We start from the raw sequence: 56053 nt of genomic DNA, 5'->3' as shown, positions 1-56053 counted from the left end.
GCTAGAAATCATATGACGGGGCGCGGGCCGTGTTCCGCTATGCGGTTGTCAATTTGCGAAAGAAATTATGCGTCACCTGTGAATCGCGCCAATTGCGAAGCCTGCTTTTGATCCGGATATCCAAATCTCAGCGTTAACTTTTGAGCGACGCTTGTTGACTGCACTCACATGTGTTGCGGTGGAACCGAATTCATTTAGGAATTTGGCTGCGATTGTTTTCATCTTAAACTTAGGCGCGATGCTATAGCCGAGGTCTTGGGGTTTAAGATTGCCTGCAATCGCTCGGGCATACACCTCATGAGGTTTGATTCGGCAATTGTGTTTGTCGATGCCTGCGAGATGACTGAAGTTGCCAGCAGAAAATGACACTTCGAGAAAACGAAGTGTCATTGTACCGAAGCAAATAAGAAAAGATTTGCCATTCAAATTCTTCTCGAACTGCTGGGCTAGTGAAATTATTGCTTCAGCTTCTTCCTTGCCGGCTAGACGCCCATAGCTGTTGCTTCTCATGAGGTGCCTCTTTTTTGGGAAAACTACCTCAATCGCTGAAACTGTCGTTATCGGTGCCGCTGCGGCAATATCTACTCTCTAAACAAATAAGGGCGCTTTCGCGCCCTTATTGATTCTCGGTTCCTGCCTGCCAGTCTGCTCTCCTAGACCGAAGTCTAGGCGCGGGGGCTTAGGCCCCTAGGCTTGAACGTACTCGAGGTCAAGCTCTCCAGGCGCGTCCACGTACACCGCGCCGAACGTCAGGTTTACCAGCCGAGCCTGGGTTCCTTTCGGAACGCTTTCATTATACCCTGGTAAGTTTAGGTGATCAATATCGTTTAGGAAAGATTTCAATCTAATCTCGATTTCGACGTCTCCCCATCCACTCAGTCAAACATGTGGGGCGCCCCAAAAAGGCGCCCCTCAGTAAAGCAAGTTGTTTTCATCACTCATATCGCGAACCCACATCGCCCTATTTATCCCTTCCGCTCCTTCCTGCCCTTCTAACTACCCGCTAGTCCTCTACCTGTGCCGAGCCGCCATATAATCCTCACCGCAGCAATGGTTTATCCGTCGCCCAGGCCAACCCGACAAAGACAACCAAAACCAACCATTTCCGCAGTTCTGCGCTATTACTCCCTTCAACATCCCAATACCGAACCGTCTCCACATCACGTTCAAACTCCCCGTAAAATCTACCTGCTTGAAAATCGCCTACCCGCGCGTCTATCAGCTTGATTAGACCCCAGTCATTCACTCGAACGCATCCCCGAACGCGACCCCGCGCTATCTGCCCGCCGCCTCGACACCTACCTCGACAACTGAATTTCGCCCGACTGGCTATTCTTGACCTATCCGGTTGCCTGCCGCGCGATCCGACGCCTGATCAGCATCGGAAAGCGCCGAGCGCGGAGGACGTGGCCGCTAAGGGCCTGAAAGAGTCCGCAAGTGCTCAAAACTTGGCGAAAGGCGCAAAGGATGACGGGATCCATTTCGGATACCGAGTACCCAGGTGGGGTCGATATAGGCGGTTTTAGCAGACTACGTCTCCTGCCAGCGATCACCCCTGAGAGGGAAAGGGTCTCGTAGGGTTCCGTAATTCAATGCAACCGATCGTCGCTTGGACAAGGGACCGGACTTCATGGCCACATGCCGCGAATCCATAAACGCAAATTACCCATACCACGGATTCGCGGCACAGGCCTCCATGAGATAGGAGCCACATGTCCGCAAGCGGTTTGAAATTAAGGGACTACCAAGCGGAATGTATCGACATAATCGACAACCTAGACGGCGGCGCCCATTTGGTGCAGATGGCAACCGGCTTGGGCAAGACCGTCACGTTCGCGAACATCCACAGGCACGGCCGAATGCTGATTCTGTCCCATAGGGACGAGCTGGTGGCGCAGCCAGTCAAGTATTTCGATTGCCCCGTGGGAATCGAGAAAGCCGAAAGGCATTCGGATGGCGAGCCAGTCGTCTCCGGTTCGGTGCAGACCCTATCGCGCGGCACCCGCCTTGAGCGGAACTTCAAGCCGGGCGATTTCGACCTCATTGTGACCGACGAGGCGCATCATGCCTCAGCTCCAACCTACCGCAAGATAATCGATTACCTGCGACCCCGTCTCCACATCGGTTTCACGGCGACGCCGAATCGAGGCGACGGTAGGGGATTGGACGATATCTTCGAGGATATTGTCTTCCAGCGCGATCTCCTCTGGGGTATTCGCCGTGGGTACCTCTGCGATATCGATTGCATGCAGGTGGAGGTCGAATGGTCCACCGCTGGCGTGAAGCGCGTGGCGGGAGACTTCCAGCTGAGCGCCCTAAACGACGCCGTGAATCGCCCGAAATCGAACGCGCAGGTCGCCGAGGCATACCGCCGATTCCATCGCGGCCAGACTCTCATATTCGCCTCGTCGGTTAAACATGCTTACGCGTTGGCCGAACTCATCGAGGGCGCGGTGGTCGTCGATGGAAAGACCCCGATGGACGAGCGCCGCCAGATTATCGAGGACTTCACCGCCCGAAAGATTCCCGTCCTCATCAATTTCGGCGTATTCACCGAGGGCACCGACATGCCCCTCATCGAGACGATTCTACTGGCCCGACCGACGCGAAACTCAACCCTCTACACGCAGATGGTCGGGCGCGGCCTGCGTCTCTACGAGGACCCCGAAACGGGCTACAAGAAACAGAACCTGCTGCTGATAGACTGCGTGGGCGATTCCGACAAGAACGATATCTGCACGGCTCCGAGCCTGATCGGCATCGACCCGAGCGACCTCGACGAGAACGAGAAAAAGACCGTCCGCGGCCCTCTGTCGGGCCTACGCGACCGTATCGAGGCGTCCGAGGACACTCCCGAGGGCTGGGTCCTTTCCGTCCGCAAGGTCGACCTCACATCATCGAGCCAGAATATCGCTTGGATTCGTCGCGCAGACGGCTCGAAGGTCATCCGAGGCAAGGGATGGTCGGTTCGCATGCACGCCCCCGATATCCTCTACCGCGTCACGGTCGATTTCAACGGCAACAACAAGACCGTCCGTGAATATGACGATGAGGCTGAAGCCGAGGCCGCAGTTCGACGCTGGTTAGACCACTATCCCGTACCCTCCCAAGACAGATCCCTATGGGACACTGAATCTGTCAAAAAATGGGGCAACAAGCCCGCCTCCAGCGCCCAAATCAGCCAAATCAGGCGCATGCTCGGCGATGATGCCGAGGCGATCGATGTCGAGCACCTAACGAAGCGCGAGGCGGCTGCGGTTCTGGATAACGCATTCGAGAAGCAGGAAAAGGCCTTCGCCGAGATCTATGGTTTGTGTCCCAAGTGCGGTCAGGCTCTAAAACTTACCAAGAACAAGAAATCCTTCACCTGTACGTCGAACCACTGGTCGCAAAACGGATCATGGACGCTGGTTTCGGGATGCGGAACGACCTTCAAGGTGAGAGCCGACGGCCATTGCATAAAACCCGCCGAACTTAAGGCAATTCGGGAGAACGGCTTCTACGTATGGCGCGGGAAGAAGTACGCCTTCGAACCTGCCGTGAACCTCGGCGACTTCAGTGCTGTCAGATGCATCGGACAGGCCGATGATGACTCCTGATAGATTTACGAACCCGCGCTCCACAACTCAAACCCGTCCAACCCTTATGGTCGAACAACGCTCAGCTCCAGTCAATCGGAGTGATTTTCAATAGCATCTTCATTGACTGATTTCTTTAGTCATTCCCTCAATCCCCAACCTTACCGCAGCGGCAAGACCGCCGCAAAGACCTGCGGCACCTCTACGATTGCGTCGAATCTATTAGCCCTGAGCGAAGGGAGCCGCGTATGCATGCAGCGGCATTTTCGCCTCGGGGGGGGGGTCGCTCCTAAGACGACCCGCCTTCGAGGCCAATCTATAATCGAGTACGTCCTGATCATCGCTCTCATCGGCCTGGTGATCGTGTTCGCGGGACCCGGTGTGGCGGGAGCGATTCGAAATCAGTTCAACCTGGTCGGCGGCGCGGTCAATAGCGGGACGAACAGCGGTACCGAGGGCGGTGCGGCGGGCGGCGGTTCCACAGGCACCGGTTCCGCGACCGTGCAGGTGGCCGTCGCCAAGGACGCGAAGGACTGGACGCTCGATGAGCAGGAGGCCGTAGCCGAGGACATCGCAGCGAAGGGCGAGGCGTCGCCCGCCTACGCCAAGGCAAAGGCCGCCATGGATGCCGGCACGAAGTGGTCAATCAAGCTCACCGATGGTAAGACAATGCAATATCGCATCATCGGCATCAACCACGACGACTTGGCCGACGAATCCGGCAAGGCGGGACTGACGTTCTTAACCACCTCAATGGGCATCGAGGGTCGTATGAATCCCCCAGATTGGGGGGCTCCCGAACCGGGCCCCGAGCCGCCTACCGAAAAACCGGTGCTGCCAAATAGACCGGCCGTAAAGCCCGCCAGACTAATCGCTGAAGCGTCCGCCTCGATTCAAGGCTATAACGGCGGGGGCTGGGAGGCCTGCGAGCTTCGTGCGAAGATGAACTCGGGTGAGATTTGGAACCTCATGCCGTCTGATTTCCAGTCCAAAGTGAAATCGGTTAGGAAACTTACGAACAACATCGGCGGCGGAGATGAGAATAGGCATGCAGCCGTGACGGCCACCTCGGACAAGCTGTTCCTGCTCAGCTACTCCGAAACCGTTAGTTATATTCCGACGGGGTCGGGGACGGTTGCAGATTATAGTATGTATACTTGGCTACCCAAGGAGGGAAGCCAATATGAGGCATTCCGGGGTAAGGTGTCGCCCGCCTCTGGAAATAGGATTCTTAAGACTGAAGAGAACTTGTTGGCATCGATACGCCTTGGTCGTTCCTCCTGTCCGACTGATTACGATTGCTTCATGGGCATCTTTGGCCTCGGCGAGGTAAGTTTTTATAGATATATTGAAAATGACACTAAGGCATACGTTATCTGCCCAGTCTTCTGTTTCTAATTTCGTCTACATCTTGCACAAACCCCGCGCGATTCCGCGCGGGGTTTTCTTTTGACAACCGCACGAACGGTTTGATTTTCGTGTCACAGGTAATGCGGTCTGAAGAACAATGGGGTCATAAAACAGCTCTCAGAGCGCCTGCCACACCCTATCAATTGCCGCAGCGGCAAATCAGCCTCGCTAGACCCCATGACCTCTATCTTCAAACCATCAAAGACTTCGGTTTGAAAGGATACCTTCATGGCAGATAGCGAGGCACGTCTGTTTAACGCAACCGGAAACAACATCGGCTCTTATAAACTCGAGGTGATGGACACCTTCTGGAAGCGCTTCATGGGATTGATGGGACGCCCTGAGATGCCAATCGGCGATGCCGCATTGTTCCGCAAATGCTCTTCAATCCACATGTTCTTTATGAAGATTCCCCTCGACGTCATTTGGTACGGAGCGGCAGAGCCAGATGGTCACGCACCCGTCTTGGCGGTATCGAGGGCCGTCAAGCCTTGGCAATTGTCGTTCGGTCCGAAGCACGCTCAGGGATGCCTCGAAGTGGCTGCCGGTACCGTCCCCATGAACGTCGATTCAATTGAGATCGAAACCACATCTTCCGACCGCCCGAAAGCAGCTGTGACCCCTCCCGACTACCGCGACGTCGTCCGAGACCGTATCCAAGTGACCAGATGCGCCGATAGCCAAACCCACTTGGGCGGAGCCGCCTCGCTCCTACATGGTCATGTCTGCTAGCCAATTCCTCCACGCCACACTACCTGATGAGCCCATGGCTTCCAGTATCGCGGCGACGCTCGACCTCCATAGGTTGAGTTTCCATGGGGTAGGGGATACATGCCTACAAGGCCGCACGTCCCATTCGACCCGAATGATTCCAAAGATTTCCCCTCATTGACTGATTCCTATAGTCATCTACCTCAATCAAAACGCTCAAAACCACCCAGCCCTCGCAGCCGTTCAATATCATGACCCCAATCAACTAGAGAGATTCCAATATCCCTGCCTGACTTCTTTAGTCATCATCCCCCCCCAAATTGCCGCAGCGGCAAGACCGCCACAAAACCCAACGCGGCTCCTACCCTTGGCTCGTATCTACCAACCCTGAGCGAAGGGAGCCGCATATGCATACAGCGGCAATTTCGCCTCGGGAAGGGGTATCTCCTAGGAGTGCCCGTCTCCGAGGCCAATCGATCATCGAGTACGTCCTGATCATCGCCCTCATCGGCCTGGTAATCGTGTTTGCAGGCCCGGGTGTAGCCGGCGCCATCCGCAACCAGTTCAACCAGGTTACGAACACGGTCGATTCCGGCACCGATGGCGGCAATTTCATGAGCGCCGAGGAGAAGGCCTACCAAGAGGCGATGAAGACCGTCGTGAACAAGGACGCGAAGGACTGGACGCTCGAGGAGCAGAAGGCCGCAGCCACCGATATCGCCAAGAACGGCACGTCCTCCGCTGTCTACGCCAAGGCCATGGCCGCCATGGAGGCCGGTACCAAGTTCTCCGCCAAACTGACCAATGGCAAGACGCTCGAATACCGCATCGTCGGTATCAACCATGACGATCTCGCCGATGGTTCCGGCAAGGCGGGCCTGACGTTCGAGGCGACTAATTCTGCACTGGGTTACCAGAAAATGAACGCTACGAATACCAACGCCGGCGGTTGGGAGAAGTCGGAACTCCGAGGCCGTCTCAACACCGGTGACCTCTGGTCGCTCCTGCCTAGCGAACTTCAGTCCAAGGTGAAGGCCGTCACGAAGATGACCGATAACCAGGGTGGCGGCAAGGCCGGTACTCCCACCGCCACGACCGACAAGGTCTTCCTGCTCTCGGCGACCGAGGTCTGGGGCGATATGCAGTCCGACGGCACCCAGTACGAGTACTACAAGTCCAATGGCGTGACAACGTCGAACTACTCCGGAGCTTCGTCGAGCTACTATCACTGGACTCGCTCCGTGAGTTCGCTCGGCTCCGCGTACTTCCGCTATGTCGGTTACAGCGGCGACTGGAGCAGCTATTACGCGTCGGGCACCTACTACGTCTTCCCCGCTTTCTCCTTCTAATCTACGCCCCTGAACCCCTCCGGCATTCGCCGGAGGGGTTCCTTCCCAGTTGGAGGCTCCATGGTTCCCAAAAGTAGACAAACCGAATCGGTCTCGACTGAATATCTCCGACAGGCGCGGATTGTCTGGCGTGAACTCATATCGATAGCCAAGAAACTCCCGAAATCCCGCGCCTTCACCGAGACGCAGTACATCTGCCGCGCTGGTTACGACCTGATGCAGGCAGCGGCCGAGGCTGATGGAATCTACGTTATGACGGTTGAGGAAAGCGCACAGAGGCTTGTCCTTCTGAATGATGCCTACGGGCGGCTTTGTCTCATCGGTATGTTCATCGATGCCTGGCTGGACGATATGCCCCAAGTTATCTATACCGAGCAAGGCGCTGGGGGAGCCGAGGTGGGAGTTTCCAAGCCCTTCGTGAAGATTAGTCGGCTCGAATCGCTTGCAGGCACCGTTTCTACCGCCATGAAGGTGACAAAGGGAGCCATAAAGGCAGAGCGTATGCGTCTGAAATCATTTGATTCCAAATCAGATGCAAGTCCGGTTTCTCCCGAGTAGGCTGTTCTCCATCTGGGGTTCATTTGCGTGAATCCCAGATGGTGGGCATCCGTTTTAGCTTCGTCGAGCAACAATCACTGGACTCGCTCCGTGAATCCGAACAACTCCACGAACTTCCGCTATGTCAATAACAGCGGCGACTGGAACAACAATAACGCGACGAACACCAACTACGTCTTCCCCGATTTTCTCCATCTGGTCTGAGTAGCGCACCTCGCGAAAGCGGAATGGTAAAGGAGAAAAGGGGATACCCACCGGTCGGCGCCCCATTCGGCGCTGCGAATACAGGCCCTGGTGATGCAAGATGGGCGGACTTGACTCCCAAATGGGACGGCATCTGGACTGCACTAGCGGTTTTCAGGCACATCGGAATCGGCGCCCTGAATAGGGGTGCAGCCGGGGCTTATTGTCAATTTACGGAAGGAGGGAGCTCCTTGAACCGCTCCCAACGGGCAAGGCGGCGCGAACGCCGAGAAGAGCGCCGCCGAGAGCTGAGTCGCCGATCGCTCAAGACGGTACCGAAGACGCCTGAAGACGTATTCTCTTTCGGAAACCTATATAAAGCGGCTCGTGTATGTGCGAAGGGTACCTTATGGAAATCGGCTGCGATGAAGTTCGATAGGTACCGCGCCGTCAACTGTATCCGCCTGCGCGAGAGCCTGCTATCGGGTAAGTATCGCCGCCAGCCCCCAGTCCGCTTTACCCTTTGCGAGCGGGGCAAGATCAGGCATATCGTAGGACCGCGCTACAAAGACCGCGTCGTCCAGCGTTGCCTATGCGACCGCTTTATCGTCCCGATGGTGTCGCGCAGCCTCGTCTATACGAACTCGGCGAGCTTGAAGGGAAAGGGGACCTCCTTCGCTCGCAGCCGCTTCGAGCGGGACATGCTTTTGGCGAGCCAAAGATACGGGGCAGCCGCTCGGGTTTTCCAATACGACGTCAAGAATTATTTCAGAAGCATCCCCTCGGCCTGGGCGCATGCCGTCCTGTCTGAAATTATCTTGAAGCCCTATCAAGGACGGCCTGAATCGGACTCCATGTCACGCCTCCTCGATATCGCCGCTCTCTATAGCCGCGAATCGGATTTCCTGACATTGGGCAATCAAGTGAACCAGCTTGCAGCGATCGCCTATTTGAACAGGCTGGATCACGCCTTCCATGAACTCCTCGGGCAGGGCGGGGCTGGCCGCTATATGGATGATGGCTACATTTTCTGCTCTGAAAAAGACCTGCCGTACATCCGCCATCTCTTCCTAGCGGGTCTTGAATCCCTGGGGCTTCAGCCGAATGTAAAGGCCTGCTTCTCCTCCCGCCTGAATCGGGAGCTGACGTTTCTCAAGATTCGATTCTCTTGCGCTGATGGCCATCCGTGCCGCCATCTCTCCCAGACCACACTCATCCGATATCGAAGGCACCTCAAGTCCCTCTGTTCGTCTGTGGATTCGCAAGAACTGCCGCCTGAAGTCATCAACGCATCTATCGCGAGCTTCAAGGGTGTCCTGTCCGGCTCCACCGCAAGGCACAGACGCGCTCTCGAATCGAAAGCCCTGTCGCCACTTCGAACATTTACGGACATTCCCGGACAATGTCCTAAAACAGCCCAAAAATGTCCGAAAACGGCCCTAAATGTCCGCAATTGCATACCGTCCACCGATAACACAGGAAACATATAACGGCGCACCGTTAACTATGCTAGTATCCTAGCTGTCAGGCCGCACCCCAAACGACCTGCCGGACAGATAGGATGACGATATGAACACTCTGTTTGCAGGAGGCGGATTTAAATCCGCCTCCGCCCTTTTGCGAAGCGAAAAACCTATAGGAAGCCGAATGTTCTACTTCGAGGACGAGCCGCACAATGACGGTACGTTCGTCCATGAGGCGGTTCAGTCGCTGGTAGGCGAGGTCGTGGATGTCGCTATGCCGTCACCGTTCAAAGCACGCGGCATGGAGACCGTGCGCATGCAGATTACCCAAGCGTACCCTGCATTTTTCATCGGACGCCGAGTGAGCGGCCACAAGCGCGGCCTCGTCGTGAGCGTCCGCTATGCCGATATCTCGAGCGGTACCTGTATATCCGACCAGATTTCCACTGCAGTGCGCCGAATCGAGGCATCCCACAGCCGCCCGCAAAGCCATGCGGGCCGCGCGAAGCGTGCGAACTTCATCGCAGACCTTATCGATTAGCGTTTCGAGAGAGGAACCGACATGTCCGATATCAACAACGTTTCCCTGACCGGCCGCCTGACGCGACCTCCCGAGTTGCGTACGACCGCAGGCGGCACGCAACTCCTGTCATTCACCCTGGCGTTCAACACCTCGGTTAGAAACAGGCAGACCGGCGAGTGGGACGAAAGGGGCAACTTCATCGACTGCACCATCTTCGGCAAACGTGCCGAAGCCCTGTCGCGCTATCTCGCGAAGGGACAGAAAGTCGCAATCGCAGGCGAGCTCCGTTACTCGACATGGGATAAGGACGGCCAGCGACATTCCAAACTCGATTTGATTGTCGCTAACATCGAGTTCTTGGCAACTCGACAGTCCGCAGCTCAGCCCGCGCAGGCACCTGCCCCGCAAGCCCCGACGCCTCCCGTCGTCGATGACTTCGATGACGATATCCCGTTCTAAGGGGGGCAAGGGTTAATGGATTTTAAATGCTCTGTCCGCGTGCAGACGGCAATCGAAGGCATTATTTATTTCACGATTCTAATAGGAGTGGGTTTACTCCTCTTTGCGATTTGGGACTTTGGCGACAGCGAATACAATTCGTTCCAGCTCGAGCGCACGCAGGCGGGGAGCATCCAGGGCAAATACATCGACTCATCGGGTTCAGCCAAAAGCTACTACGTGACCGTCCGAAACGGGAGATACGAGGCAGACCATGAAGTCTCCCTTGTCGATTACAACGCCGCCAAGGTCGGAGCCGATTTCCCGGTCGTGCCGACCGATTCCGATTCCGTCAAAACCGATGAGGCTCAAGAGCAAGCCGACAACGCGCAGGCAGATTCTGCCAAATCCCAGGCGGCTGAACGCCAGAACAATGCCTACTGGCAGTGGTTTTGGACCCACCAGTTGCTCACGAACATGAGCGCGGCCGGCGAATAATCGTGAAGCATTCTGAGCCCGAACACCTTCTAGTTTCACAGGAGCGATAGATGCACGTTATCGAGAAACTTCGGGATATCTGGATGAGATACGGCGGCGGGTTCAATAGCCTGAGCCCTTACGAGCTGGACGAGATCCTGCACGGTGTATGGACCTTCTCGCTCGCACTCGGCGCTCTCTCCTGCATTGCCGCGCTTGTCGTGATGCTCGCACGTCTGATTGAACTCTTGGCGTAATTCCCCTCACAAGCAACTGTTTATCACCGGGCGGCCCTGTCAGAGCCGCCCTTGAAGAAAGGAAGCTGCATGTTCTTCGAATCTGTAATTTTCAACCTGCTCCCCATCATCATCGGCATCCTTGTCGTGGCGATGGTGTTCGAGAGCTGCTGGCGCAAATGCCCACCGGACAAACTGATGATCGTATCTGGATTCGGGCAGATGCGCAGCGTCTCCGGTAAGGGCACCTTCGTTATCCCGCTCCTTCAGCGCGTCGACACCCTCTCCCTCGGTGCCGTACAGGTGCAGCTGACCACCGAGAACGAAATCCCCACTCAGGATGCGATCCTCATCCACGCCTGCGCGGTCGCCAACTTCCAGATCGGCCAGACCCCCGAGCTGATCGAGACCGCTTCCAAAAACTACCTGAACATGGACAAGGAGGAGATGACCCGCCAGGTCACCGAGGTCATGCTGGGCAAGATGCACGAGGTCATCGGCCAGATGGATCTCAAAGAGCTCATGCGCGACCGCGAGAGCTTCAATGCCAAGGTCTTCGACGGCTCCAAGGACGACCTCGCCAACCTCGGCTTGGAGCTCCGTACCTTCAATGTCCAGGACTTCTCCGATTCCCAGGGCATCATCCGCTCCATGGGTGCCGATCAGGCTGCCGAGATCAAGAAGGAGGCCGAGCTGGCGCAGATCAAGGCGGCCGAGGAGGTCGCCATTCGCCAGAACCAGCTCGATTTGAAGCAGGCCGACCTCAAGAAGCAGGCCGACAAGGCGAAGGCCGAGGCCGATATGGTGAAGGCCACCGTGACGGCCGAGAAGCAGCGCGAGCTCTATATCGCCCAGCAGGAGGCCGAAATCGCCGCGGAGACCAAGAAGGTCGAGCTCGCCGAGCGCCAGGCGGACGTCAGGGAGCGTGAGTTGAACGCGACCGTGAAGAAGCAGGCCGAGGCCGACCGCTATGCAGCCGAGCAGGCGGCCGAAGCCGACCTCTACAAGCGCACGAAGCAGGCCGAAGCCGCCCGTATCGAGCGCCAGAACGCCTCTGATGCCGAGCTGTATTCCGCCCAGAAGGACGCGGAGGGCATCAAGGCGAAGGCTACCGCTGAGGCAGAAGCCACGCGTCTGAAGGGCGAGGCTGACGGCGCGTCCGAGAAGAGTAGGGGAGAGGGCATCGCTGCCGGCGTGAAGGCCCAAGCCCAGGCCTACAACGGCATGGAGAACCCCTATCTGCTCGCCAACCGTTACATCGACATCATGCCCAAGGTGGCCGAGCAGGTCGCGAAGCCCCTCACCGCCGTTGATTCCATCAAGATGTACGGATCTGGCAACGCCCAGAAGCTCGTAAAGGAGACCACCTCGATTGTCGACCAGGTCGCATCTGGCCTGAAGGACAGCACGGGGATCGACCTGCCGTCCCTGCTGAATGGTCTGATCTCGAATCCCAACACCGATGCTGACCCCGCCGAGGGCATGACGGACTGATGGTCATCCATCTAATCGCCTCGGCCTTGTTGCTCGACATCCTTGGCTGCATGACACCCCTGTCATGGATAGTGGACATCAAGGGCATCAAAGCGGGTGTCTTTCTGATTTGGTTGGCATTCGTCATCGTTTCCGTCCTGATGGGAGTGCTGCACCAAAAGCAGCTGGTGGCGGTGAACCCCCTGTTGACGGTAGGGCTTGAGTCCATCTGCCTGGTCTGCGCGATTTACCCCTTGTTTGGTTTCGCTACGAGCTTGGCTCCCCGCGGTACGGCACAGATCAACACGGTAACCGTCCTTGCCTTCTTAGACCTCCTTGTGACGACCGCAGGATATATTTCCCTGCTCCTGGGCACGGTCTGGCTCATATTCTTCTAACTTCACGGACGCACCCGTATCGCTTATAGTACCCGCATCATTTGTCCCCCGCGACCACAACGGTTGCGGGGGCTTTTCTTTGCGATGTGACCCACCCCACGCAAATACTAACGACGCGCCGATAATTCTCAGATAATGCTTGCATTATGCCGATAGGCTGATATCATATAGTTAAGTCAAAAGCGTACCCCAAGCGCTGGATGACGGACAGGAAGATGACTACGCGACATCTATAAATGTCGCAAGGTGACGGACGGCACGCCGCCCGTCACCTGGGCTATCTATGTTCGCAATTCCGTTCGGGGTCGCACGAATCCGAAGGGAGTCCGATGATGGGTGCCGATGGCGTGGCGCAGGTCGCAAGGACGATTGCAGTAATCAACAATAAGGGCGGGGTCGGGAAGACCACCGCGAGCAAGGCCCTCTGCGAGGGCATGGCCGAGCGCGGGCTCAACGTTCTTCTGATCGATATGGATGCCCAGGCGAACATCACGACTTGGATGAAGGCCGAGACCGCTCCTGCCGTCCCCACGGTCTTCAATCTGCTCGAGAAGCCCAAGACATTCCTCTCTGATTGCGTCCAGTTCATGGACGGGTGCGACATTATCGCCGGCGATATCGCGATGAAGGACCTCGATTCGGTCCTCTCTCAAGGTCTCGGCCGCGAGTTTCGCCTGAAGCGAGCCTTGGAACCTGCGATGGACGTCTACGACTACATCGTTATCGATTGCCCCCCGTCCCTCGGTCTCTCGACCCTGAACGCCCTCGTCGCGGCAGATGACGTGGTTATCGTAACCGAGCCGTCGATGTTCTCGATTAACGGTTTCGGCAACGTCTACGATCTCGTCGAGTCCATCAAAGCCGACTATGCGTTCAACCCCGACCTCAATATCGACGGCATCCTGCTCAACAAGTACAGCAAGGACGAGGTTGCATCCCGAGCCGCCGACGAGCAGCTTCCCGCGATCGCCGAGCTTGGCCATACGAAGCTCTACGCGGCGCGTCCGATGAAGCACAAGGCGATTGAGGACGCGGCGAACAACAAGGAGCCGCTGTTCGGCTTCCGCCCCAACGATGCCGCCGTGGCCGAGTTCCGCAAGTTTGTGGACGAATATCTGGGCGGCGAATAGCCATGGGCGCGCCATCGAAGAACCGCATGGACCTCACGGCCGACGCGAAGCGTGCCATGCTGAGCCGGCGTTCGGGGAGTCCGTCCGTACGCTCTGCGGAAACTGCCAAATCGACAGGCCCCTATCCCTTTGGCGATGAATGCGTGAAGGGGATGGCGGCTGCAATCAAGGCGGCCTACTCCAAGGAGTATGCGGCGGGGGATTTCCCACGCCAGACGCAGGTCTCCTTCAAGATTGATTCCAAGGCGGTAGACCGCATGAAGGTCGCAGCCGTCACCCACCACATCCGCATGCGCGATCTTTGGGCGATAGCGACCGATATCGTCATCCAAGCACTCGATGAACTCGATAGGGAAGGGATTTAAATGGACGAGATTGAGGATATTACCGGAACCTCGCATCAGGATTGGCAGGTCGAGCGGGTCTTGGAGCCCAAAGACGTTCTCATTCCGAAGGGGATGAAGACGCTCGCCAAGACCCTGCGGCACGCAGGTCAGCTGCTCGCGGTAGCGACCGCCTCCAATCCCGATGACCCTGAGACTCCCCGTTATGCCTTTATCACCGTCTCTCGCAAGAACCGCGCCGAAATCAAGGCGTTCATCTGCGAGTTGACGCCCGAGCAATACCAAGATTTATTCGAAAGCGAGTGACCCTATGTCCGATTCTGCAAACAAGCTGCCCGTTCTGACCGATGAACAGCGCCGCGCGAACCTTGAGAAGGCTACAGCCGTCCGAAAGGAACGCAAAGCCTTGCTTGACTTGGTTCGCCAGGGTTCCGTCACCTTCGAGCAGGCTTCCGCTGATCCCAGATACTGGCGTATTCCCGTGGTTCGCCTGCTGATCGCCGTCCCCGGTATCGGCAAGATGAAGGCCACCCAGCTCATGGCTCAAGCCGGCATCTCCCCGAATCGCCGAGTCAAGGGTCTCGGTTGCCGACAGCGTGATTACATCATCGAGCATCTCCCCGCGTCCAAGGGCTAGGACATGTCCCTGCTTGCGACATTTCTTTATTTCGCGGCGGTCATATCAGGCTATGCCGTCGCCATGGCCCTACTCCTTTGTCCTTGGCTGGCGAAGGGGCTGCGGCGTCGTCTCCCTCGTATTTGATCGATTCTATTTCACGGATCGGGTTTCACGCTTTCCCGACACCCCATTTGTTTGACTCCTTTCCTTCCTTTATGTGATACGTGCCTGAGTGGAAGACGGCGCCGCAGCCCCCTCGTCATATAGCTGCCGGCATGCTCGGCGCGGCGGACTCTGTTGAATTCCATTACTCCCCACACCCCCTTTTCACCCTCCCTACAGACAATGGTCTTCGACACGCCATAGAGTCCACCGCGCCGGGCATACCGGCGAATTTCCCTACCCCTATTAAAAGATTGGTGATCCGATATGAGTCAGCTGACTGCTGTCGATATTTCCGATAGCGACCGATTTGAACTCGCAGAGGTCCTCAAAGAGGAATCCGAATCGAACTCCGCTCCTCGTCCCCTTGAGGACATCCTGCAGGAGACCTGCGATAACGATTTCGACCCCATGAGCCAGCGCAGCTGCTATGAGCTTCTTTCGGCATATATCGCCCGCCCGACGGCGACCATCGTGTCGAAAAACGGGCATTCCTCCTGCTCGAATTGCGGTACCGGCATCCCATATCACACCCGCTTCGCCGCATACTGCTTGGGCTGCGGAGCCGTTTTCAGCATCTAATCGCACGCAGCCGATCCTACCGCGCCGCTCCACCCACTGAGACGGCATGCGTTGGGGCGCAAGTTGATAGCCGTTCCCCTATAGAAAGCGATATCAAAATGGAACCCAATTCAAGTCCGACCGATATCTTCCCCCGCATCGAGGGCGAGGACGAGTACAACGCCTGTATTGCCGCCCTGAAAACCTGGAATACGCGTTATACCGGCCCCGCCGGTTTTTAAACGGATTGGGAGGCATGGAATGAGACAACGCGATAACATCACGAGCTGTCTGTCCGAGCGCGTATTGGCCCGCCTGCGCCGTGAGTACCCGCTGGTGGCGTCCGAGGTCTGGGTGGACGATGACCACCGCGTTGATTTCGTCGCTTTCAAGCCTGAAAGTTTCAGTCCCGGACGCTCATCGCCGACCCCATCTTCCATAGAGCGGGGTGAGTTCGTCTTCGTTGAAGTCAAATCATGCATGGCCGATTTCAAGAGCGGACACGGCCTGACGTTCCGGGGCGATGCAAACTGGCTTGTCTGTCCGCAGAGTCTCGCCGAATCACTCTACCAGACGATGGGACTCCCCAATGGCGCAGCGGTATTCTGTCCAGACGCTGGGGGTCGGCTGCGAAAGAAATTCGATCTCAGCATCGGCGCAGGGAGCTTTCGCACCGCACCCGCCTCCGAGCTCCTGTATCGGATGGTGAACCACAGCTACAACACTTGGCGGACCTCACGCGGTGTCTTCGGCTCATATTGCCCGTGGTGCTCCCCATACAATCCCAAGCCCTTGGGCGATATCGATACCGTCAGCGGGGACATGGACCTGATTGACGGGATAGGGCTCACGCTCGATGTCAGTGACCCGCATGGGGCGCATTTGACGATGTCCCACGACAACGATATCGACCGTGCATGGATTCCCATCAACTATTGCCCGATTTGCGGGCGAAATTTTCGGAAGGTTAGTTAAATGACCGTTATCCAGTATTGCCGCGAAGAGGCCAAGTGGCGCGATCTCGTGATTATCCGAGCTAACGGATGGGTGGAGTGCTCGGCCTATATCGAACACAAGAATTTATTACGTCTGCCGCCCGATATAGCCAATGCCGAGGTTGTCGGCGCAGAGCGCGGCTGGATTCGCATCGCGAACCGGTTAGGCGGCTTAGAGGATGCCCCATGCATCTATCTCGATATCAAATAGGGAAGTTAAAGGAGGCTGATTATGACCGTTATCGAATACTGCCGACATGAGACCAGGGTGTACGAACTCGTGATTATCCGTGCTGGCGGACGGGTGAGGTGCTCGGCCTATATCGACCACGAGGATTTATTTCGCCTGCCGCTCGATATAGCCGAGGCTGAGGTTATCCGCTCAAAGCGCAGCTATATTGACATCGCAACTCGCGCGGGCGGCGCATGGAGTTCTCCGTGTGTCTATCTCGATATCAAATAGGGAAGTGTTCTGGGTGGATCAAGACGAGATTGCAGTCATCATTCCCTGCTATAACGAGGCGCTGACCATCGGCAAGGTGGTCGAAGATTTCAAACGCGAGCTGCCAGCCTCGACTGTCTACGTCTACGACAACGATTCGACTGATGCAACGGCTGCGATCGCGATGAGGCACGGCGCGACCGTCCGATTCGAGCCTCGCCGCGGCAAGGGGAACGTCTGCCGGCAGATGTTCCGCGATATCGATGCCGCCTGCTACCTCATGGTGGACGGCGATGATACCTACCCTGCTCAAGCAGCGAGAGCCCTTTGCGAACCGATTCTAAGCGGACGAGCCGATATGGTGGTCGGGGACAGGCTGTCTAACGGGACGTACGCCAAGGAGAATAGGCGTGCGTTCCATGGCTTTGGCAACGATTTGGTTCGTGCCATGATCAAGTGGATTTACGGCTACGAATACGCCGACGTCATGACGGGTTTCCGTGCCATGTCCAAGCCCTTCGTCAAGACGTTCCCCGTTCTTTCAGGCGGCTTCCAGATTGAGACCGAGCTATCCATACACGCCGTTGACCGCCGTTGGCGCATTCAAAGTATTCCGATTGACTATCGGGACCGACCCGAGGGATCGGAGTCGAAGCTGAATACCCTGTCCGACGGCATTAAGGTCGTCGCAATGGTCGGCACACTTTTCAAGGACTACCGACCCCTGAGGTTCTTTTCCCTGGTCGCGCTGTTGTTTTTCATTGTTGGAATGGCGCTGGGTCTCCCTGTCATTCATGAGTTCGTCGCTACCGGCATTGTGCTGCGTTTCCCGACTGCGATTCTCGCCGCGGCTTTGATGTTTCTCTGCGCCCTGGCGCTTGCCACCGGTCTGATTCTTGATGCGGTGGCGAAGTCGGATCGCAGGCAGTGGGAGCTTGAGGTCTATCGCTCTTTTCTTCATCCCAACAACAGCACGAACGATAAGCCGTGGTGGGCATCCGAGTTCCAGCCGCGAGGTAGCGACCCCTCGGCTTTATAGTTTCGTTTCACCGCGTAAATCTGAAAGATTTACGCTCTGCCGACTTTCGTGCAGATATTTAGCTATAATACTATAGTTAATGCGAACGTTCCCCAAGCGTTCCAATGGACAGGATGTAGTCGAAATGAATATCTACGAATCGCCCGCGCATTTGCCCGATTTAGACACTCGAATCCACTTCGCCGCAAGGCTCCGCCACAACTCGCACTGTCATTTCGCGGCGGGTATACCCATCTTTCCCGCTGCAATCGGCGGCATCATTGAGGAGACGGTCGCCGACGAGATGCCCTTTACCGATGAGGATACGCTGGGCATGCTTGCGAACCTGATTGACCCCGGCACCTGCGAGAACCTCAACGGGCCGCAGACCGGACACTTCACGTGCTCCGCTTGCGGGGCGGACGGCCCGCTCGGCAAGGTTCGCCTGCCCGATGATAGTTGCAAGAACGGATGGAGGGTCGAACTCATAAAGAGCTGCCCCTACTGCGGACGCAAGGTCGTGGCCCCCAAAGGGACGCTTTTTCAGGTAATTCCGGACGGCACTAAAGCCCGTCAAGACTGAAAATAGAATCGAGACCCCATATGGATAACCTAATCAACGTGAACCGCGAGATGGCCGGTGCGCTCCGTTCCCTTGCCCTTGCAGGTCCCAAGCCTGTCAGTGAATACGTCAATGTCGCCGCTGCACTGTCTAAGCTGGGCATTGAATGCCACAATGCCGAAGGGGAACTCCTTTTTGAGAGGCGCGACGCGCTCACGCTTGCAGACTATATCGATCGCCCTGTAGGTGATTCCGGCTTCCAAAGGCAGATTCGTAGTGATATCGCCATGTCCCTCCGCTATGCAGTCTCGGACGCAGTCTTCGAGGAAATATCGGACGGCGATACTTTGGACCGACGAGGCCTGCTGGACCTTTGCGACCTCGCCGAAGCTCTCGGCTTGGACGTGAAGTACTACAACGAGGAATACCCCGCGGTCGAGCAATGTGCCGCAAGAGACTTAGCCGACAAGATTGACGTGCAGACATGTAGATACGTCCGCGAGCGGGTTGGCGTATGGATTTGCGACAAATGCGGCCACGATGAGGGGAAGTACGGTGCCCATTCCTACCGCCACTGCCCCATCTGCGGTCGAGTGATTGAGAAGACGGTAGGAAAATGATATTGGATAGTTCTGAAGCCATGATGTTGGATAGTCCGTCTGCCATGACATCTCAGGAATGTCGCTACTTATGGGAAATCCTCAAATTGACGTATGCGGACATCGAGCCATATGACCTCGATGCCCTTCAGGGATATATCGCTCTCGAGTGTGCCGAATCATGTCGCAAGGGTAAGACTCCGCGCTACACGATTCCTCGGCGCAAGAACGATAGCCTCTGCTACAAGATGAACCCCGATGGCGGCATTGCTAAGGCATATCTGAAAATCGACTGTCCCGGTCAGTGGAACGGTCGCGAGGCGGTGAGTTTCAACTCCGACGGCTTCATAGGCTTCTGCGGCTGGGCTGACTCGCAGAATAGCCAACCGTTTTACCGAGCCTGGCGAGAGTGGTGCTGCAGATATATGGCCTACAGGTACGAGGATGGTCGGCTTGTCGAGATAGTGGATGGACTGGAAAATGTTGAGTACTGATGATGGGAATCGTATTCGCGGCTCGTATGGCGATGCCGTTGTCGTCGACCCCGCCGAGCTCATCGACCTTGCCGAATACCTTGAATCGATAACGTCGGTGGTCTACTGGGAGGGCAAGTCTATCTGCGGGACGGGAAACGACGTTTCCAAACGTCTGCGGGAGATTGTCTCCCAATCCAGACCCTGTTGAGAGGAGAAAGTCTTGGATATACTCCCATGCCCTTTCTGCGGCAACTCTGATATAGAACCGAGCCGCTACGACGTAGATATGTAAGATGACACGGACGGCGTTACTGTCTACGACGTCCGCATGATAATGAACTGTGGCGAGTGTAACATGCACATGATTGGCCCAGACGGCATTGCCGACTCGATAGACGATGCTGAGGACACCGCGCGGATTCTGTTGACTCGTCAATGGAACGCAAGATGGACCCCGAGCGATAGGGGCGCGGATGAATTGGTTTAGATACGTATTTCTTGCACTGATTCTCGTCTGCGCAGTCAGTTTACTTAGTCTGCTCGCGCCCGATTCAAAATCATCCGATAGACGTTTCCGCATATATATCGCATCGGTCGTTGCCGTGGGTGCGATCATCTGCGTTCTGTTTCAGGCTCTAGTTCCGACAAGTATTGAATCGGCTGGGGAGAAAACTGAGGTTGCAGGGACCCACTCCCTTGCGTCGCTCAAGACGGAATCTAGCCTATCGGGCGCAACGGCGCTTTCTTTCGGATACCTTACCTCAACCGATGAGTACGTCCTGATGGTGAAGCAAGATGATGGGGGCTATCGGAGAAGATGCTACCCTGCCAAAACGGTGGTAGTGTACGAGGACGCGGACGCCGAGGATGCGAGAGTCGAGACGGTCAATAGCTATGAAATCGTCCGTTTAAACTATGCATTGCCCATAGTTGGCGAATGGTCGCGCAATCAGTTGTCTTTCAGCAGGCAGGAGACACGAATACACGTCCCGCAAGGTAGCATCACCCAGGGTGAGTATGATTTCTCTTAGTGCGTCGGCAGCGTGATCGGGCGTTTTTCTAAGGCGGTCGTGAGATCGCCTTTTTTGATGTTCTTTTGCCGTACTGATCTTGTTTCCCTGCCCGTATTTAACTATACTATATGTCTGAAGCGGGACGTCTTCCGTCCCGCAATCCCATAAGGAGGGATGTTTCCAAATGACATTCCATTGCCTGATAGTCGGGAGCAGGGGCTATACCGATTACGGTGCTTTCAAGGCGAAGTGTGATGCCCTTCTCGCCGACAAGACCGATATCGAGATTGTTTCGGGCGGATGCTCGGGCGCCGATGCGCTGGCCGAGCGCTATGCCCATAGTCATGGCTACCCGTTGCAGATTTTCCCTGCTGATTGGTCCCGATATGGGAAACGAGCAGGTTACGTTAGGAACCGCGAGATGCATGCCTACATCTCGACCTTTGCCGAGCGCGGCGTCATTGCCTTTTGGGACGGTACGAGCAAAGGCACCGCCCAAAGTTTCGCCCTCGCGAAAGAGTTTGACAACCCTATTAGGATTGTCAGGATTGACCCTCGCCACGGCATTTATGGCCCATGATTTCATAGGTACGTATTATCGCCAGACCGTTATCTCCAACGAAAGCTGACGGCGCACCGTTTTCCTGTGCTAAAATCAACGTCAGTTAATGCGTTTCCCCAAGACGCATCGGACAGGAGAAGACTAGACGCAGTTCCGGAAGGACATTTCGTGCTGCGTCGGAATTGCAGGCAGGCGTTGCCCTGCCGAAGAGCCGCGCAGTAGGTCGGGGAGACGCATCCAGTTATCGATAGGAAAGGATGCGAGACCAATGACCCGACCAACTGAAATGAGCGGCGCCCGTGAAAATCTCTAACTCGAAAGTCAGGCGGTTGCTAGAGTTCGGCATCGCACTTGTCTTTGCCGTAGGCACCTCGTTTTTGGCTCAAGGCGCTGGATTCTTCGGTGTTTCCACTGCCAATCAGTTTGTCACGGCTCCTCAGACTTCTGATGGAACCTCAACTGCAGGCCAGCCGATTTCGATTCCCGAATACACGGGCAACCCCTCGGTAGCCCTTTCGGACACGAGTGGCCTATCTGCTAAATCGGCGCCCTCCGATCCAGTCCTCCCGGATCTCGATTCGACCGGTCGATGCGGCTCCGCGGAGATGGTCATCTCCCTCGAGACGGCTCCCGAACGAGGGGAGAAGCGCGGCTCGATTGGAATGGTGAGACCCTCCGGTTGGCACACGGTTCGCGATGATTCCCTGGACGGCAAGTACCTGTACAACCGTTGCCACCTGGTAGCCTGGTGCCTGTCCGGCTTGAACGCCGAGAAGCGCAATCTGATTACGGGGACGCGCTATATGAACGTCGAGGGTATGCTGCCCTATGAGATGCGGGTGAGTGACTTCATCTTTGCCGGCGGCGGGCGTGTTTACTACAAGGTGACCCCCGATTTCCGTGACGGCGAATTGGTCGCACGCGGCGTCCGCATCCAGGCGTACTCCTTGGCGGATAAGGGGAAGAGCATCGATTTCGACGTCTACTGCTATAACGTGCAGCCCGGCTACAGGATTGATTACGCCACGGGCGAAGCGACGAAAGTAAATTGATTTGATTTCAGAACGGAGATTCATACATGTACACAACGGTGACTTTTATGGGGCGCGACGTGACTGCCAATGCGGAGGATGAGCTCCCGATCAAGAACCACCTTCCTGCTGACCTGGGGGCGAGTTTCCGCACGCTGAACCAGTGGCTCAATCGCGGTTTCGCGCCAAAATCGGATGCCGTTGGATATAGGATGCATCCTTCGGTCATGGCTCGGAGAACGTATGTCTATTTCCATGAATCGGATGTTGAGGACGATTGCGGTCGCTGTCCGGCCGACTCGGCCAGCTACCTCAATGAGAAACAGGTGGTGGAGAGCGCCTTAAAGCAAAGCACGGGCTCAGGCGGCTTGACTGCAATCGGCATGAAAGGCCTTATGGACTAGGTGGTTGTTTTGGAAGAGCCTGGAAACGAGACGCGCCTGCCTATTCCATGGGGCGCCGTTATCTACGCCGCGATAATCCTGGCGGCGATTGCAACGGTTCTATTGATAAGGTCGTTCGTGATTGAGCCGTTCAGCATCCCTACCGAATCGATGTGCGATACGCTTCAAGTCGGCGATAGCGTGCTGGCCGAGAAAATCACCCTGGAGCTGGGCGGCACCGTTTCTGCGGGGGACGTTATCGTCTTCGAGAACCCCGAGAAGGGCTCCGAGAAAGACGTCCTATGTAAGCGTGTTGTCGCCTGCGCCGGGCAGACGGTCGATATGAAAAACGGATCGGTTTATATCGATGGGAAGAAAATCACGGAGGATTACGCGAAGGGCGATTCTTATCCGCTGTACCTCGGGAAGGGAAAGCGGATATCCTATCCCTATGAGATCCCCGAGGGCGAAATCTGGGTTATGGGAGACAACAGGGAAAACTCCGCAGATTCCCGCTATTTCGGCCCGATATCCGAGGACAGCGTGATTGGCATCTGCGTCATGCGCTACCTGCCCTGGAACCGCATCAGTTTCCTTTGAGATATACAGTTTGACATATAGTGATACTCAAAAGGGCATCCTTTAATGGATGCCCTTTTTGTAAATCTCTTTGTTATTATTCTCATTTTGATCTTGCATCCCTGCCCATATTCAACTATACTATATGGCGACAAGCGGAACGAAAGGCGTTCCGCACACCCGGAGGGGAGATACCCTATGGATCGCAAATTCGATGACTTCCTCTTCTACTTCCCGAGGATTGTCATGGCAATCATCGGCGCGGCGGCGTTTGCTTTCGGTGCATGGTTCAGCCAGTTCTACTACCTCTATCTGAACTGCATCGTATTGCCCATCTCTTGGGCTATTGCCGCATACGGCATCGAGTGCGCCAACCAAGTGGTCAAAGCCTACCGCTGCTCGCTGTAACCGCCGACAGGGGGAGTGCAACGGCGCTTCCCACCTTATCGACTCTTACCCTACAGAGAAAGGAAACAACAATGACTGAGGAAATGATGAGCCTGGATGAGGTTGCAAAGGAATGCAAGGAAGCGGCTGAATATTTGGCGAGCCAGCCCGGTGAAGGCTATGATCTCGACACGCTCATGAGGGACAAGAACCTTGAATTCGAAGAATCCTTGTCTAAAGCCGAGAAGCGTCTCATTCGCGCGAATGAAATCGAGAACCTTGAATGCCTCGCCGCGCACCTCGAGCGCCTGCCGAGGCATTGTTTCCGTGGCAATCAGATGACCGGATTCGGCAATTATATTTCGGCCATCATCTACGAAGCTGTGGAGGTTCTCAAGGATAACAGCTAGCTCCGAACAAAAGGCGGTTGCGAGATCGCCTTTTTTCGTGTCTTTTACCTTGACCGATCTTGCATCCCTGCTCATACTTAACTATACTATATGCCAACAAGCGAGATGAAAGGCATCCGGCAAACCCTTTTGGAGGTACCCAATGACTGTCCACACGGATGAACTTCTCGAGCGCAAATGGCGCGAGCTGGGAAACGTTCCGATTGACTACACCCCTGACGAGCCGGACGGCGTTTTGGGGACGGATTGGTTCATCTTCGAGCAGGGCGAACCGCTAGTCGAAGGTGTCTGGCGCTGGTTCGATTCCCGCTACACCGCAGGTATCGGTGCCTTGATGTTCGGAACCGACGAGTAGATTGAAGGCCATGTGCGCTCTGGTGCACACGGGTAAAAGGAGGATATGATGCAACCGAATCGAAAGGAAATCGAGACGATTGCCAGGGTTCGAGGCTTGAACCACGAGGCGCATCGCATGATCGGTAAGATTAAAGTGCTTGAGGAACCCGAGGAGGGCGTTTTTCGAGATCGCATCCTTGTGAACTACGAGCGCATGCGTCTGGCCATGGAGAGAATCGGGCTTTTGCTTGAGGTCAGGTTGCATTCCAAGGACCGTGATTTTGGGGAGTATATATACCAGAAGGTTGAGCATGACTTGGATATTCTGGAAGACCAAATCGCCGTCTTGGACACCCTAATCGACCTCTGGCAGATACAGGAGTTTTAAAGGGCATCTGGTTTAGTGGGTTCTCATCCATCTCCGTGAACGCCATATATTGGAAAGGAAACCGGCATGAAGAAAGTCTTTAAGTTCACTGAAACTCGTTCTTGGTACTTTGAGCTCGATGTTGACGAGGGAGCACAGGTCGAGGAGGCATTGTCGGCATTGGTTGGAACCGAGGGTTTTAATTATTATCTAACCGACCGCGCCGAGGATGAATATAAGAGCGAGTGGGATGAACTATCAGCAGGCGAAAAACGCACATGCTGCGATCACGCTACCGAGTATTTTCGAAAGGTCGCGGATAGGGAACTCGAGGGAGAGGCTCGAGATATGGTTTTGAAATCGCTGTGCGAAAGCGAATAGGACGTACTGTAAGCAACGGCGATTTCCGCCGCTGCTTCCGTGCCATTTTCCCAAACAGATCTTGCATCCCGTCAGAAATACAACTATACTATATGTTAACAAGCGGAATGAAAGGCGTTCCGCAACTCACCGGAAAGGAAGCTCCAAATGACCAACACGAACGATATTTCCAGGTACGTGACTAGGGTGGACGGCGGCCTGATCCGTCCTATGACGGTGCGTGAGCTGATGTCCAGGCTGAACGAATTGATTTCTATCGACAAGTCTATCGCGAGGATGCCCGTTGGATTGTCGACTGATGCGGAGGGCAACATGATTTATGTTCCCCGTGTTTTCACACCGAATGACCCGGAGAAAAACGATGGATACACGTCCTTTGCCGATCTCGTCGGAGTTCTTACTGACGAGGATTGCGCTTACTACCGTGTTCCCAAGTGCGTTGTGATTGGATAGACAGGACACACGAAGACTGCATAGATAACCTAGAGGGCGACCGGTAACGCTCGCCCTCTTCCGTTAGATACACAACCTTGGACCCTTGAGTTCAATTCGATTATTCCCATAACTTTTTCGAATTTTTCTCGATTTGATCTTGCGCCCAGCTCAACTATCAACTATACTATATGTCAGCAAGCGGGATGAAAGGCATCCCGTAGACCCTAGTGGAAGGAACAACACCATGTCTATCAATCGCGTTCTGCTTTCCGGGAACCTCACCCGTGACCCTGAGCTCCGCGCTACCGCAGGCGGTACCCCCGTCCTCTCGATCGGCCTCGCCGTCAACGACCGCCGTCGCAACGCGCAGACCGGCGAGTGGGAGGATTACCCCAATTTCGTCGATTGCTCGATGTTCGGAACCCGCGCCGAGGCAGTCTCCAAGCACATGCAGAAAGGCGACAAGATTGCCATCGAGGGCAAGCTCCGCTTCACCCAGTGGGAGAAGGAAGGACAGCATCGTACCAAGCTCGAGGTGGTCGTCGAGGATATCGAATTCATGGCCCAGCGTCGAGACCAGTAGGAACCAAAAGGCAGGTGGTCGAAAGATTGCCTGCCTTTTGACATATGCAACTAGCGCAACGATAGGCGTTTCGCAGGCCTTAGTAGAAGGGACTCAATATGGCTACAAAGAGCTATTTGGCGGCGGCATTCATCGGTGATCGGGAGGTTAGCGGGGCTTTTGGAAGCGGCGAGTTTCGCTCGAGCCTGAACTTTGCGAGGCGAGAGCTTCGCGGGTACCAGCGCCTGGCGGAGACCATCTACCGACACGAAGTCGTATTCTGCAACCGACGCGGCCTCGAGGATATAGCCGCCCCAGAGCTTGAGTTCGGCATCCTTACCGAGACGAAGGACACCGAGACCGGTATTGTGGAGGCCAATTTTTCCGTGACGTCGACCTACACAGCCGAGGATTTCGTATCGGATACGCGAGACGCATTTCTCGCCTTTGCAGCCGAAGATTTCGGCGAGCAAATCGCATCCGAGGCCGCGGCGCTCGTTGAAGGTCAAACCGCGTCGATGCCATGGCATAAGCGCTTCGAGATATGGAACTGCCTCACGAGTTACGACCTATATGGCGTCTCGACTGCAAATCAACTCATTGATGGGGTCAGGGAGCTCGCCGCCGCCCTTGCTGATGGGCGCACAGCTGACGTAGACGGGGAAAGCCCCGTCTTTCAGGCTTTCCACCGCTTCGAGCGAAATAATCCCGACAGGGAATAGAGAGCGCTGAGGAAGTGGCATTCCTCCGATATCGAGAGAAAAGGGCATCGGCTTATCCGATGCCCCTCTGCCCGTGACCGCCTCGCATATGCGGTCACGGCATGAACATCAGAATGAACCGAACTAATGGAATTACATTAGTTCGATAGCGATCACATAAGTTTCCAGCCCCTTGAGAGGAACCGATAATGAAGAAGACCGTGATGTACACCGAGACCAGGACATGGTTCTTTGATTTGGATATGTCTGAGGACGCAGATCTTGATAAGACCATGCGTGCGCTGAAAGACACGAACGGTTTCTATTTCTATATAGACGATTGCACGTCAGATGAATATGAGAGTACCTGGCAGGAGATGCCAGAGGACTGGCGCAGCGGGAGCGACCCCGACTATACCGAGGACTTCCGCTCGATAGCCAAAAAAGAGCTGAAAGGAGAGAACCTAAAAATCGTACTGGCCTCCTTAGCAGAACAAGCGCAATAGAACGGAAAGGGAGGCTCCTAAAGCCGTTTATTCCGTATCATTTCCCAGTTAGATCTTGTATCCCAATCCATATTCACCTATACTATACTTAAGCGAGCGGGATGAAGAGCGTCCTGCAAATCGGAAGGAGATACCCCTATGGTTACATTAGTCAACGGTAAAGGCGAACAGGTTAACGACTTTCAGTTCCTGGACTGGGAAGAGGCAGAGAACTATTTGATGGGGCAACGAGAGAAAGGCGAACGTGACCTGTATCTGCGCGGTGATTTTGTCACCCCAGCTACCTATGATGGGGTCTATTTCATCGTAGTCGGTTTTGCCGATGATTACAGCATGGTTATCAAAGCCAGACACCTGCCCTGCCCAGACGAGATTATGAGCTGGATTGAGTCCGATATGAAAAGGTTTGGATATTCCGATATCTTCGAGTATTACGTGACGGACGAGGATGACGTGTACACGGGCTACGACACCGATAACATCGACAACTTGCCTGTTTTCGGAGCATAGTTTAGCGACTCAAGGCGATCGTATCCGATCGCCTTTTTCATGCTATTTTCCCCAATCGATCTTGAAATCCTCCCCATATTCAACTATACTATATGTTAACAGCGGAACGAAAGGCGTTCCGCACACCGGCGGGGAGAAATGACTGATGAACAAACAGGACTACATCGAGGAGATTGCAAACTGTATCGCCGATAGCTGGCTAGCTGCCGATGCAGGCGATCAGGTTGCCCGTAAGGCGGCAAAGCAGGGTGCCATGGAAATCGCCAAGCAGGCCGCCGAGAACCTCGGTCACACGGCCGGCTATTGGCTCGCCGAGTCCCAATTCCGAGCAGCCGACCTGTATTAGACCTCAATTTGGAAGTGACGCAGCCGATTAAATCACGCCGGCGTCTCTTCTCGTTGTGACGCTTCGCATGAATTGAGGAGGACGATTCAAAACCAATGCTTGTTCTCAAGAAAAATGACCTGATAAAGCTCCTGGGCGATGAGCTCTACGGGATTGAACTGGACTATGCGATGCTCCGCGATATCGAAAGACGCGCGACCGAGAGGCGGGAGACCCTCGATATCGTTGGAGACCTTTGCGAGGCTTACGGATACAATCGACGCGAAGTGCAGGAGAGAGCCCAAGACCGGCTTGAGAGATTTCTTCTTCGCAAGGATGAAATACGCGATTGGGATCCTTACGCCAACATTAAGTTGACCGAGCTTTCTAAAGTCATTTGTCTTAGATAGCCCTTGTATCTCCGCCCGTTTTCAACTATACTATATTCCAATAAGCGAAACGAAAGGCGTTTCGCACACCCGAAGGGAGATACCTCATGAACCCTATCGATTCCAAGCTCAAGAAGATTCTCGCCATGATTGATGGCGCGACTTCCGAGGGCGAAGCTAGGGCGGCATCCCTTGCCCTCCAGCGCCTCCTTGCCGCGAACAACATGACCATCGACGATATCGACCTCGACGACGATGTCCCCGAGGTCAACGAGTCTGCCGAAGACCTCGGCAAGCGCGTACCGGAGTGGGTCAAGGTCCTCGCTTACGTTATCGCGAAGAACTACCGTTGCCGCTACTACATGCAGACGAGCCATGGCGCATATGACTATTGGAGCGGTCGTCACACCGTGACCGGTAGCCGTTTCGTTTTTGTCGGTGAAAGCCAGGACGCCACGGTCGCAGCCGGTTGTTTCCGCGCCACCAAGCACGCGATTGAGACGTGTTTCAAGAAGTTCTGCGACAAACGTTTCGAGCAGGATGGAACCAAGATTGGGCGCCGCGCGGGTGTAAAGAATAGCTATTGCCTCGGCTTCATCGAGGGCCTCGAGAACTCCTACCGCGAGCAGCTCGAGCAAGACGAGACCATGGCCTTGGCGATTGTGGTGCCCGAGAGCGTCAACCGCTACATGAATGACGAACTGAACTGCAAAAAGATGAAGCCCCGCCCCATTACCGTCTCCTCCGATTCATCAATCGAGGATGCCGGCAGGCAGGACGGTTACGGCTTCGGTCAAGGCGACCGCATCGCATCCTGCGCATAGCGACCGACACCAAATAGGGGAGGGCGATGCCCTCCCCATCCATTTCCTATATATGGCCATAGGAAAATTAGCGCCGATTTGAGTGGAGTTGGTTCGCTATCGTACTGATAGAATTAGACAAAATGCATGACTGCAATGAGTCATGCGACCCCGCTACAGGAAGGAACGATTATGTTCGACTTCAAATGTTCAATGCAGGCCCAGCTCGATAACTTGTGGCTCAAGCCCGAAGACCTCGCACGAGGCATCGATGTCCGCGTGTCGAGCGTGCGCAAATGGCTCGACCCCGAACTCGATTGCGTTCCGGTCAAGGACGCCTTTGATTGGGTCTACGACCAAACCGAGAAGCTCGGAAACCTTACAATGCATTGCCTGAATGAAGCGAATGAGTCTGCCGAGAAGTTCGGCCGACATATCCTTCGCTGGTATCGCGACGAGGATCTGCCCGAGACCGAACCGATGGGCCTCTACAAACTAGCGAGTCATCTCGTTGCCGACCAACTTGAGGCTAAGGATATAGAGTGCTCATTTGTCTATGCGTGCCGCGATGATGAATGGATCGAGCAGCACCTGGACGATTTTCCCGACCTCGATCCGAAGGCCGAGTTTTCCGCCTGGGCAGATATCTTGGGAGTGCCGACGTCAGAGATTGCAATGGGGCTGGGCATTACAGGTCGCTCGGTAAAAGACTGGAAGAACCCCAAGCGCGATACGATGCTGCCGGTAGACGAGGCCTGGGACTTCCTGGAGGATTACGCTGATGCGATCGAGTACCGAACCGCCGAACTTCTCGAAAGCAAACCCAATCCGATGCCGTATCACCCTATGACCCGTCTCGGGACCCTTTTGAAACAGGAGCGTATCGACAACCTTGCAGCCCTGGCTGCCTCCAAGCAACTCATGGCCGACGGCAAGACCGTTGTAGATTTCGCATACGTCTAAGACAGGCGTGTGGGCTGAAACAGTTGCAACCCAATGGCTAGACCCAGCACGAAGCATGCCGCGGCATCGCTTCTATTGGATGATGAATGGAAAGTGAGCTATCAATGACCATAAGCGATGGAATGATCAGAGCAGAATGGCGCTCCTTGGAACAAGCCGAAAATGCCAAACGAAAATGCGCGGACTGCCTCTGTTGCACTTGCAACGGAAACGTTCGGGACGATTTGCACCGTCCCGAAGATACGAAAGTTGAGTACATATGCCACCGCAGGGACGGCCATGAGTTCGAGACAGCCCATTCGAACCGATGCAATTACTGGAATAAACGCGACGAAAGCTGATCAGAGCGCTACTTTTTCACATCGGTCCGCGGTTTGTTCTCGTCAATCCCACGCAGGTCGAACTGTTTGTTTCCGCGTTTAAGTACGAGCTGCCAGCCGCACGCATCGCAGATCTTGACAAACTCATCGATGGTGAATCGCGTATTGTTGTGCAGTCGCGTTGACAAACTGCCTTTCTGCTTGCCGGTTTTAATCGATGCATCCTGCAGTGTCATACCGCAATCCTGCACCATATAGCGAATAGCGTCGGACGAACCGATTCGTTCAAGCACTGGATACCTCTTTCAGATATACGATAGTCTATCCCGATTATAGCCATTCTAGCTATTTCCTAGACGCGACAATGCGATCGGCCGATGCCCGATCACTGCCAACAGCACCGAAAACAGTACTGAAAGCACTACTGAATCGCCCCTCGATAGCCCTCGGTTCGCTCATGGGATTGCCGCTGCGGCAAATCACACTGGATATATCAACCCTGTCCCAAGATGTAAGAACTAATTCCCACATTAGGAGGACAGATGGATAACGATGCCCAATTCGACCCGGCAACCATTCGTATGGCGTATTTCGCCTTGCTCTTGAGCGGCAGGAAGGGCGAGAACCTAGAACTCGCCGTTGCCCAGGAAATGCTAAAGCTGGAACGTCTCACAGCCGAGCGCTCGTTGCCCTCCATAATTGGCCGTTCGGTACGAATCGCGGCAACGATTAACTCGATTGAGTTCGAGGAATCTTCGAAGCGTTACCTGATCAAGTTCCAAGCGGACAACGGAGAAAAGGAGGAGAAGATCCGTTCCGAGCGCGTTGATTCCAACCATAAGAGCGCGGTAAAGAAGATTTGGGAACGCGATCTGGTCGGTCATCGTGTCCTCCTCTTCAAATACAAAGACAGGGTCGGAACAAAAGAGGCGCCCAACGGCTATCGAATCGCCCCATACTGCATCGACCTCGGCAAGGTGGAGTAGCAACAGATGAAGCGCAAGAAACTGGTTGATTTAGATTTAAAGGCGATAGTCGAAACCGAACTCGAGAACCGTAACTGCGACGGACTCTATTCTCCATGCAAGCGCTGTGAGTGTGGCTGTTCCCGAACGAAACTCTTTTCCTGCGGTAAGGCCTGCGCAGATTGTCGCCCTGGATTGCAACACCCAGGCACAAGCGACCTAAAGATCGTCTCACATGATGAATATTGCGAAATTATCGATCGAATCAAAGCTGAACACAAGCGCAACGAGGAGAAGCTCCGAGCCGAGGCAATTGAGAAAAGAAAGGCCGAACGACTCGGAGCAAAGCAGATTAAAGAGGAAAACGCCCTCAAAAAGAAACAGGTTCGAGCCGAGAAGAAACAGCGGCGAGCTGATAAACGAAAGCAGTTCATTGATAGCATCCATGCAAAACTTGAGAAGCTGGTCGAAGATATTTCAGCCGCGATACGCACGAGTATTCTTTGCAAACTTCTCAGTGGCGTATCGATCGGATCGATTGTCTTCTCGATTGCATCTATCATCTTCTTTGAGGTTATCAAGCATGAATGGATGGCTTCGGCGGCAAAGGCAGAAGCGCTTGCAGCCGTCTATCTATTCCAAAAGCTGTTTATGTTTGAGGCAATCTACGTATTCGTTATCGTAGCGTTTACGATTGGCTTGATTATCGTCCGCGTCGTTCGCGGCGATTGGAAGGTTGATTTCGAGCTTGAAGAACAGTCTGAAAAGGAAGAAAAGGACGATCAGTTCTTCCTTTAGGATTATCCGTACCCTCCTCCTTATATATTCCCAGCCTCATATTATTGGGTCAATTCATTTTGGATTGACCCAATTTCTTTCTTCAAAAGCAGTCTTGATAGCTGATTTGATGTTCATCCGCTCGTTGCACAAGAGCCTGGCAGGACTTTATTCGACCGATAGTTTTTAATTTCGCGGCCGAGGTGCGACATTTTTTTGCCGCCTGTTTCATGCATGAATAGGTTGAGCATCTTCACAGGCTTTTAGACGATGATTTAGATGTACTTTGCTATTTGATTTCAACTCACCGTCCTAAAGATTTTCAATTACCGATGCACTGCTTTTGCTTCAAAACAACCGCGAACATGTATTCAGCAGGGTTGAGATTCTTATAGGGCAGACCGAATTCCAGTTCTAAATTGCAGTCCAGAAACCAACCAAATAACAACTAGAGACTAATTGAAAGGCATGCGGAGTGCCTTGAATGGCACTCCGCGGCATCGCTGTTTGTTATTATTCATATTCTTATAATTCCATCGAAATGCCGATGCATTTGAATTGCGCAGCCTATTTGGGATTGTATTCTGCGTATTTTTGCCCGTTTGCTTTTTAGGAATCAAACGGAATCTATCTACCCGCTCGTTAGGATTGCCATTGCATCCCATCAAATATGGCAGAAGCTAATGCCTGACTGACACGCAAAGGCGAGAACGGAAACCTATCAGCTCACCCATGTCCATATGTTTCTACCGCTCTTTTATTTTCTTCAGCAATTACTTCCGTCCTTTACGCACGCTGATTTCAGTTTGTAATTTATGGTTACGGGTACTATCCTGCGTGTGATTTAAAGCAATTTGCAAACCAAGCGGAGTGCCTTGAATGGCACTCCGCAGTATCACTATTTGTTATTATTCTTTTTATCCAAAGGCGAAAATAGCTTCGCAAACGACTTGAATACCCCATATTGCTGTGCAATAAAAACTTCCAGCAGTTTTTGATTTCCTTTATATCGAATAACGTTTTCAGTTTCAGAACTACAACCAGTTTTAATTTACGGCGTGCATCAATCGGTACGCGAAGCGCTTTCCTTTTCTATTTCAGCTATCCGCCCTTCAATAATACGCAGTCAATTTGCGTTTCTAAATTGAAAGAACTTGCTTTCTGTTTGCCAGCAATCATCAAACACGAAGCGATCGCACCATCGTTTTGCGTTGCACGAAACCCATTTACCGACTTTCCAAGTTTATACAAAAGCATTTGCAAATGTCGATTTCGGTACCGAACAACAACCAGATCAGCGTTCAAATCTGATTGCTAGAACCCATTCAACCTTACAAATAGTTTGTTGTCGACTACTCCCGCCCTTGTTCAAATCGGAACCCGTATATAACTTACTAATTGCCGCACACACATCAGAACTCGATCCCAGACTACTGAACCACTCAGCAAGTAGGGGAGTGCGCCACCTGATCCGAATCGCAGATTACTACGTTCGCCTTCCAAGCGCATCTTCAGAACACACCTACTTTCATCGCCCGTAACCTCTTTGCTAGACCTATTCCCTATCTGTTTCATTGTCGGACATATATCACGAATCTTATGCCCTGTCAGACATTTAAGCTCCCCGTCTGTAGGATTGTCAGACATTTACCGGGCAAGTGATAGCAACCTGTCAGACATTTCCCAACGTCCCGACCACGGGCCACGGGATAGCAGAATTCGCCCCAAGCAGGGGCCGATCACCCCGCGGCGCGGCCGCCTGCCCTGCGGTCAGGCGGCAGGTGCAAAACGGCCTTGCCAATTGTGGATGCCGCTGCGGCAACACCTGAGCCAACCTAAAAACGTGCCCCAAACTACCCATAAGGCCATTTTGCACGCCAGCTTCGTTCAACGTCAGACATTAGGAATGTCAGACATTGAACCTGCGGCAAAGCCGCAGCTGGGGCCGCTAGCGGCCTGTAATCGCGTCGCTCCGCTCGCTCCCGTCAAGCAAAATGTCAGACAGGCTGTCAGACATTTTGATCCGCTTGACGGACGGCCTGCTCGCGAAGCTCACCATCGGCCGTAGTTAAGGAGATACGAAATGTCAGACATTTCGACAGATGAAAATGAATCCCAGACCGCCACACCCAATTTGTCAGGCAATAGCCCCGACGCATCCCAAATGTCTGACATTTTGCAGCCCCAAACGCCGACCTCCATGTCGACCCAAGCGCAGCCCAGCCAGTCACACGAAATGCCTACGGCCTGCCTGTCCGACATTTTGCCGCCTCCAAACGCCTCACAACCCGCCACCCGCCGCATCACGGTCCGCCTCCCGACCGCAGACCTGACCGCCCTCGACTCCCGAGCTGATGCCCTCAACGCGAGTCGCAGCGACTACCTCCGCACGCTCATCGCGCTCCCTGTCACGCTCGACCTTACATCCATCCGCCATGCCACACCGGGCTCCGAATCGCTCACCCGTCCGCTCGGCCCAGACCTCGCCCTCATACAGCCCGACAGCCAAACGAATAGTTTGGCAATCCAAGCCATTACCGACAGCATGCTCGAATCAATCTCCAACGAGGTCCGCGCCATCGGCGTCAACTACAACCAGGCAGTCCGTGCCCTGAATCGCATCATCAAGAAGTACGGCAACCATCGCGCCCTCTCGCAGGATGAGCGAACGGAGATTGTTGAGCTCTATGAGCGCCTCTCAAAGCAGAACAAGGCGATCTATGAGCGCCTCAAGACTCTCGCATCCGATGTCGAGGCCCTGTCCGCTAAACCGTCCGTCAACCTGACTGCCATCGGCTTGGTTCAAACCGAGGCCCCTGTCAATAAAACCGAACCCGAGCGCCGCCGACGAGTTCGCGGCAAAAAACACGCCACACTCCGACTCGACCAATTTGAGGACGGGGGCAACTCATGACCTATATGAAGCCCCTCTCCGGTCATAGCTCAGTCAAATGGATTCGCTACTATCTATTCAAGAACGACCGCGCCCTGGACAAGGATTTCCTGAACCTCACCGATCGCGACTGGAAAGGCCGCGACTGGGCGAAAGTGATGGACCGAACCCGCGAGATTTTCGGAAACAACGTGCCGGTCAAAAAGGACACCAAGGTTCGTACTTACGAGCACATGATCATCTCGCTCGACGAAAAGGATAACGGCGTAGAACTCGACGACTTCCGCGATTTCGTGAATGAGTGGGCATCCAAATGGTTCGATTCGCGCGGCCCGGAAGGGGAGGGAATCGGTCGCTTCGAGGTAGCGATTGCCTATCACGATGACAATAAAGCTCGCGGGGTCCAAGGCAAGCAGGGCATCCTCCACGCCCACATAGTCATCAACAATACCGAACTCGAGACCAAGCGCCGCATCTCCGGTTTGCTCACGACCAAAGTTGTCCAAGCAATGCGAGCTGACTTACAGACAATGTCACTCGAGCGCGGGTGGCACGCATTCGCTACCGATGGCAAGTCCTACACCCAGGCCGAGATGGATGCCAAGGGTCTGCAAGTCTCCCGCGGTAAGAGACTCGATCGTGCAATGGCGGCACTCGACAGGGTTCTCGCTAATGAAGCGAGAGGCGCTCAAATCAAGGACTACGGCGATGCCATGCAAGAGAAAATGGAAGAGACCTATTCAGTTGAGAAGATGATTCCCGAGACATATACGGGTAGCGAATCTTCCAGTCTGCGTCTGAAGGTCGGCAAAGCCGACCCGACCAAATCCAACGAGATCGCCGGACTTTCGTACACCACTATGACAACCGATGACGGACGTATGATGCGTTTGGTCGTTCCGCGCGGATTTGGTGACTCCGATACCATGGCGGAGAGACAGATTGAGACTCGTGAAGGCTGGACATGGAAGGACGACATTCGCGATCGTGTGGACGTCGCGATGCGAATATCCAAGGACCCTGTTGACTTCGCAACAAAGTTGAACGAACTTGGTGTTCAAATCAACTACAACCGAGACGGTGACCTCGTCTACCATCATCCGAGCGACCCCATCTCCAGGAAGGTCAAGGGCTTAACGCTCGGTAGGCAATATACTGCGGAATCGATAGAGCAGACGATGGCCGAGAAATACGGTGATCGTCGTCAACGAGCACACAACCTGCCGGGCCGCGAACGCTGGATGACCGAAGATGAGCGCTCCGCGGCACTTGCGATCGCCAAGGCTGCTATGCCGTGTACGCGAGAAGGTACGGAACTCATGAACCGCTTGAAATCGGCTATCGCGAAGAATGATTCCGCCCCGCGCAAGCAAATGAGCCATGTTTCTAACGTTGAGTACCCTTCCTCGTTGGCTAACTCACTTGGCATAGAATACCCAAAGACTTCCTCAGCAGGCGATGGCCGACGCAAGAAGATGACCGAGGACGAGATTCTCGAGGCAATGGCGGACATTCGCGATGAGAAGGGCCATGGCGGTCTCGCTGCAAATAATCCGACGGGCACTTCTTCCAATACCGGCATTTCTCAGCATCAGGAAGATGCGACCGAGATTCAGAAAACCAAACATCACTAAGGAGTGGGCATGATAATTGCTATCGAGTACAAGAACGGCCGTATGAAGGAATTCGACACGAGTGCCTTCACCGCCACCAATGCCATGAGTGCGGGCGATAAGACAGCCCGAAACGTCATGACCGAGCTCGACTTACGGCTCGACCTCGTAGACAAAGTTGGCCTAAGACTTGATTTCTATTGGTATGACGCAACACCCCAGGGCCAGCGCGTCGATATTCCAGGTCTCACGGATTCGAAAGGGGACCCCGTCAGCCTCACCTCTGCATCGAGGCGCTTGGGGACCTCCGTGCTCCTCTGCTCCCGCGAAGGCATCAAACAGATTTCCCGCATCATCGTACAGCGTGCAAACGGAACAGTGGATGTCCTTTGGCGGCAGGGTTCTGGTGATTGGCTTATCAACGGCGCCAGGTTCGAGGCTAAACGAGTTCTCTCCTATACGGACAGCAACGTTAGCTCAATGAATCGCCAAGCAGTGTCTGTTTACAAGTATATGAAGAAGGCTCACCCTCAGATGACCGAAGAGGAGCTTTGTGACCTTATCGGCTACCCAATCGATGCATACAAGGAAATACAGCTGGAGGAGTCGATAAACAGCGTGGAGGCGGTCGGCGCGGAACTCATCGAATCGGATGATGGGGGAGAGTCCAACTATTCTCCCGAGCCGGAAAATCCCGACCCTTCCGATTCTCCCGCCAACCCATCCCTCGGAAAGCATTTCGCCGTGGACGAAGACGATGACGGATTCGATGACGATGAGGACTCTCTGTTCGATGTCTGACATTTGCCACGACCGTCGGATTCATGATATTTTGTGTGTGTTGGCGTAACCCCAAGCGCCATGAAACAGGAGAGACGAATATACCGCCCGACCGTGCGAGGCACGGCTATCTATTCCAATTTGATTACGCTTGACTGACTCGGTATGACTCGGACCGTCTCTCCGCACGTTCTGACAGGAGATGACAGGTTTGCGGAAGTGTAACGACACCCAGACGGAAAACCAGATGAGCGCTTGGTCGAGGTGGTCTCGATGAAGGCGGCGGTCAAGGTAAGCGAGGCAATCTCTCGGCTTCGCAGGCAGATTGACACGATGGAGCTCGAGGAAGCAGTCGATGATTTTCTCGCGGCTTACGGAGAGCTTCGCAGCCAGTACTACTACGAGGACTCCGAGGCGAAGGCGAACGCAAAGACCGCCTCGACGCTTCTGGAAGCCGTTGACCGTGGGTTGATTGAGCTGCCCCAGACCGACGATGGAATCGTGATTGTCCCAGACATGAAGCTGCGCCTCCCCGATGGGGCGAAGCTCTACGTCAACTCAATCGAAATCGAATCGACCGCGACCGGCCGCGCCCCGATAGTCCGCTTCGAGGATGGCTCGTCTATCCGCTGTCGGCGCGGCTCGGGCGTGCAGATTGTCAGAATGCCACTCGAGGAGGAGCAGAATGCCGACTGAACGTGACACCCAGCTCGCCCTGCCGTTCCGCATCCCCGTTCTGCGTGTCTTCCTGCTGCCTTTCGTGCAAGACGGGAAGCGCGACCGCCTGTTCCTCATTCTGCTTGCCTGCGTCATGTCCACTGCAGGCTTTCTCATGCAGGGAAACGGATCGTATGACTCCGATGGCTGGTTCCTGCTCGCAACGGGAAAGCAAATCGTCGAGAACGGCATCCCGTACACCAACCCTTGGTCACTGGCGTCCTACAGGCCGATTGTCGTCCAGCAGTGGCTCCATGATGTGCTGCTCTACGGTTCGTATACCCTGGCAGGATATGCCGGCACGATACTCTATCAGGTCCTCCTCGCCGCCATCGTTGCCCTCGCGCTGGCCTTTGCAATCCAAGGATTCGGCGATAAACGCCTGACTTTGCCCCGCCTGCTGTTCTGCATCGGCCTAGCCTTTTTCGGGACGGGAATCTATATATCCGTCCGTCCTACCGCATGGTCGATGGCATGCATGGCGCTGACCGTCGGCGCCTGCACCCGCTGGCAGCGTACCGGTGACTGGCGCTATCTCATCGCCCTGCCCGCGATCACGGTGCTGCATGTGAACATGCAGTCGGCCATGTGGCTCCTAGATGTCTTCCTCGCCGGCTGCTTCCTTCTTCCCCGCGACCTATCCGATTTCAAAACCACCACCCCCGATGAGATGCTGGCCGAGATCTTCCCGTTAACCATCGCCCTGCCTGCGATGCTTCTCGCCGCCTTCGTGAACCCGTACGGCGTCGACGGTGTCCGCTACGTGATCGACTCGATGGGTGCTGCATCTTACGCAAATGTGATATCGGAGATGAAGCCCGCCTTCGAGGCGACGAACGGCTTCTGCGTTGTCTTCTTCGCGGTCGGCTTCATTCCCACAGCACTTGCCGCCGCCATCGGGCGCAAGCGGATCGATGTCCCGCTGCTGGCCATCCTCATCGCCGCCTTGGTCGCGACGATGCTCCATTGGCGAAACGTCTGGATCTTCTCGGTTGCATCCGCCCTCGCCTTCGCGAGCCTGCTGACGGGAACCGAAGACCCTTCCGTATCTAAATCGCATCACGCGGCAAAAACTGCTGCCTTGATTGCCCTCCTTGCCGCAATCGGCCCGCTTGTTGCGAACTGCTGCGTCTGTGTCGCGAATGGAGGACAGTCCTGCTGGCAGGCCTCCGAACGCTCGGCAGGTTCCCTTGTGAGGGAGATTGTCAAAAGCGGCATCTACGACCCCGTTATTTATGCCGATGATCCCGTCATCTACAACTACCTGGAATGGAAAGGGTTGAAAGTTCCTTTCGACCTGCGACCTGAGCTCTGGGACGATAAGGGTACGGCGGGAGTCGTCTCCCCATACCGTGACTACGTGGACGGCATGCAATCCAAGAAAGCAAAGCTGTCCTACCTCGCGTTAGGCGATTTCGACTATTACATCGTCTCGACCGAATCGGCGCCTTGGTACGCAGCTAAATTGAACCTGCAAACCATTGATTCCACCGACACCCTGACTCTGCTGAAGGATGCGAGGTAGGGAAGTGGAGATCAAAGTCTGGACGTACTCGGAGGGCGATGAATTTCCGAATCGCAGGTCCTCTTTTTTCCGCAGGCATTGGGAAGCATTTCTGATTGCTTTCGTGGCGATTATCCTCGCCGCTGCGGCGTGGTCATCTATTGCGGCAAGGTCTGCGAGCCAGCCGTCTTTCACGCCCGATTCACCCTATGTCTATGATGGAGCCGATGTCCTTGACTACTCCGTTGCCGATACCCTGACGCAACTAAACGAGACGTTGGAGAGCCAAGCAGATGGTGCACAGCTATACGTAGTGACTATCGACAACCTGCCGTTAGGTCAGACTATCGAGGACTATTCGATTGAGCAGGCTCAGCGCATCGGCGCGGGTGACTCCAAAAAGGACAACGGCGTACTCTACACGTTCGTGAAAAGCACCCACCAGGATAGGCTTGAGGTCGGATACGGTCTCGAGGACAGGCTGACGGATTAGGTCTGCTCGAAGATTCTCGACAGCGCCCACGGCTATTACCGAGACGGCGACATCAAAGCTGGCGTGAAAGACCCCGCGCGGGCTTTCTTTTGTCCGCCTTGAGAGCCACGCTACCGAACGTACCCAGCAGGGCAGGGCAGAGCCTTTCCCATCCATCACCCTCATGTTCTCCTCCTTCTTATTCTTATTATTCTCATCCTCCTTTTCCTTCTCCTCCTCCGGCGCTCATGCGCCGCCCCCAAACATCGCTATTCCTCAAAACCGAATATTTTTCAGTTTTGAGGAATAGCGTCGAAATCCTTCAAGCTCCGCCAATTGTCGCCACTTTATGAATCCTAGATTCCCATTACGCATATGTGGAATCCCGCCTATTATGGGAACCACCGAACGGACGGGGATCTAGCACCCCAATGAATGGTACTCTGTTTGGGTAAGAGGATTCGTCCCGTAGGATGAATCACTCGCGGAGTATATCCTCCCGGTTGGTTTTGAACGCCAACTGGGAGGTGATCTCCTTTTTCAAATCGCAATTCCAAAATCAAAATCCCCAGGCGCTTTCACCGAAAGCGCCTTTTTTGTATTACAATAGCCATGACCTCCTTTCGGTGCGCCGTTATTCCTTTTTTGGATTAACGGCGCGTTATCTTTCTGTTATACTTAATATCGACCAAGGCGTACCCCAAGCGCCTTGTAGAGCAGGAAGATGAACAACATGCCCCAGAATCTAAACGGTTCGCGTGCATCCCGTTTCCAAAATGGTGCGCGTCATGCCGACTGAAACCGAAGAAACTAAAGCCCAAACGGCAAGCTCCATCATTGCCCCGCAGCAGGAGACGATTGTCCTGACAGCCTGCATGCGTTCGAAGGACGTTCGCGAGGACGTTCTCCCGATGCTGCTCGAGGATGATTTCGTCAAATCTGACCATCGTGCGCTGTTCCGCGCCATCCGCGCCATGCACGAGGCGAACTACCCGATTGACGACGTATCCCTGCTCGACTACCTGAGATCCAACCGTGAGTTGGATACCGCGGGCGGAGAGCAGGCCGTCGAGCGAATGTTCGAATCTGACATGCCCCTGCTGTCCTGGCAGACCGCCTACGACGAGCTGATCGATGTCTCGAGGCGCAGGGCGCTCGTGACGGCGATGAACGAGATCGAGGCCGAGGCCTACGGAACCCCGACCGATATGAAGGCATTCGTCTCGAAGGTCGAGGGCTCGATCGCACGGGTGGCCGAACGCCGCGATATGCGCCCCTATCGGCACATCTCATCGTTTCTCACCGCAGCTGTGGACGAGGTCAGAGACCTCGATAGCGTCCCCTTGGACTCCACCGTCGTGAACACGGGCTTTGCAACCCTGGACGAGATGCTGGCAGGACTGCGAGCAGGGCAGCTCATCGTAGTCGGCGCGAGGCCTGCCGTCGGCAAGACCTCTTTTGCCCTCACCCTCGCGCTGAATGCCGCCCGCCAGGGCGTGAAGGTCGGCATTTTCTCGCTCGAGATGTCAGGCAAGGAACTTGCTCAGAGAATCATCTGCGCTGAATCAGGCGTCTCGATTTCCCATTTCCGCATGGGAACCATTCCCAAGGCTTCATGGGACGCGATTGCGGCGGCCTGCTGCGACATCCCCGGCAACGGCATCGAGATTGAGGACAAGGCGAGTGTGACAATAGGGGATATCCGTGCAACCGCTGCCCGCATGATGCGAGGAGCCGAGCGCGGGCTGATTGTAATCGACTATCTCCAGCTCATCTCGTCCGCATCCGATGGTGCCAGATTCCAAAACCGTGCAGTCGAGGTCGGCGAGATAAGCCGTCGCATGAAAGTGTTCGCTAAGGAACTGGGCGTTCCCGTTGTCACGCTGGCACAGTTGAGCCGCCAGGCCGAATCCCACCCAGGCCTGCCACGCCTGTCGGATCTTCGCGAGTCGGGATCCATCGAGCAGGACGCGGATACGGTTCTATTCCTGTCGCGCGACCCGGACGAGATTCAAGACGAGAAATCGGGTTCAAGGCAGGTCATCCTGTCGGTCGCGAAAAACCGCAGCGGCCCCACAGACGAGATCGACATGCTCTTCGTCCCCACGAGCACGAAATTTTACGAGGTGGGACCCAGAAAGGAGACCAGCGATGAGTAGGAAAAAGGCCAAGTGCGCATCGAACAAGATTGTCGGGCGCTGCCTTGAATCGGATGCCCAATCACAGACCATCGACGAGGGCTTTGCATTTCTCGACCGTCCGATTCTCAAACCGCGCGAGGCTCTCGCGTATCAGTGGGCGCTGCGCAACATCGCGCTTCAGAACCTGCGGATTAAATCGGAAAGCACGCGCGATGCGATAGACAACGGCACGAGCTATTTTTCCGACGGGGCGATTAAGGTGAAGGCCCATATCTTGAGCGGCATCGCCACCGATGTCCGCTTCGCCACCGATGACCCGGATGCCCCCATCGACCGGATCATGATGTCGTTCGTAAAGGTTTACAACGAACAGCAGCACAGATGGTGTCCCGTGGATTCCCACCTCTGGCTATTCGCAGACAAGCTGACCGTGCGCCTAGGAGAGGGCTGGGAAGAGCGGAAGGATGGCGAGGGCTTCGGAGTAGCGTTAGGCGACCGCGTCGTATTCCTCGCCGAGGATAGGCTCTATGACGGACCAAAGGGCATGCGCCGACATGGGGCAGGGGAGTGGTCGGTGTTGTCGTCTCAGCTGATGTACGGGACGAACAACAAGAGGAAAGCCCGCATCTGCGAGGTTCCCCGCAAAGTGGTAACCGATGGCTACCTGATGTTTCTCACGAAACGAGGCGAGCAGGTCGGTATCGCACTCATGAATAACGAGGAATGGGCGGAATGTCAGGAGCGCTGTCAAACGGCGGCAATGAAAGAGCCTTGGAGTCTCGTTGCCTACCTCGAGCAGGCCAAACGGCCCTTAAAGATATAAAGGAGATACATGATGATTCAAAAGAATACGCCGCGTTGTTCCCGAGTGGTCCTAGTTGAACCGACTAGAACCATCTATGGGCACATGGTTTTCAAGTTCACGGGTAAAGCCGAGCGGGTAACCACCGGTTTCATCGAGAGGGAAAATCGGGAAGATGGTTCCGTTGTGTGGCGTCCGTATATCCGCTCATCGACGCAATCGGGCTACTGGAACGCCGGTCCGATGAAACAGTTCGTCGATGGGTACAAGTCGGAGGAGGATGCCATGACGGCGCTTCTGGGCGAGGCTCAGGAGGTTCTTTGGAGTAGCTAATGGTCGAAATTGAACCCAACCGGCTGCACAGGCGCTTGAAACGCGCCTTGACGGCCAAAGGCATCTCTCAGCGCGAGCTGGGCAGAAGGATTGAGGCGACGCAGGCGAGCGTCTCGCACTACGTGAAGGGAAAGCGCCTGCCGGGAACGGTCGTCCTGTACAAGATCTGTAAGGAATTGGATGTCTCAGCGGACTGGCTGCTGGGGCTGAAGCGAAAGGAATCGGACATGAACGATGGCAATTGGATTGATGACGGGATTGTGCCCTACCGCACAGCCGACGATTGCTCCCTGGTCGCCCGCATCGAGCAGGCGGAAGACGGCTCATTCGAACTGGGAATCCTCGAGGGCGACACCGCCTGCGAGCTGTTCGCCCAGCGGTTCGACTCGATGGATGCCGCCAAAAAGTATGCCGATGGGATTCTTGACCAGAAGCTGCAAAGGGACAAGGCGGTCACGCTTATCGAGGACGAACTGGACGGCGTACTGGGTCCCAACCTGTCAGACGAGGACTATCTCGCCAGCGCATCGCTCGACCGCGAGACGATGCGTACGCTGGTCGTACGCATCATGCCGACTTGCACGGGTCCCGCCAATCAGGAGGTTGCCGTGGCGTTCTCCATTTCAGGCCCCGACGGCATCGAGATGGAGACGGAGCAGGAGCAGGCCGCCTTCGACCTCGCGACCGAGCGAGCCGTGTTCCTCTCCGGTATCTGGTCGGTCTACGCAACGCCGGCGGCTGCGATTGAAGCCGTGAAGGGGCTCATCGCCAAACTTGAAAAAGTCTATCCATCCCTGAACCGTTAGATAAAACGCACTACCTGTCGGCAGTTTCTCTATCTGTAGCCTCCCTTGTAGCGGCACCTGCCGCCATGAGGGAGGCCTCTTCGTTCTTGCCGCCCATCATCTCATCAAGAGATTCTTCCTTTTTCTCATTATTCTTATTATTCTCATTGTCCTCGTGCGCGGTGTTCGACTTCTCACGGAGCGCTTTGGCAAACTCCCCGATCTTGTCTCGTCCGATGGTCACATAGGTATTCTTACCGCCATCTTCACGGGACAGCTTCAAGTCATACCTTCCATTGAGCATAATTTGGAGAGAACCCTCATCCGCGGCGCGGTCGAGATATTTGTCTACTACGACCACCTTGGCGGTAAAGCCGCCGAGACCGTAGCCATCGACCGCGACGCCCTTAGGCACCGAGAAGGTAACCGAATTGAGCACCTGACCGTATTGATTGGTTTTCGTCTTACCGTCCTTATCGGTCATAGTCTCGCTGTCGACGATGTTGCCGTACGGGATGATGACCTTCGGATTGTCGAACGTGACATCCTTATCGATCTTCCTGGTTCCGAGATATTGCCCGTTAAAGGGTGTCTTGCCCAGATCAGTCTTCTTCTCATCGGCCCGGTTCGCACCCGATGCGGTCGCGACCGCCAGCTTTTCAGGTTTCCGACTCGCCGAGATCGCCGGCACAGCGGCATCTCTATCAAATGTCTTTGCATCCTTGCCCTTCGGGATGTTGATGAGCTCTTCGCAGCATTTCTCGAGGTTTGAGACGAATTCCCCGATTTTATCCTGTCCCACGGTCAGCTCGATGGCGCGACCGTCCTTGAAGCCGCTGAGCTTCAAGGGTCGCGAGTCGTTGAAGGAGGCCTGGAGGATACCCGTCTTCTTCGCACGTTCGAGGTACTTGTCGGGATTGATGATCTCGACCCGAAGCCCGTCCATGCTGTAGCCATCCAGCTCCATCTTGCGCGGCAGGCGGATCACGATTCGCGACATCTCCTGCCCATATCGGCTCGTCACGGGCGTCCCGTCTCGACGCACCGCAGCCGTGGAGGAGATGACGCTCGAGTAGGGGATATTGATGACTGTCTTCTCGATCTTATCCTTTCGGTCTTTCGAGACGGTGCCGATGACTTGTCCCTTCTGCACGGGCTGCAGATCGGAATCAACCGGATCGATTCTCTTCACGCGGCCCAATCCGAGTTTCTTCAGAAAGTCGAATCCGCCGAGCGGAGTGGTGTTCTGGCTATCGTATTTCGGCATGATGCCTCCCTAATATCGCAAATCTATTTATCAAGGTATCTACCGAACGCGCAATCGAGCCGGACGGGACGAAAGAAGCCAAACGGCCGGCCGATAATCCTTATCCATATTGACGGGGTGATATACTTTTGTTATCATAAGAGTCGTAATCGATAGATAGATGCGTTTCCCCAAGACGCATCGGACAGGAGATTGACAATGTCAGATTTCAATAAGCCGAAAATCCGGCTGCATACGGTCAATATGCGCGAACAGTTCGTGGCCCCTTTGATGGATGGTCGCCTCAAGGCGATAACGCGCCTGAACGGACGCGGCTACAACACGGGGGACTACCTACGCTTTAGCGTGCTGCCGATGCAGTCCTCGGATGTCCAGTTTTCCATGACCACCGATGACGAGCGTGAGGCGCTCCAGAATCGGTTCTACAGGATCACCTTCGCCATGTACGGCAAGGGGCTGAAGGAGGGCTACGTGACACTCTCCTTGGAACTCGTCCGCGAGAAAGCCATCATGGACACCCTTCGTTCCGAGATCGACAGGATGGCCAACAACGGGCAGAAAGTTGAGAATCCGCTCGATGCCTACGCAGATCTCTTCGACACCGCCTATCCCCAGGGTTATGATTCCCCGTATACGAAACGTCACGCACAGCCCAGTCTGGACAGCATCGCCGAGGTAGCGACCGAGGCGGCGTCCAGCGCAGAGCGACCGCGCGGCTGCTGACTTCAAGGAGTGCCCCATGCAAGCCATCACCCTCTTCCTCTCCGACCCCTATAACGTGGCCGGCATCCTTCTGTTCGCCTATATCTACTTCATGGTCTGCAAGCGGATGCTGCACTTCCGCGCATTCAATGTATGGAACGCGAAGACAAACCCGAATGCTTGGTGGCGCTTCGACCGTAGCTCCATCAAGTACGCCTACAGGCATGGGCGCCGCCACATGCCCAAGAAGATCGAGGATTTCTGCATCATGGTGAACCGCGTGATGTACCGCCGCGAGATTCTCGTGAAACTCTACGGCGAAGACGGCAACGACCTCCACATGCCCACCGTCTGGATGAAGAAATCCGATTTGTCGCGCAAGGAGCGCATGACCAAGACGATTAAATGCTGTCCCGTCTCCTCGCCTGACGGACACGGCTTCGCGTTCATCACGGAGAAGCATGCCTACATCAGCGCAGTCGAGACCTTGGCGGGTGCGACCCGTCTTGCCGGAAAGCCTTACAAATATGCCTCCCTCGACCACTACGAGATGATCCAGATGCCGCAAGAGCTGTTCCTGAAGGACGAGGTCATCAAGGCTCGCGTCGAACGTCTGAATGAGGACCACGCATTCATCGTCCGTCACTACAAGCGTGCGGCCCTGTCGTACCGCTTGGCCTACGGCCGCTGCCTGCCGCTCAAGTACTTCCTGCCCCATTACCAGTACAGCCCGATCAGCCACGACATGGCCATCATCTAAGCCCTGTCCCCGCAGAAGCCTATAATCACTTGATATCTAGACCAGATTGGAAACTGCCATGAACACCGACATGAATCCCGAGAACATCAACCCCGACAGCTCCGACAATCTCAACGCCGATAACGAGGAAACCCAACTCATGGATACCCCCGATAACCCCATCGCCGCAGATGTCACCACCGAGCTTCCGCCTGCCAAAGACCTGGAAGATGCCGTGGCACCCGACCTGGACGCTACCGCCGATGACTCCCAGACACCCAGGCGTCCGAGTGGCCTGAAGCGCAAGCTCGTAGCAGGCGGCGTAGCGCTCGCCATCGTCGCGGCACTCGGCATCGGCCTATCGCTGAACCACGAGGCCGTGAACATCCCCGACAACGCACCCGTCGCATCCATCGTCGGCAAGAAGGACTCCAAGACCTATCCCGCATCCGTGACGCTTACGGCCGACGGCTGGAGCGAGGGGGACGGCGAGTTCTCCTACGAGATCGTCGATGCCGACGGCGAGTCCGCCGCTAAGGGGGATATCAAGCCGGGCAAGGAGGCTTCCGTCGACCTACCGAAGGGTGCCTACGCCCTGAACGTCACCTCTATCCCCACCGCCAAGGACGGCAAGACCACCTGGCTGGTGCCGGACGCGGTTGATTTCGTCGTCGAGGGCAAGGGAGCCTCGGTCAAGGTGAGCCTCACCAAGGTCGACATGACCGACGATGCGGCAGTGGACGCGGCAATCGAAAATCTCCCCGAGGAGGAGCGTGCCGCCGCCAAGAAACTCATCGAGGCCAAGCGCGAGAACCCGAACGCCAGCACGGTCAGCGCACCCGTATCCAAACCCAGCAGCTCCACCGTCCAGCAGGCCGGCGCGGCAAACGGCTCATCCGGCAAGGGCGATTCCAAGCCCGCATCCAAGCCCTCCGGCTCCAGTTCCAGCTCCAACAAGAATGACTCGAAGCCGTCCTCGGGCTCTGGCTCGAGCTCGAACAAGGGCGATTCCAAGCCCTCCGGCTCGAACAAGACCGACAGGCCCGCATCCAAGCCCGACAACTCCGGCAACTCCGGCAGCGGCTCGGGATCCGGCAGCTCCAAACCCTCCAAGCCCGCTGAGTCCGAGAAGGTCTGGGCAATCGTAACCCCCGCTTGGGACGAGCAGATCTACCACCCCGCCGTCACCCACACCGAGACCCAGAAGAAAAAGGTTGGCGTCCAATACCGCGCAACGGATGGCACCCTCTTTGATAACGAAGATGCTTGCTCTGAGTATTGTTGGGATAACGGACTCCAGTACGGATGCCTGCCCAAGTATGAGGAGGTCACCGTCACCGTAACCGATCAGGAAGCATGGACCGAGACCATCCACCACGAAGCCGTCTGGGGTTGGGTCAACAAGTAAGATGACCGAATCAAGGAGGGGTGTAGATTATGTTGCTACGTACCTTTATCCATGGGCTTGTGAGCGGAACCAAATCAAGCGACCTGAAAGCATCAACATCGACAGGCTTCGAAAGCAGCTCAAGCGAAAGCGGGAATCCTTCGAAAAGTCGTTCACCCGAATCGAAATGACCAAGGAACACCTGAACGAGATAATGGCGAGCCTTTGCAAGAAACTGATGATCGATAAAAGCGATTTGGTCGCGATCCACGAGGCCGCGCTCGTCGCCCTTGGAATCGACAGTAATGCAGTTCCGTACGGGTTGGACTTTCTCGTCTTGCGGGGTCTAGGGGATGCGGGTGTTTCCAAGTTATCCATCGATGGCTTCGATATCCGTCTTCATGCGCCCGAGATTTTTGAAGCGAATGGCCCTATCTCCCTTGTTGCCCCCAGAGGCATGGATTTCCCGTCTCTTGCTCCCGAGACCATCTTAGAGACAATTTCCAAGTCTCCGAGCTGCAGGTACCTGATGGAACAGAGGGCTGCGTTGGCGGAGCTGCTGCACTTCGACGATATGGACGATGACGAGCTCCGCCAATTTGCCGCCTATGTCAGGCCGTGATTTCATAGGATTCAGCGAAGGATGCTGTCACGTCCACCGTTTAATGAGGTACCGCCCTGAAATATCTCGTTGAAGATTCCGATAATCCTGCGCCCCCTGTTCAGGACTACGCCGAGGCCAAGGAAATCGTCCGCCAAGTACTCGGCTCCCATCCTTCGGTGAAGCAAGCTGCCATGTTCGGCTCTTTCGTACGCGGCGAGCAGACGGGCTCCTCCGACGTCGACCTGCTTCTCCAGGTCGACAGCAAGAAGGCCTTCGAAGTCGTCGGCATCGGCCTCGACTTGGCCGAGAGGCTTGGATGGGACGTAGACATGCTGGCGACTCTCTGCGGAGCCCAGAGCGGTTTCATCGAGAACCTGAATAGAGAAGGACGCATCATCTACAGTAGGGAGCTATAGAGTATGAGAACACTTGAAGAGGCGCGAAACACCCTTCAGATTTCGCAGGAAGATATCGACTTCATCATCGAAGGAATCCTGCGCGCTGGTGAGCCGATCGTCATCATCGCCTACGGCTCTCGGGCTCGCGGCGAAGCCGATGAATATAGCGACTACGACATTCTCTGTCTTTCCGCCCTTGAGGGATGTGAGCTTAAGGAATACTCGCTTGCAGCCGATGGGGAGCTATGGGGACTCGCTCGCGACTTGGACTTTCTCGTCCTGAACGTCGATGAGTTCAGAGCCGGTCTGAAAGCCGGAAACGAGTTCGCATGCGACGTAGACCGAGATGGTGTGGTTCTCTATGGAACAGTTTAACGCATACGAGGATTACTACGGAAATCTGCTATTCGCCGCCTACGGTTGGGGAACAAGTAGAATAGAACTGATACCCTGATAGTACCAAGGGAGGTGCCACCTTGAAATATCTTGTTGAAGATTGCGAGAACCCATCAATCCCCGTGAATACGCTTGCGGATGCCGCAAGCCGCGCCCGAGCAGTGTTTTCCGACTACCCATGCGTGGTCAAAGCGGTTCTATTTGGCTCGTTCTCGCGAGGTGAGCAGACAGATGCGTCCGACGTTGATTTTTTCCTCGGCCTCGATTCGACCTGCGCATCCTCAGACTACCTGTCCTTGCTCGACTCACTTGCCTCGGCGCTCGGAAGGGATGTCGATGTCACGGTGAAGCTGAAGGGCGCCACGGACAGGTTCGTATACAACCTCAAAACGGAAGGGAGACTCATATATGACAGAGCCAGAAATCGAGATATTCCATCAAATGCTGCTTAGATGCGATGATATTGCAGGGAAGCTCGACTATTTCGATGTCGATGAGAGCCTATGGCAACACAGCCCCTACATTAGGGACTCTTTTCTCATTTCGGTTTCGCAAATAGGCGAACTCGTCTCCAAAATCAGTCCCGAGACGTGCCGCCGGTATTTTCCCGATATCGAATGGCAGCAAATTAGGGGAATGCGAAACATCATTGTGCATGTCTACGCTAATGTCGATTACGATATCGTATGGGATGTCGTCAACGAGGAGGCTCCCAAGCTCAAGCAGACCCTCCTCAAAAACGATGATATCCGCCGTGAGTATGAGTCCACGCTTGTGGTTGAGGAGGACATCGAAGAAGACATCCTCGGGTATTTCGGCGCTCTCGATCCGATTGTCGGCGATGGTGCTGATGGACGCATTCCGCAAGACGGCAATCGCCCTTAAGGGCACTAATCAACCCATTAAAACGATAAGGGGCCAGAGATAATATCTCTGGCCCCTTTACTTACTTCCTCCTGACGCCCACCACGCCGTCCGAGACGACCTCGCTCCAGCGGATGTAACGCACCGTATCCATGGCTAGCTTTACTGCGCTGCCAGCTCGTGCTCGCGAGCACGAGCGCCCAGAGACATCAATTTCGGATGCCGTCGCAGCGTTCGCCTCGTCCGCGTCGAGCCACGCTTCGCACTTGTAGGTGCGCCACTGCCCGCCGCCGATGTTTCGGTACGCGGTCGCGGGGACCGTGATGCGGGCGAGCTCGTCCCAGTAATAGGCCGTGTGGCCCTCGCCGGAGTCGCCGATCGCCGCAAGCTCGAACTCCTTGCCCTTGGCGTCGTAGCCCTTGTGCTTGGGCTCCTCGAACACGGGGATGAAGCCGGGGTGCGCCTCGGCACCATCCTCGGGCAGCAGCCTCATGTCCCAGCTCGGGTCCAGCTCGACCGATCCGGGGGCATATTCCGTGCGCAGGGTGCAGCGGTTGCGGCCGTACAAGGCGGTAATGCCGCTGCCCGCCGTGCAGCTTGATATAGCCTCGTCACCCAGCTTCATGTCCAGGTGCCAGCCGGTGAAGCCTGTCGAGGGGTCGGTGCCGAATTTATCGTTGAGGTTGCAAGTGGGCTCAAGCTCAGTTTTGGCAAGCTCTGCCGGAAATACGAAATTAGTGCCAGTCAGATATCGCTGGGACTTATAGAGTAGATGGGTCTTGTCAGTACCGTCCTTATAGAAGTAGAACTTGCCCATGGTCACCCAAGTCCACAGGTACAGATCTCCGTTCACCTTCTTGCTCACGAACTTCGGCCCGCTGAAGATGCTCGGGTCCGAGCAGTCCTTATCCCCTTCGTACCACCCGTCTAGACATTTGTCGAGCAGGCTCATGTCCTGCCCCTCGTCGCGCATGACCTGCTCGATGGCCGCGCGTGCGTCCGAGAAATCGCCCTGGTTCCCGTTTACCGAGAAGGTGCTGTTGAGCTTGATATAGACCGTATGCATCTCCTGCGTATCGCCGATTGTGTCCACCAGCATAAAGTGGACGGTCGAATGCTTCGGGACATCCGATACCTCGATGGTCGTGTCGCGGTCGAGGCGAATCTTATGGACATCCTTGTCAATCCCGAAGCCTTGCGGTGCGACCGTCTCCTTCACCCAGTAGTCCATGTTCGCAATCAGCTTGTTCGTCCCGTTGACCGCCGAGAGGGTAGCCTCGCCGTTCTCGTCCGTCTTGAAGGTCCCGCACTTGCGGGTGCAGGCCTCGTCGCAGTAGATGGCGTACTCGGCTCCGGCGAGAGAGAAGTACTCCGGATCGATCTTTGTGACATCGGGGTTGGTTGAGGACTTCTTCAGGCTTAACGAGCAGAAGTTGCCGATAGACTGAAAGTCGAACTGGAACCCGTCGCCATACACCGTGTCGCCGCGGACGCACGAGATGCTGGGTCCCTTGTATGCGATGATGGCGCAAGTCCGGTCGCTCACCTCGTTTACACGAGACGAGATGCAGCTGTAGCCGTCGAAGTTGGTGAAGAAGAGCTGGGTGTCCACTCCCCGCGGGATGAAATAGGCGTCCTGATTGTTCTCGGCGGGGCTGATCCACTCATATCCGCCGCCGTCACACTGTATGCTCCTAGCGCCGAGGTACGCCCAATCGAGGTCGATATACTCGCCGGGCCTGTCGGAATAGAAGAACTGATATACCATCTTTATCGACTTCAGCCCCAGTAGCCAGTGACAACTGTCCCACGCCGCGAAGGCGTCGCTCACCAAGAAGAAGCTCTTCGTGCCGAAGTGCTGCTGGTAGAATTGGGCGAGCTTCTGGTTGAAACCCGCGTTGTTGTTGTAGCCGTTGCCAACGGCGGGATTCGAGAGCGTGAGCGTGCATCCCACGGGCTTCCCGTTATAGGTTCCAATGCTATTCCACGTGACGCTCGCGCGGTATCCGGAGTTGTCCATCGGTAGAATCGTGTAGGGATGCCCATTGTTCAGAAAGAGCTGTGCTTTGTCCCCCCTGTGGAAGACGTCATCATAGGTTGGGGTCCAGCTTGCGTGCGTCGCCCTGCCGGCGCTGTGCCACCAGCCGGTGGGGTGCGATGAGATGCCGTTGACACTCATGGGAACGGCGAGCCCCGATGGCTTAACCTTCGGGTTATCGGGCGCAAACTCCTCGAATCTACTCATCGAATAGGTCGATATGCCTATCGCGTCGAAGACCGAGCGCATCACGACCCCCAGGGGGCTGGAGGGTCTGGCAACCGCGTCGGTCACTGCCGCCGCAGCCGTGATCCCGCCCCCGGCGATAAGGGCCCTTCTGGAAAAGGCTAAGCCTTTAGAGGCACCCCCCCCCGAAGTGATTCCGACATCGATGTGGCGTTTACTTTCGCCCACAATTACCTCCTGAGTACGTCATCCTAAGTATCCACTAGACGGTAGTCCTGTATACGAGGTGATTTAGAGTATTGCCGCAGCGGCAAGAAGCATCGAACGCCCCAAAGGCAGGGCGCTTCGTAAGAGCGATAGGGGGCGGAGAAAATCTCTGCCCCCCTTTACTTACTTCCTCCTGACGCCCACCACGCCGTCCGAGACGACCTCGGTCCAACGGATGTAGCGCACGGTATCCGCAGTCATCTTGACGGCGCTAGCGGCACGACCGCGGGAGCGCGAGCGTCCCGAGACGCCCGTCTCGGAAGTCTCCGAAACCTCAGCCGCCGCGTTCGCCTCGTCCGCGTCGAGCCACGCTTCGCACTTGTAGGTGCGCCACTGCCCGCCGCCGATGTTTCGGTACGCGGTCGCGGGGACCGTGATGCGGGCGAGCTCGTCCCAGTAATAGGCCGTGTGGCCCTCGCCGGAGTCGCCGATCGCCGCAAGCTCGAACTCCTTGCCCTTGGCGTCGTAGCCCTTGTGCTTGGGCTCCTCGAACACGGGGATGAAGCCGGGGTGCGCCTCGGCACCATCCTCGGGCAGCAGCCTCATGTCCCAGCTCGGGTCCAGCTCGACCGATCCGGGGGCATATTCCGTGCGCAGGGTGCAGCGGTTGCGGCCGTACAAGGCGGTAATGCCGCTGCCCGCCGTGCAGCTTGATATAGCCTCGTCACCCAGCTTCATGTCCAGGTGCCAGCCGGTGAAGCCTGTCGAGGGGTCGGTGCCGAATTTATCGTTGAGGTTGCAAGTGGGCTCAAGCTCAGTTTTGGCAAGCTCTGCCGGAAATACGAAATTAGTGCCAGTCAGATATCGCTGGGACTTATAGAGTAGATGGGTCTTGTCAGTACCGTCCTTATAGAAGTAGAACTTGCCCATGGTCACCCAAGTCCACAGGTACAGATCTCCGTTCACCTTCTTGCTCACGAACTTCGGCCCGCTGAAGATGCTCGGGTCCGAGCAGTCCTTATCCCCTTCGTACCACCCGTCTAGACATTTGTCGAGCAGGCTCATGTCCTGCCCCTCGTCGCGCATGACCTGCTCGATGGCCGCGCGTGCGTCCGAGAAATCGCCCTGGTTCCCGTTTACCGAGAAGGTGCTGTTGAGCTTGATATAGACCGTATGCATCTCCTGCGTATCGCCGATTGTGTCCACCAGCATAAAGTGGACGGTCGAATGCTTCGGGACATCCGATACCTCGATGGTCGTGTCGCGGTCGAGGCGAATCTTATGGACATCCTTGTCAATCCCGAAGCCTTGCGGTGCGACCGTCTCCTTCACCCAGTAGTCCATGTTCGCAATCAGCTTGTTCGTCCCGTTGACCGCCGAGAGGGTAGCCTCGCCGTTCTCGTCCGTCTTGAAGGTCCCGCACTTGCGGGTGCAGGCCTCGTCGCAGTAGATGGCGTACTCGGCTCCGGCGAGAGAGAAGTACTCCGGATCGATCTTTGTGACATCGGGGTTGGTTGAGGACTTCTTCAGGCTTAACGAGCAGAAGTTGCCGATAGACTGAAAGTCGAACTGGAACCCGTCGCCATACACCGTGTCGCCGCGGACGCACGAGATGCTGGGTCCCTTGTATGCGATGATGGCGCAAGTCCGGTCGCTCACCTCGTTTACACGAGACGAGATGCAGCTGTAGCCGTCGAAGTTGGTGAAGAAGAGCTGGGTGTCCACTCCCCGCGGGATGAAATAGGCGTCCTGATTGTTCTCGGCGGGGCTGATCCACTCATATCCGCCGCCGTCACACTGTATGCTCCTAGCGCCGAGGTACGCCCAATCGAGGTCGATATACTCGCCGGGCCTGTCGGAATAGAAGAACTGATATACCATCTTTATCGACTTCAGCCCCAGTAGCCAGTGACAACTGTCCCACGCCGCGAAGGCGTCGCTCACCAAGAAGAAGCTCTTCGTGCCGAAGTGCTGCTGGTAGAATTGGGCGAGCTTCTGGTTGAAACCCGCGTTGTTGTTGTAGCCGTTGCCAACGGCGGGATTCGAGAGCGTGAGCGTGCATCCCACGGGCTTCCCGTTATAGGTTCCAATGCTATTCCACGTGACGCTCGCGCGGTATCCGGAGTTGTCCATCGGTAGAATCGTGTAGGGATGCCCATTGTTCAGAAAGAGCTGTGCTTTGTCCCCCCTGTGGAAGACGTCATCATAGGTTGGGGTCCAGCTTGTGTGCGTCGCCCTGCCGGCGCTGTGCCACCAGCCGGTGGGGTGCGATGAGATGCCGTTGACACTCATGGGAACGGCGAGCCCCGATGGCTTAACCTTCGGGCTATCGGCCGCAAACTCCTCGACTCTACTCATCGAATAGGTCGATATGCCTATCGCGTCGAAGACCGAGCGCATCACGACCCCCAGGGGGCTGGAGGGTCTGGCAACCGCGTCGGTCACTGCCGCCGCAGCCGTGATCCCGCCCCCGGCGATAAGGGCCCTTCTGGAAAAGGCTAAGCCTTTAGAGGCACCCCCCCCCGAAGTGATTCCGACATCGATGTGGCGTTTACTTTCGCCCACAATTACCTCCTGAGTACGTCATCCTAAGTATCCACTAGACGGTAGTCCTGTATACGAGGTGATTTAGAGTATTGCCGCAGCGGCAAGAAGCATCGAACGCCCCAAAGGCAGGGCGCTTCGTAAGAGCGATAGGGGGCGGAGAAAATCTCTGCCCCCCTTTACTTACTTCCTCCTGACGCCCACCACGCCGTCCGAGACGACCTCGGTCCAACGGATGTAGCGCACGGTATCCGCAGTCATCTTGACGGCG

At 55.5% G+C, this 56053-nt stretch carries 69 protein-coding genes; 64 read left to right on the top strand and 5 right to left on the bottom strand.

Going from position 1 to position 56053, the window contains the following annotated elements; translation table 11 throughout:
• Positions 1-72 precede the first annotated feature (72 nt).
• Positions 73-510, bottom strand: a complete 438-nt coding sequence (locus I2E13_RS06120; protein WP_195404527.1) for a PBECR4 domain-containing protein — start codon at positions 508-510, stop codon at positions 73-75.
• Between the two features lie 1202 nt (positions 511-1712).
• On the opposite strand from I2E13_RS06120, the gene I2E13_RS06115 reads away from it, so the two are divergent.
• From I2E13_RS06115 to I2E13_RS05905, 44 genes are all read left to right on the top strand, one after another.
• Entirely contained in the window at positions 1713-3599 is a 1887-nt protein-coding gene (locus I2E13_RS06115; protein WP_195404526.1) for a DEAD/DEAH box helicase, read from the top strand.
• A 102-nt stretch (positions 3600-3701) separates the two neighbouring features.
• Positions 3702-4976: a DUF6273 domain-containing protein gene (locus I2E13_RS06110; RefSeq protein ID WP_195404525.1), complete on the top strand. Its 1275-nt coding sequence runs from the start codon at positions 3702-3704 to the stop codon at positions 4974-4976.
• Between the two features lie 240 nt (positions 4977-5216).
• Positions 5217-5720 (top strand): DUF192 domain-containing protein, encoded by a 504-nt coding sequence (locus I2E13_RS06105; RefSeq protein WP_195404524.1) that lies wholly within the window; start codon positions 5217-5219, stop codon positions 5718-5720.
• A gap of 386 nt (positions 5721-6106) precedes the next feature.
• Entirely contained in the window at positions 6107-7048 is a 942-nt protein-coding gene (locus tag I2E13_RS06100; RefSeq protein WP_195404523.1) for a DUF6273 domain-containing protein, read from the top strand.
• A 60-nt stretch (positions 7049-7108) separates the two neighbouring features.
• Positions 7109-7606 (top strand): hypothetical protein, encoded by a 498-nt coding sequence (locus I2E13_RS06095; RefSeq protein WP_195404522.1) that lies wholly within the window; start codon positions 7109-7111, stop codon positions 7604-7606.
• Positions 7607-8214: 608 nt separating this feature from the next.
• Positions 8215-9279, top strand: coding sequence for an RNA-dependent RNA polymerase family protein (locus I2E13_RS06090; protein ID WP_195404521.1), 1065 nt, complete (start codon positions 8215-8217; stop codon positions 9277-9279).
• 157 nt (positions 9280-9436) lie between these two features.
• A complete protein-coding gene (locus tag I2E13_RS06085; protein ID WP_195404520.1) occupies positions 9437-9793 on the top strand; it encodes a hypothetical protein in 357 nt (118 codons plus the stop codon).
• 21 nt (positions 9794-9814) lie between these two features.
• Entirely contained in the window at positions 9815-10234 is a 420-nt protein-coding gene (locus I2E13_RS06080; protein ID WP_195404519.1) for a single-stranded DNA-binding protein, read from the top strand.
• A gap of 15 nt (positions 10235-10249) precedes the next feature.
• Positions 10250-10711 (top strand): hypothetical protein, encoded by a 462-nt coding sequence (locus I2E13_RS06075; protein WP_195404518.1) that lies wholly within the window; start codon positions 10250-10252, stop codon positions 10709-10711.
• Positions 10712-10761: 50 nt separating this feature from the next.
• Positions 10762-10947: a hypothetical protein gene (locus tag I2E13_RS06070; RefSeq protein ID WP_195404517.1), complete on the top strand. Its 186-nt coding sequence runs from the start codon at positions 10762-10764 to the stop codon at positions 10945-10947.
• Between the two features lie 69 nt (positions 10948-11016).
• Positions 11017-12420 carry a flotillin family protein gene (locus I2E13_RS06065; protein ID WP_195404516.1) on the top strand — a complete coding sequence of 468 codons (1404 nt, stop codon included), beginning with the start codon at positions 11017-11019 and terminating at the stop codon, positions 12418-12420.
• Positions 12420-12797: a hypothetical protein gene (locus I2E13_RS06060; protein ID WP_195404515.1), complete on the top strand. Its 378-nt coding sequence runs from the start codon at positions 12420-12422 to the stop codon at positions 12795-12797. Before I2E13_RS06065 ends, I2E13_RS06060 begins: the two co-directional genes overlap by 1 nt.
• Positions 12798-13126: 329 nt before the next feature.
• Entirely contained in the window at positions 13127-13927 is an 801-nt protein-coding gene (locus I2E13_RS06055) for a ParA family protein (RefSeq protein ID WP_195404514.1), read from the top strand.
• Between the two features lie 2 nt (positions 13928-13929).
• A complete protein-coding gene (locus tag I2E13_RS06050; protein ID WP_195404513.1) occupies positions 13930-14292 on the top strand; it encodes a hypothetical protein in 363 nt (120 codons plus the stop codon).
• Complete coding sequence (locus I2E13_RS06045) at positions 14293-14577, top strand: hypothetical protein (RefSeq protein WP_195404512.1); 285 nt, start codon at positions 14293-14295, stop codon at positions 14575-14577.
• 4 nt (positions 14578-14581) lie between these two features.
• Positions 14582-14908, top strand: a complete 327-nt coding sequence (mihF, locus tag I2E13_RS06040) for an integration host factor, actinobacterial type (protein ID WP_195404511.1) — start codon at positions 14582-14584, stop codon at positions 14906-14908.
• 411 nt (positions 14909-15319) lie between these two features.
• Positions 15320-15634, top strand: coding sequence for a hypothetical protein (locus tag I2E13_RS06035; protein ID WP_195404510.1), 315 nt, complete (start codon positions 15320-15322; stop codon positions 15632-15634).
• 98 nt (positions 15635-15732) lie between these two features.
• Positions 15733-15855: a hypothetical protein gene (locus tag I2E13_RS11080; RefSeq protein WP_267472476.1), complete on the top strand. Its 123-nt coding sequence runs from the start codon at positions 15733-15735 to the stop codon at positions 15853-15855.
• 19 nt (positions 15856-15874) lie between these two features.
• The gene (locus I2E13_RS06030; RefSeq protein ID WP_195404509.1) at positions 15875-16588 is read left to right on the top strand and encodes a hypothetical protein; all 714 of its coding nucleotides are present in this window, start codon (positions 15875-15877) and stop codon (positions 16586-16588) included.
• A complete protein-coding gene (locus I2E13_RS06025; protein WP_195404508.1) occupies positions 16589-16819 on the top strand; it encodes a hypothetical protein in 231 nt (76 codons plus the stop codon). It begins immediately after the preceding gene.
• 21 nt (positions 16820-16840) lie between these two features.
• The gene (locus I2E13_RS06020; RefSeq protein ID WP_117843576.1) at positions 16841-17071 is read left to right on the top strand and encodes a hypothetical protein; all 231 of its coding nucleotides are present in this window, start codon (positions 16841-16843) and stop codon (positions 17069-17071) included.
• A gap of 13 nt (positions 17072-17084) precedes the next feature.
• A complete protein-coding gene (locus tag I2E13_RS06015; RefSeq protein WP_271817607.1) occupies positions 17085-18089 on the top strand; it encodes a glycosyltransferase family 2 protein in 1005 nt (334 codons plus the stop codon).
• 124 nt (positions 18090-18213) lie between these two features.
• Positions 18214-18651: a hypothetical protein gene (locus tag I2E13_RS06010; protein WP_117758945.1), complete on the top strand. Its 438-nt coding sequence runs from the start codon at positions 18214-18216 to the stop codon at positions 18649-18651.
• 20 nt (positions 18652-18671) lie between these two features.
• Complete coding sequence (locus tag I2E13_RS06005; RefSeq protein ID WP_195404507.1) at positions 18672-19250, top strand: hypothetical protein; 579 nt, start codon at positions 18672-18674, stop codon at positions 19248-19250.
• A gap of 2 nt (positions 19251-19252) precedes the next feature.
• Positions 19253-19723, top strand: coding sequence for a hypothetical protein (locus I2E13_RS06000; RefSeq protein ID WP_195404506.1), 471 nt, complete (start codon positions 19253-19255; stop codon positions 19721-19723).
• Positions 19710-19913 carry a hypothetical protein gene (locus I2E13_RS05995; protein ID WP_195404505.1) on the top strand — a complete coding sequence of 68 codons (204 nt, stop codon included), beginning with the start codon at positions 19710-19712 and terminating at the stop codon, positions 19911-19913. The genes I2E13_RS06000 and I2E13_RS05995 overlap by 14 nt, the downstream gene beginning before the upstream one ends.
• A gap of 989 nt (positions 19914-20902) precedes the next feature.
• The gene (locus I2E13_RS05990) at positions 20903-21298 is read left to right on the top strand and encodes a DUF2493 domain-containing protein (protein WP_195404504.1); all 396 of its coding nucleotides are present in this window, start codon (positions 20903-20905) and stop codon (positions 21296-21298) included.
• A gap of 281 nt (positions 21299-21579) precedes the next feature.
• Positions 21580-22332, top strand: coding sequence for a DNA/RNA non-specific endonuclease (locus I2E13_RS05985; protein ID WP_271817606.1), 753 nt, complete (start codon positions 21580-21582; stop codon positions 22330-22332).
• Between the two features lie 26 nt (positions 22333-22358).
• Positions 22359-22715 (top strand): hypothetical protein, encoded by a 357-nt coding sequence (locus I2E13_RS05980; protein ID WP_195404503.1) that lies wholly within the window; start codon positions 22359-22361, stop codon positions 22713-22715.
• 9 nt (positions 22716-22724) lie between these two features.
• Positions 22725-23294, top strand: a complete 570-nt coding sequence (lepB, locus tag I2E13_RS05975) for a signal peptidase I (RefSeq protein WP_195404502.1) — start codon at positions 22725-22727, stop codon at positions 23292-23294.
• Between the two features lie 177 nt (positions 23295-23471).
• Positions 23472-23681, top strand: coding sequence for a hypothetical protein (locus I2E13_RS05970; RefSeq protein WP_195404501.1), 210 nt, complete (start codon positions 23472-23474; stop codon positions 23679-23681).
• A gap of 71 nt (positions 23682-23752) precedes the next feature.
• Positions 23753-24070: a hypothetical protein gene (locus I2E13_RS05965; RefSeq protein ID WP_195404500.1), complete on the top strand. Its 318-nt coding sequence runs from the start codon at positions 23753-23755 to the stop codon at positions 24068-24070.
• A 142-nt stretch (positions 24071-24212) separates the two neighbouring features.
• The gene (locus tag I2E13_RS05960) at positions 24213-24425 is read left to right on the top strand and encodes a hypothetical protein (RefSeq protein WP_195404499.1); all 213 of its coding nucleotides are present in this window, start codon (positions 24213-24215) and stop codon (positions 24423-24425) included.
• A 48-nt stretch (positions 24426-24473) separates the two neighbouring features.
• A complete protein-coding gene (locus I2E13_RS05955; RefSeq protein ID WP_195404498.1) occupies positions 24474-24794 on the top strand; it encodes a hypothetical protein in 321 nt (106 codons plus the stop codon).
• Between the two features lie 66 nt (positions 24795-24860).
• Positions 24861-25154, top strand: coding sequence for a hypothetical protein (locus tag I2E13_RS05950; RefSeq protein WP_195404497.1), 294 nt, complete (start codon positions 24861-24863; stop codon positions 25152-25154).
• Between the two features lie 147 nt (positions 25155-25301).
• On the top strand, positions 25302-25607 hold the full coding sequence (locus I2E13_RS05945) for a hypothetical protein (RefSeq protein WP_195404496.1): 306 nt from the start codon (positions 25302-25304) through the stop codon (positions 25605-25607).
• A 226-nt stretch (positions 25608-25833) separates the two neighbouring features.
• Positions 25834-26172 (top strand): single-stranded DNA-binding protein, encoded by a 339-nt coding sequence (locus I2E13_RS05940; RefSeq protein ID WP_195404495.1) that lies wholly within the window; start codon positions 25834-25836, stop codon positions 26170-26172.
• Between the two features lie 98 nt (positions 26173-26270).
• Positions 26271-26873, top strand: coding sequence for a hypothetical protein (locus I2E13_RS05935; RefSeq protein ID WP_229057851.1), 603 nt, complete (start codon positions 26271-26273; stop codon positions 26871-26873).
• Between the two features lie 188 nt (positions 26874-27061).
• Positions 27062-27358 carry a hypothetical protein gene (locus I2E13_RS05930; RefSeq protein ID WP_195404494.1) on the top strand — a complete coding sequence of 99 codons (297 nt, stop codon included), beginning with the start codon at positions 27062-27064 and terminating at the stop codon, positions 27356-27358.
• A 138-nt stretch (positions 27359-27496) separates the two neighbouring features.
• Entirely contained in the window at positions 27497-27868 is a 372-nt protein-coding gene (locus tag I2E13_RS05925; RefSeq protein WP_195404493.1) for a hypothetical protein, read from the top strand.
• A 145-nt stretch (positions 27869-28013) separates the two neighbouring features.
• Positions 28014-28214, top strand: coding sequence for a hypothetical protein (locus I2E13_RS05920; protein WP_195404492.1), 201 nt, complete (start codon positions 28014-28016; stop codon positions 28212-28214).
• 95 nt (positions 28215-28309) lie between these two features.
• Positions 28310-28603, top strand: coding sequence for a hypothetical protein (locus tag I2E13_RS05915; RefSeq protein WP_195404491.1), 294 nt, complete (start codon positions 28310-28312; stop codon positions 28601-28603).
• An 86-nt stretch (positions 28604-28689) separates the two neighbouring features.
• Positions 28690-29406: a DUF2786 domain-containing protein gene (locus I2E13_RS05910; protein WP_195404490.1), complete on the top strand. Its 717-nt coding sequence runs from the start codon at positions 28690-28692 to the stop codon at positions 29404-29406.
• A 171-nt stretch (positions 29407-29577) separates the two neighbouring features.
• Entirely contained in the window at positions 29578-30348 is a 771-nt protein-coding gene (locus I2E13_RS05905) for a hypothetical protein (RefSeq protein WP_195404489.1), read from the top strand.
• A gap of 349 nt (positions 30349-30697) precedes the next feature.
• Here I2E13_RS05905 and I2E13_RS05900 read toward each other — a convergent pair whose 3' ends face one another.
• Complete coding sequence (locus tag I2E13_RS05900) at positions 30698-30961, bottom strand: hypothetical protein (protein WP_195404488.1); 264 nt, start codon at positions 30959-30961, stop codon at positions 30698-30700.
• Positions 30962-31210: 249 nt separating this feature from the next.
• Here I2E13_RS05900 and I2E13_RS05895 point away from each other — a divergent pair, with 249 nt between their 5' ends.
• The 12 genes from I2E13_RS05895 to I2E13_RS05840 all read left to right on the top strand — a co-directional run bounded on the left by I2E13_RS05895 (position 31211) and on the right by I2E13_RS05840 (position 44471).
• The gene (locus tag I2E13_RS05895; RefSeq protein ID WP_195404487.1) at positions 31211-31654 is read left to right on the top strand and encodes a hypothetical protein; all 444 of its coding nucleotides are present in this window, start codon (positions 31211-31213) and stop codon (positions 31652-31654) included.
• 6 nt (positions 31655-31660) lie between these two features.
• Positions 31661-32431, top strand: coding sequence for a hypothetical protein (locus tag I2E13_RS05890; protein WP_195404486.1), 771 nt, complete (start codon positions 31661-31663; stop codon positions 32429-32431).
• A gap of 2062 nt (positions 32432-34493) precedes the next feature.
• Complete coding sequence (locus I2E13_RS05885) at positions 34494-35324, top strand: hypothetical protein (protein ID WP_117848483.1); 831 nt, start codon at positions 34494-34496, stop codon at positions 35322-35324.
• Positions 35321-36937, top strand: a complete 1617-nt coding sequence (locus tag I2E13_RS05880; RefSeq protein ID WP_195404485.1) for a relaxase/mobilization nuclease domain-containing protein — start codon at positions 35321-35323, stop codon at positions 36935-36937. The genes I2E13_RS05885 and I2E13_RS05880 overlap by 4 nt, the downstream gene beginning before the upstream one ends.
• Positions 36938-36946: 9 nt before the next feature.
• Positions 36947-37717, top strand: a complete 771-nt coding sequence (locus I2E13_RS05875) for a hypothetical protein (protein WP_195404484.1) — start codon at positions 36947-36949, stop codon at positions 37715-37717.
• Positions 37718-37969: 252 nt separating this feature from the next.
• The gene (locus tag I2E13_RS05870; RefSeq protein ID WP_195404483.1) at positions 37970-38392 is read left to right on the top strand and encodes a hypothetical protein; all 423 of its coding nucleotides are present in this window, start codon (positions 37970-37972) and stop codon (positions 38390-38392) included.
• Positions 38382-39938 (top strand): hypothetical protein, encoded by a 1557-nt coding sequence (locus I2E13_RS05865; RefSeq protein ID WP_195404482.1) that lies wholly within the window; start codon positions 38382-38384, stop codon positions 39936-39938. Before I2E13_RS05870 ends, I2E13_RS05865 begins: the two co-directional genes overlap by 11 nt.
• 4 nt (positions 39939-39942) lie before the next feature.
• Entirely contained in the window at positions 39943-40410 is a 468-nt protein-coding gene (locus tag I2E13_RS05860) for a TPM domain-containing protein (RefSeq protein WP_195404481.1), read from the top strand.
• A 767-nt stretch (positions 40411-41177) separates the two neighbouring features.
• Positions 41178-42548, top strand: coding sequence for a replicative DNA helicase (locus I2E13_RS05855; RefSeq protein ID WP_195404480.1), 1371 nt, complete (start codon positions 41178-41180; stop codon positions 42546-42548).
• The gene (locus I2E13_RS05850; RefSeq protein WP_117848489.1) at positions 42541-43353 is read left to right on the top strand and encodes a hypothetical protein; all 813 of its coding nucleotides are present in this window, start codon (positions 42541-42543) and stop codon (positions 43351-43353) included. Before I2E13_RS05855 ends, I2E13_RS05850 begins: the two co-directional genes overlap by 8 nt.
• A 9-nt stretch (positions 43354-43362) precedes the next feature.
• A complete protein-coding gene (locus tag I2E13_RS05845; RefSeq protein WP_117848490.1) occupies positions 43363-43665 on the top strand; it encodes a hypothetical protein in 303 nt (100 codons plus the stop codon).
• The gene (locus I2E13_RS05840; protein WP_195404479.1) at positions 43665-44471 is read left to right on the top strand and encodes a helix-turn-helix domain-containing protein; all 807 of its coding nucleotides are present in this window, start codon (positions 43665-43667) and stop codon (positions 44469-44471) included. The genes I2E13_RS05845 and I2E13_RS05840 overlap by 1 nt, the downstream gene beginning before the upstream one ends.
• A 10-nt stretch (positions 44472-44481) precedes the next feature.
• Here I2E13_RS05840 and I2E13_RS05835 read toward each other — a convergent pair whose 3' ends face one another.
• Complete coding sequence (locus I2E13_RS05835; RefSeq protein WP_195404478.1) at positions 44482-45717, bottom strand: hypothetical protein; 1236 nt, start codon at positions 45715-45717, stop codon at positions 44482-44484.
• A 198-nt stretch (positions 45718-45915) separates the two neighbouring features.
• On the opposite strand from I2E13_RS05835, the gene I2E13_RS05830 reads away from it, so the two are divergent.
• From I2E13_RS05830 to I2E13_RS05795, 8 genes are all read left to right on the top strand, one after another.
• The gene (locus I2E13_RS05830; protein ID WP_117848493.1) at positions 45916-46440 is read left to right on the top strand and encodes an ASCH domain-containing protein; all 525 of its coding nucleotides are present in this window, start codon (positions 45916-45918) and stop codon (positions 46438-46440) included.
• 16 nt (positions 46441-46456) lie between these two features.
• A complete protein-coding gene (locus I2E13_RS05825) occupies positions 46457-47179 on the top strand; it encodes a hypothetical protein (RefSeq protein ID WP_195404477.1) in 723 nt (240 codons plus the stop codon).
• 58 nt (positions 47180-47237) lie between these two features.
• Positions 47238-48566 (top strand): hypothetical protein, encoded by a 1329-nt coding sequence (locus tag I2E13_RS05820; protein WP_195404476.1) that lies wholly within the window; start codon positions 47238-47240, stop codon positions 48564-48566.
• A gap of 1 nt (position 48567) precedes the next feature.
• A complete protein-coding gene (locus I2E13_RS05815; protein WP_195404475.1) occupies positions 48568-49167 on the top strand; it encodes a hypothetical protein in 600 nt (199 codons plus the stop codon).
• A 56-nt stretch (positions 49168-49223) separates the two neighbouring features.
• Positions 49224-49565 (top strand): nucleotidyltransferase family protein, encoded by a 342-nt coding sequence (locus tag I2E13_RS05810; protein ID WP_267472477.1) that lies wholly within the window; start codon positions 49224-49226, stop codon positions 49563-49565.
• A gap of 3 nt (positions 49566-49568) precedes the next feature.
• Positions 49569-49922: a nucleotidyltransferase domain-containing protein gene (locus I2E13_RS05805; protein ID WP_117758895.1), complete on the top strand. Its 354-nt coding sequence runs from the start codon at positions 49569-49571 to the stop codon at positions 49920-49922.
• A 101-nt stretch (positions 49923-50023) separates the two neighbouring features.
• Entirely contained in the window at positions 50024-50395 is a 372-nt protein-coding gene (locus I2E13_RS05800) for a nucleotidyltransferase family protein (protein WP_117758894.1), read from the top strand.
• A complete protein-coding gene (locus I2E13_RS05795) occupies positions 50352-50828 on the top strand; it encodes a HepT-like ribonuclease domain-containing protein (RefSeq protein WP_117758893.1) in 477 nt (158 codons plus the stop codon). The genes I2E13_RS05800 and I2E13_RS05795 overlap by 44 nt, the downstream gene beginning before the upstream one ends.
• A gap of 61 nt (positions 50829-50889) precedes the next feature.
• Here I2E13_RS05795 and I2E13_RS05790 read toward each other — a convergent pair whose 3' ends face one another.
• A complete protein-coding gene (locus I2E13_RS05790) occupies positions 50890-53052 on the bottom strand; it encodes a prealbumin-like fold domain-containing protein (RefSeq protein ID WP_229057848.1) in 2163 nt (720 codons plus the stop codon).
• 369 nt (positions 53053-53421) lie between these two features.
• Positions 53422-55596, bottom strand: a complete 2175-nt coding sequence (locus I2E13_RS05785; protein WP_195404472.1) for a prealbumin-like fold domain-containing protein — start codon at positions 55594-55596, stop codon at positions 53422-53424.
• Positions 55597-56053: the final 457 nt, after the last annotated feature.

The organism is Collinsella aerofaciens (genome assembly GCF_015554145.1).
Lineage (GTDB): Bacteria > Actinomycetota > Coriobacteriia > Coriobacteriales > Coriobacteriaceae > Collinsella > Collinsella aerofaciens_AA.
Note: the sequence above shows the minus strand (reverse complement) of the source record. Positions and strands in the feature narration are given on the sequence as shown.

What these genes read in the sequence shown, in the direction of transcription:
- I2E13_RS06120 (WP_195404527.1), bottom strand. Translation starts at nt 510, where the DNA reads ATGAGAAGCAACAGCTATGGGCGTCTAGCCGGCAAGGAAGAAGCTGAA.
- I2E13_RS06115 (WP_195404526.1), top strand. Translation starts at nt 1,713, where the DNA reads ATGTCCGCAAGCGGTTTGAAATTAAGGGACTACCAAGCGGAATGTATC.
- I2E13_RS06105 (WP_195404524.1), top strand. Translation starts at nt 5,217, where the DNA reads ATGGCAGATAGCGAGGCACGTCTGTTTAACGCAACCGGAAACAACATC.
- I2E13_RS06100 (WP_195404523.1), top strand. Translation starts at nt 6,107, where the DNA reads ATGCATACAGCGGCAATTTCGCCTCGGGAAGGGGTATCTCCTAGGAGT.
- I2E13_RS06095 (WP_195404522.1), top strand. Translation starts at nt 7,109, where the DNA reads ATGGTTCCCAAAAGTAGACAAACCGAATCGGTCTCGACTGAATATCTC.
- I2E13_RS06090 (WP_195404521.1), top strand. Translation starts at nt 8,215, where the DNA reads ATGAAGTTCGATAGGTACCGCGCCGTCAACTGTATCCGCCTGCGCGAG.
- I2E13_RS06085 (WP_195404520.1), top strand. Translation starts at nt 9,437, where the DNA reads ATGTTCTACTTCGAGGACGAGCCGCACAATGACGGTACGTTCGTCCAT.
- I2E13_RS06080 (WP_195404519.1), top strand. Translation starts at nt 9,815, where the DNA reads ATGTCCGATATCAACAACGTTTCCCTGACCGGCCGCCTGACGCGACCT.
- I2E13_RS06075 (WP_195404518.1), top strand. Translation starts at nt 10,250, where the DNA reads ATGGATTTTAAATGCTCTGTCCGCGTGCAGACGGCAATCGAAGGCATT.
- I2E13_RS06070 (WP_195404517.1), top strand. Translation starts at nt 10,762, where the DNA reads ATGCACGTTATCGAGAAACTTCGGGATATCTGGATGAGATACGGCGGC.
- I2E13_RS06065 (WP_195404516.1), top strand. Translation starts at nt 11,017, where the DNA reads ATGTTCTTCGAATCTGTAATTTTCAACCTGCTCCCCATCATCATCGGC.
- I2E13_RS06060 (WP_195404515.1), top strand. Translation starts at nt 12,420, where the DNA reads ATGGTCATCCATCTAATCGCCTCGGCCTTGTTGCTCGACATCCTTGGC.
- I2E13_RS06055 (WP_195404514.1), top strand. Translation starts at nt 13,127, where the DNA reads ATGATGGGTGCCGATGGCGTGGCGCAGGTCGCAAGGACGATTGCAGTA.
- I2E13_RS06050 (WP_195404513.1), top strand. Translation starts at nt 13,930, where the DNA reads ATGGGCGCGCCATCGAAGAACCGCATGGACCTCACGGCCGACGCGAAG.
- I2E13_RS06045 (WP_195404512.1), top strand. Translation starts at nt 14,293, where the DNA reads ATGGACGAGATTGAGGATATTACCGGAACCTCGCATCAGGATTGGCAG.
- mihF (WP_195404511.1), top strand. Translation starts at nt 14,582, where the DNA reads ATGTCCGATTCTGCAAACAAGCTGCCCGTTCTGACCGATGAACAGCGC.
- I2E13_RS06035 (WP_195404510.1), top strand. Translation starts at nt 15,320, where the DNA reads ATGAGTCAGCTGACTGCTGTCGATATTTCCGATAGCGACCGATTTGAA.
- I2E13_RS11080 (WP_267472476.1), top strand. Translation starts at nt 15,733, where the DNA reads ATGGAACCCAATTCAAGTCCGACCGATATCTTCCCCCGCATCGAGGGC.
- I2E13_RS06030 (WP_195404509.1), top strand. Translation starts at nt 15,875, where the DNA reads ATGAGACAACGCGATAACATCACGAGCTGTCTGTCCGAGCGCGTATTG.
- I2E13_RS06025 (WP_195404508.1), top strand. Translation starts at nt 16,589, where the DNA reads ATGACCGTTATCCAGTATTGCCGCGAAGAGGCCAAGTGGCGCGATCTC.
- I2E13_RS06020 (WP_117843576.1), top strand. Translation starts at nt 16,841, where the DNA reads ATGACCGTTATCGAATACTGCCGACATGAGACCAGGGTGTACGAACTC.
- I2E13_RS06010 (WP_117758945.1), top strand. Translation starts at nt 18,214, where the DNA reads ATGAATATCTACGAATCGCCCGCGCATTTGCCCGATTTAGACACTCGA.
- I2E13_RS06005 (WP_195404507.1), top strand. Translation starts at nt 18,672, where the DNA reads ATGGATAACCTAATCAACGTGAACCGCGAGATGGCCGGTGCGCTCCGT.
- I2E13_RS05995 (WP_195404505.1), top strand. Translation starts at nt 19,710, where the DNA reads ATGTTGAGTACTGATGATGGGAATCGTATTCGCGGCTCGTATGGCGAT.
- I2E13_RS05990 (WP_195404504.1), top strand. Translation starts at nt 20,903, where the DNA reads ATGACATTCCATTGCCTGATAGTCGGGAGCAGGGGCTATACCGATTAC.
- I2E13_RS05980 (WP_195404503.1), top strand. Translation starts at nt 22,359, where the DNA reads ATGTACACAACGGTGACTTTTATGGGGCGCGACGTGACTGCCAATGCG.
- I2E13_RS05970 (WP_195404501.1), top strand. Translation starts at nt 23,472, where the DNA reads ATGGATCGCAAATTCGATGACTTCCTCTTCTACTTCCCGAGGATTGTC.
- I2E13_RS05965 (WP_195404500.1), top strand. Translation starts at nt 23,753, where the DNA reads ATGACTGAGGAAATGATGAGCCTGGATGAGGTTGCAAAGGAATGCAAG.
- I2E13_RS05960 (WP_195404499.1), top strand. Translation starts at nt 24,213, where the DNA reads ATGACTGTCCACACGGATGAACTTCTCGAGCGCAAATGGCGCGAGCTG.
- I2E13_RS05955 (WP_195404498.1), top strand. Translation starts at nt 24,474, where the DNA reads ATGCAACCGAATCGAAAGGAAATCGAGACGATTGCCAGGGTTCGAGGC.
- I2E13_RS05950 (WP_195404497.1), top strand. Translation starts at nt 24,861, where the DNA reads ATGAAGAAAGTCTTTAAGTTCACTGAAACTCGTTCTTGGTACTTTGAG.
- I2E13_RS05945 (WP_195404496.1), top strand. Translation starts at nt 25,302, where the DNA reads ATGACCAACACGAACGATATTTCCAGGTACGTGACTAGGGTGGACGGC.
- I2E13_RS05940 (WP_195404495.1), top strand. Translation starts at nt 25,834, where the DNA reads ATGTCTATCAATCGCGTTCTGCTTTCCGGGAACCTCACCCGTGACCCT.
- I2E13_RS05935 (WP_229057851.1), top strand. Translation starts at nt 26,271, where the DNA reads ATGGCTACAAAGAGCTATTTGGCGGCGGCATTCATCGGTGATCGGGAG.
- I2E13_RS05930 (WP_195404494.1), top strand. Translation starts at nt 27,062, where the DNA reads ATGAAGAAGACCGTGATGTACACCGAGACCAGGACATGGTTCTTTGAT.
- I2E13_RS05925 (WP_195404493.1), top strand. Translation starts at nt 27,497, where the DNA reads ATGGTTACATTAGTCAACGGTAAAGGCGAACAGGTTAACGACTTTCAG.
- I2E13_RS05920 (WP_195404492.1), top strand. Translation starts at nt 28,014, where the DNA reads ATGAACAAACAGGACTACATCGAGGAGATTGCAAACTGTATCGCCGAT.
- I2E13_RS05915 (WP_195404491.1), top strand. Translation starts at nt 28,310, where the DNA reads ATGCTTGTTCTCAAGAAAAATGACCTGATAAAGCTCCTGGGCGATGAG.
- I2E13_RS05910 (WP_195404490.1), top strand. Translation starts at nt 28,690, where the DNA reads ATGAACCCTATCGATTCCAAGCTCAAGAAGATTCTCGCCATGATTGAT.
- I2E13_RS05905 (WP_195404489.1), top strand. Translation starts at nt 29,578, where the DNA reads ATGTTCGACTTCAAATGTTCAATGCAGGCCCAGCTCGATAACTTGTGG.
- I2E13_RS05895 (WP_195404487.1), top strand. Translation starts at nt 31,211, where the DNA reads ATGGATAACGATGCCCAATTCGACCCGGCAACCATTCGTATGGCGTAT.
- I2E13_RS05890 (WP_195404486.1), top strand. Translation starts at nt 31,661, where the DNA reads ATGAAGCGCAAGAAACTGGTTGATTTAGATTTAAAGGCGATAGTCGAA.
- I2E13_RS05885 (WP_117848483.1), top strand. Translation starts at nt 34,494, where the DNA reads ATGTCAGACATTTCGACAGATGAAAATGAATCCCAGACCGCCACACCC.
- I2E13_RS05880 (WP_195404485.1), top strand. Translation starts at nt 35,321, where the DNA reads ATGACCTATATGAAGCCCCTCTCCGGTCATAGCTCAGTCAAATGGATT.
- I2E13_RS05875 (WP_195404484.1), top strand. Translation starts at nt 36,947, where the DNA reads ATGATAATTGCTATCGAGTACAAGAACGGCCGTATGAAGGAATTCGAC.
- I2E13_RS05870 (WP_195404483.1), top strand. Translation starts at nt 37,970, where the DNA reads ATGAAGGCGGCGGTCAAGGTAAGCGAGGCAATCTCTCGGCTTCGCAGG.
- I2E13_RS05865 (WP_195404482.1), top strand. Translation starts at nt 38,382, where the DNA reads ATGCCGACTGAACGTGACACCCAGCTCGCCCTGCCGTTCCGCATCCCC.
- I2E13_RS05855 (WP_195404480.1), top strand. Translation starts at nt 41,178, where the DNA reads ATGCCGACTGAAACCGAAGAAACTAAAGCCCAAACGGCAAGCTCCATC.
- I2E13_RS05850 (WP_117848489.1), top strand. Translation starts at nt 42,541, where the DNA reads ATGAGTAGGAAAAAGGCCAAGTGCGCATCGAACAAGATTGTCGGGCGC.
- I2E13_RS05845 (WP_117848490.1), top strand. Translation starts at nt 43,363, where the DNA reads ATGATGATTCAAAAGAATACGCCGCGTTGTTCCCGAGTGGTCCTAGTT.
- I2E13_RS05840 (WP_195404479.1), top strand. Translation starts at nt 43,665, where the DNA reads ATGGTCGAAATTGAACCCAACCGGCTGCACAGGCGCTTGAAACGCGCC.
- I2E13_RS05835 (WP_195404478.1), bottom strand. Translation starts at nt 45,717, where the DNA reads ATGCCGAAATACGATAGCCAGAACACCACTCCGCTCGGCGGATTCGAC.
- I2E13_RS05830 (WP_117848493.1), top strand. Translation starts at nt 45,916, where the DNA reads ATGTCAGATTTCAATAAGCCGAAAATCCGGCTGCATACGGTCAATATG.
- I2E13_RS05825 (WP_195404477.1), top strand. Translation starts at nt 46,457, where the DNA reads ATGCAAGCCATCACCCTCTTCCTCTCCGACCCCTATAACGTGGCCGGC.
- I2E13_RS05820 (WP_195404476.1), top strand. Translation starts at nt 47,238, where the DNA reads ATGAACACCGACATGAATCCCGAGAACATCAACCCCGACAGCTCCGAC.
- I2E13_RS05815 (WP_195404475.1), top strand. Translation starts at nt 48,568, where the DNA reads ATGACCGAATCAAGGAGGGGTGTAGATTATGTTGCTACGTACCTTTAT.
- I2E13_RS05805 (WP_117758895.1), top strand. Translation starts at nt 49,569, where the DNA reads ATGAGAACACTTGAAGAGGCGCGAAACACCCTTCAGATTTCGCAGGAA.
- I2E13_RS05795 (WP_117758893.1), top strand. Translation starts at nt 50,352, where the DNA reads ATGACAGAGCCAGAAATCGAGATATTCCATCAAATGCTGCTTAGATGC.
- I2E13_RS05790 (WP_229057848.1), bottom strand. Translation starts at nt 53,052, where the DNA reads ATGAGTAGATTCGAGGAGTTTGCGCCCGATAACCCGAAGGTTAAGCCA.
- I2E13_RS05785 (WP_195404472.1), bottom strand. Translation starts at nt 55,596, where the DNA reads ATGAGTAGAGTCGAGGAGTTTGCGGCCGATAGCCCGAAGGTTAAGCCA.